The sequence below is a fragment of the Romboutsia faecis genome (genome assembly GCF_014323405.1).
GTDB classification, from domain to species: Bacteria; Bacillota; Clostridia; order Peptostreptococcales; family Peptostreptococcaceae; genus Romboutsia_E; species Romboutsia_E faecis.
In genome coordinates, this window is the sequence record NZ_JACRWE010000001.1 from 576,716 (window position 1) to 634,386 (window position 57,671).

At 29.1% G+C, this 57,671-nt stretch carries 56 protein-coding genes and 1 tRNA gene (1 of these 57 cut by a window edge); 5 read left to right on the plus strand and 52 right to left on the minus strand.

Features of this window, described 5'->3' with window-relative positions:
* Positions 1–99: 99 nt before the first annotated feature.
* Positions 100–798 (minus strand): TIGR03936 family radical SAM-associated protein, encoded by a 699-nt coding sequence (locus tag H8923_RS02775; protein WP_153925699.1) that lies wholly within the window; start codon positions 796–798, stop codon positions 100–102.
* Between the two features lie 2 nt (positions 799–800).
* The gene (locus H8923_RS02780) at positions 801–2,645 is read right to left on the minus strand and encodes a TIGR03960 family B12-binding radical SAM protein (RefSeq protein ID WP_153925701.1); all 1,845 of its coding nucleotides are present in this window, start codon (positions 2,643–2,645) and stop codon (positions 801–803) included.
* A gap of 402 nt (positions 2,646–3,047) precedes the next feature.
* On the opposite strand from H8923_RS02780, the gene H8923_RS02785 reads away from it, so the two are divergent.
* The gene (locus H8923_RS02785) at positions 3,048–4,241 is read left to right on the plus strand and encodes an FprA family A-type flavoprotein (RefSeq protein WP_153925703.1); all 1,194 of its coding nucleotides are present in this window, start codon (positions 3,048–3,050) and stop codon (positions 4,239–4,241) included.
* A gap of 130 nt (positions 4,242–4,371) precedes the next feature.
* Here H8923_RS02785 and mgsA read toward each other — a convergent pair whose 3' ends face one another.
* The 21 genes from mgsA to H8923_RS02890 form a co-directional block, all read right to left on the minus strand.
* Positions 4,372–4,785: a methylglyoxal synthase gene (mgsA, locus tag H8923_RS02790; RefSeq protein ID WP_153925706.1), complete on the minus strand. Its 414-nt coding sequence runs from the start codon at positions 4,783–4,785 to the stop codon at positions 4,372–4,374.
* Between the two features lie 24 nt (positions 4,786–4,809).
* Positions 4,810–5,928, minus strand: a complete 1,119-nt coding sequence (rodA, locus tag H8923_RS02795) for a rod shape-determining protein RodA (protein ID WP_153925894.1) — start codon at positions 5,926–5,928, stop codon at positions 4,810–4,812.
* 76 nt (positions 5,929–6,004) lie between these two features.
* Positions 6,005–6,289 carry a cell division topological specificity factor MinE gene (gene minE / locus H8923_RS02800; RefSeq protein ID WP_147539787.1) on the minus strand — a complete coding sequence of 95 codons (285 nt, stop codon included), beginning with the start codon at positions 6,287–6,289 and terminating at the stop codon, positions 6,005–6,007.
* 17 nt (positions 6,290–6,306) lie between these two features.
* Positions 6,307–7,104 carry a septum site-determining protein MinD gene (gene minD / locus H8923_RS02805; protein ID WP_153925708.1) on the minus strand — a complete coding sequence of 266 codons (798 nt, stop codon included), beginning with the start codon at positions 7,102–7,104 and terminating at the stop codon, positions 6,307–6,309.
* 26 nt (positions 7,105–7,130) lie between these two features.
* The gene (locus H8923_RS02810) at positions 7,131–7,811 is read right to left on the minus strand and encodes a septum site-determining protein MinC (RefSeq protein ID WP_153925710.1); all 681 of its coding nucleotides are present in this window, start codon (positions 7,809–7,811) and stop codon (positions 7,131–7,133) included.
* A 59-nt stretch (positions 7,812–7,870) separates the two neighbouring features.
* Positions 7,871–10,888, minus strand: a complete 3,018-nt coding sequence (locus tag H8923_RS02815) for a penicillin-binding transpeptidase domain-containing protein (RefSeq protein ID WP_153925712.1) — start codon at positions 10,886–10,888, stop codon at positions 7,871–7,873.
* Positions 10,889–10,899: 11 nt separating this feature from the next.
* Positions 10,900–11,388, minus strand: a complete 489-nt coding sequence (mreD, locus tag H8923_RS02820; RefSeq protein WP_153925715.1) for a rod shape-determining protein MreD — start codon at positions 11,386–11,388, stop codon at positions 10,900–10,902.
* Between the two features lie 14 nt (positions 11,389–11,402).
* Positions 11,403–12,308, minus strand: a complete 906-nt coding sequence (gene mreC, locus H8923_RS02825; RefSeq protein WP_317982801.1) for a rod shape-determining protein MreC — start codon at positions 12,306–12,308, stop codon at positions 11,403–11,405.
* Positions 12,309–12,316: 8 nt separating this feature from the next.
* Entirely contained in the window at positions 12,317–13,393 is a 1,077-nt protein-coding gene (locus H8923_RS02830) for a rod shape-determining protein (RefSeq protein ID WP_147539793.1), read from the minus strand.
* 26 nt (positions 13,394–13,419) lie between these two features.
* Entirely contained in the window at positions 13,420–14,079 is a 660-nt protein-coding gene (gene radC, locus H8923_RS02835; RefSeq protein WP_153925896.1) for a RadC family protein, read from the minus strand.
* A gap of 44 nt (positions 14,080–14,123) precedes the next feature.
* Positions 14,124–14,708 (minus strand): Maf family protein, encoded by a 585-nt coding sequence (locus H8923_RS02840; RefSeq protein WP_153925723.1) that lies wholly within the window; start codon positions 14,706–14,708, stop codon positions 14,124–14,126.
* A gap of 318 nt (positions 14,709–15,026) precedes the next feature.
* On the minus strand, positions 15,027–15,998 hold the full coding sequence (locus H8923_RS02845; RefSeq protein WP_187127814.1) for an RnfABCDGE type electron transport complex subunit B: 972 nt from the start codon (positions 15,996–15,998) through the stop codon (positions 15,027–15,029).
* Positions 15,999–16,016: 18 nt separating this feature from the next.
* A complete protein-coding gene (gene rsxA, locus H8923_RS02850) occupies positions 16,017–16,592 on the minus strand; it encodes an electron transport complex subunit RsxA (RefSeq protein ID WP_153925725.1) in 576 nt (191 codons plus the stop codon).
* Positions 16,593–16,609: 17 nt separating this feature from the next.
* Complete coding sequence (rsxE, locus tag H8923_RS02855; protein WP_153925727.1) at positions 16,610–17,203, minus strand: electron transport complex subunit RsxE; 594 nt, start codon at positions 17,201–17,203, stop codon at positions 16,610–16,612.
* Between the two features lie 17 nt (positions 17,204–17,220).
* Positions 17,221–17,787 carry an RnfABCDGE type electron transport complex subunit G gene (locus tag H8923_RS02860; RefSeq protein WP_187127815.1) on the minus strand — a complete coding sequence of 189 codons (567 nt, stop codon included), beginning with the start codon at positions 17,785–17,787 and terminating at the stop codon, positions 17,221–17,223.
* Positions 17,787–18,764 carry an RnfABCDGE type electron transport complex subunit D gene (locus H8923_RS02865; protein ID WP_187127816.1) on the minus strand — a complete coding sequence of 326 codons (978 nt, stop codon included), beginning with the start codon at positions 18,762–18,764 and terminating at the stop codon, positions 17,787–17,789. The genes H8923_RS02860 and H8923_RS02865 overlap by 1 nt, the downstream gene beginning before the upstream one ends.
* 15 nt (positions 18,765–18,779) lie before the next feature.
* Positions 18,780–20,117 carry an electron transport complex subunit RsxC gene (gene rsxC / locus H8923_RS02870; RefSeq protein WP_153925729.1) on the minus strand — a complete coding sequence of 446 codons (1,338 nt, stop codon included), beginning with the start codon at positions 20,115–20,117 and terminating at the stop codon, positions 18,780–18,782.
* Between the two features lie 144 nt (positions 20,118–20,261).
* Positions 20,262–21,218, minus strand: coding sequence for a hypothetical protein (locus tag H8923_RS02875; RefSeq protein ID WP_153925731.1), 957 nt, complete (start codon positions 21,216–21,218; stop codon positions 20,262–20,264).
* A gap of 160 nt (positions 21,219–21,378) precedes the next feature.
* Positions 21,379–21,750 carry a VOC family protein gene (locus H8923_RS02880; protein ID WP_153925733.1) on the minus strand — a complete coding sequence of 124 codons (372 nt, stop codon included), beginning with the start codon at positions 21,748–21,750 and terminating at the stop codon, positions 21,379–21,381.
* A gap of 74 nt (positions 21,751–21,824) precedes the next feature.
* A complete protein-coding gene (locus H8923_RS02885) occupies positions 21,825–22,580 on the minus strand; it encodes an endonuclease/exonuclease/phosphatase family protein (protein ID WP_243139904.1) in 756 nt (251 codons plus the stop codon).
* An 85-nt stretch (positions 22,581–22,665) separates the two neighbouring features.
* Positions 22,666–23,274 (minus strand): hypothetical protein, encoded by a 609-nt coding sequence (locus tag H8923_RS02890; protein ID WP_153925735.1) that lies wholly within the window; start codon positions 23,272–23,274, stop codon positions 22,666–22,668.
* Between the two features lie 286 nt (positions 23,275–23,560).
* Between H8923_RS02890 and H8923_RS02895 the strand changes: the two genes are divergently transcribed.
* The gene (locus H8923_RS02895; RefSeq protein ID WP_172976697.1) at positions 23,561–23,722 is read left to right on the plus strand and encodes a hypothetical protein; all 162 of its coding nucleotides are present in this window, start codon (positions 23,561–23,563) and stop codon (positions 23,720–23,722) included.
* A gap of 3 nt (positions 23,723–23,725) precedes the next feature.
* Here the strand turns inward: H8923_RS02895 and H8923_RS02900 are convergent, their stop codons facing one another.
* The 11 genes from H8923_RS02900 to polA form a co-directional block, all read right to left on the minus strand.
* Entirely contained in the window at positions 23,726–24,160 is a 435-nt protein-coding gene (locus tag H8923_RS02900; RefSeq protein WP_153925737.1) for a hypothetical protein, read from the minus strand.
* Positions 24,161–24,256: 96 nt separating this feature from the next.
* Entirely contained in the window at positions 24,257–25,384 is a 1,128-nt protein-coding gene (locus tag H8923_RS02905; protein ID WP_153925738.1) for an ABC transporter permease, read from the minus strand.
* Positions 25,385–25,386: 2 nt separating this feature from the next.
* Positions 25,387–26,514 (minus strand): ABC transporter permease, encoded by a 1,128-nt coding sequence (locus H8923_RS02910; RefSeq protein ID WP_153925740.1) that lies wholly within the window; start codon positions 26,512–26,514, stop codon positions 25,387–25,389.
* A gap of 13 nt (positions 26,515–26,527) precedes the next feature.
* The gene (locus H8923_RS02915) at positions 26,528–27,460 is read right to left on the minus strand and encodes an ABC transporter ATP-binding protein (protein WP_187127817.1); all 933 of its coding nucleotides are present in this window, start codon (positions 27,458–27,460) and stop codon (positions 26,528–26,530) included.
* Positions 27,461–27,610: 150 nt separating this feature from the next.
* The gene (locus H8923_RS02920) at positions 27,611–28,255 is read right to left on the minus strand and encodes a response regulator (RefSeq protein ID WP_153925742.1); all 645 of its coding nucleotides are present in this window, start codon (positions 28,253–28,255) and stop codon (positions 27,611–27,613) included.
* Between the two features lie 5 nt (positions 28,256–28,260).
* On the minus strand, positions 28,261–29,361 hold the full coding sequence (locus tag H8923_RS02925) for a sensor histidine kinase (RefSeq protein ID WP_153925744.1): 1,101 nt from the start codon (positions 29,359–29,361) through the stop codon (positions 28,261–28,263).
* 221 nt (positions 29,362–29,582) lie between these two features.
* The gene (locus tag H8923_RS02930; RefSeq protein ID WP_153925746.1) at positions 29,583–29,795 is read right to left on the minus strand and encodes a heavy-metal-associated domain-containing protein; all 213 of its coding nucleotides are present in this window, start codon (positions 29,793–29,795) and stop codon (positions 29,583–29,585) included.
* 85 nt (positions 29,796–29,880) lie between these two features.
* Entirely contained in the window at positions 29,881–31,593 is a 1,713-nt protein-coding gene (locus tag H8923_RS02935) for an ABC transporter substrate-binding protein (protein ID WP_153925748.1), read from the minus strand.
* Entirely contained in the window at positions 31,593–32,150 is a 558-nt protein-coding gene (locus H8923_RS02940; RefSeq protein ID WP_187127818.1) for a lytic transglycosylase domain-containing protein, read from the minus strand. Before H8923_RS02940 ends, H8923_RS02935 begins: the two co-directional genes overlap by 1 nt.
* Positions 32,143–32,748, minus strand: coding sequence for a dephospho-CoA kinase (gene coaE, locus H8923_RS02945; protein ID WP_153925750.1), 606 nt, complete (start codon positions 32,746–32,748; stop codon positions 32,143–32,145). The genes H8923_RS02940 and coaE overlap by 8 nt, the downstream gene beginning before the upstream one ends.
* 8 nt (positions 32,749–32,756) lie before the next feature.
* A complete protein-coding gene (gene polA, locus H8923_RS02950) occupies positions 32,757–35,408 on the minus strand; it encodes a DNA polymerase I (protein WP_153925752.1) in 2,652 nt (883 codons plus the stop codon).
* Positions 35,409–35,583: 175 nt separating this feature from the next.
* Here polA and H8923_RS02955 point away from each other — a divergent pair.
* Positions 35,584–35,669: transfer RNA gene (locus tag H8923_RS02955), tRNA-Leu, on the plus strand.
* Positions 35,670–35,780: 111 nt separating this feature from the next.
* Here the strand turns inward: H8923_RS02955 and H8923_RS02960 are convergent.
* Entirely contained in the window at positions 35,781–36,302 is a 522-nt protein-coding gene (locus tag H8923_RS02960; RefSeq protein WP_153925754.1) for a CarD family transcriptional regulator, read from the minus strand.
* 231 nt (positions 36,303–36,533) lie between these two features.
* Here H8923_RS02960 and H8923_RS02965 point away from each other — a divergent pair, with 231 nt between their 5' ends.
* A complete protein-coding gene (locus H8923_RS02965) occupies positions 36,534–37,154 on the plus strand; it encodes a peptidylprolyl isomerase (protein ID WP_153925756.1) in 621 nt (206 codons plus the stop codon).
* Positions 37,155–37,318: 164 nt separating this feature from the next.
* Here the strand turns inward: H8923_RS02965 and fucP are convergent, their stop codons facing one another.
* Genes fucP through H8923_RS02990 form a run of 5 tightly spaced genes read right to left on the minus strand, consistent with a single transcriptional unit; the run spans position 37,319 to position 43,166 of the window.
* Positions 37,319–38,653, minus strand: a complete 1,335-nt coding sequence (fucP, locus tag H8923_RS02970) for an L-fucose:H+ symporter permease (protein WP_153925758.1) — start codon at positions 38,651–38,653, stop codon at positions 37,319–37,321.
* Positions 38,654–38,686: 33 nt separating this feature from the next.
* A complete protein-coding gene (locus H8923_RS02975; RefSeq protein WP_153925760.1) occupies positions 38,687–39,391 on the minus strand; it encodes a class II aldolase/adducin family protein in 705 nt (234 codons plus the stop codon).
* A gap of 25 nt (positions 39,392–39,416) precedes the next feature.
* Positions 39,417–39,857, minus strand: coding sequence for an RbsD/FucU family protein (locus H8923_RS02980; protein WP_153925762.1), 441 nt, complete (start codon positions 39,855–39,857; stop codon positions 39,417–39,419).
* On the minus strand, positions 39,851–41,353 hold the full coding sequence (locus H8923_RS02985) for a rhamnulokinase (RefSeq protein ID WP_153925764.1): 1,503 nt from the start codon (positions 41,351–41,353) through the stop codon (positions 39,851–39,853). The genes H8923_RS02980 and H8923_RS02985 overlap by 7 nt, the downstream gene beginning before the upstream one ends.
* Positions 41,354–41,372: 19 nt before the next feature.
* On the minus strand, positions 41,373–43,166 hold the full coding sequence (locus H8923_RS02990; protein WP_153925766.1) for an L-fucose isomerase: 1,794 nt from the start codon (positions 43,164–43,166) through the stop codon (positions 41,373–41,375).
* Between the two features lie 211 nt (positions 43,167–43,377).
* On the opposite strand from H8923_RS02990, the gene H8923_RS02995 reads away from it, so the two are divergent.
* Positions 43,378–44,232: an AraC family transcriptional regulator gene (locus H8923_RS02995; protein ID WP_153925768.1), complete on the plus strand. Its 855-nt coding sequence runs from the start codon at positions 43,378–43,380 to the stop codon at positions 44,230–44,232.
* 60 nt (positions 44,233–44,292) lie between these two features.
* On the opposite strand, the gene fucO is transcribed toward H8923_RS02995, so the two are convergent.
* The 12 genes from fucO to H8923_RS03055 form a co-directional block, all read right to left on the minus strand.
* A complete protein-coding gene (gene fucO / locus H8923_RS03000; RefSeq protein ID WP_153925770.1) occupies positions 44,293–45,468 on the minus strand; it encodes a lactaldehyde reductase in 1,176 nt (391 codons plus the stop codon).
* 159 nt (positions 45,469–45,627) lie between these two features.
* Positions 45,628–45,930 carry a hypothetical protein gene (locus H8923_RS03005; protein ID WP_153925772.1) on the minus strand — a complete coding sequence of 101 codons (303 nt, stop codon included), beginning with the start codon at positions 45,928–45,930 and terminating at the stop codon, positions 45,628–45,630.
* A gap of 77 nt (positions 45,931–46,007) precedes the next feature.
* Entirely contained in the window at positions 46,008–48,572 is a 2,565-nt protein-coding gene (locus H8923_RS03010; RefSeq protein ID WP_153925774.1) for a methyl-accepting chemotaxis protein, read from the minus strand.
* Positions 48,573–48,611: 39 nt separating this feature from the next.
* On the minus strand, positions 48,612–50,702 hold the full coding sequence (locus H8923_RS03015; RefSeq protein ID WP_153925776.1) for an efflux RND transporter permease subunit: 2,091 nt from the start codon (positions 50,700–50,702) through the stop codon (positions 48,612–48,614).
* Between the two features lie 229 nt (positions 50,703–50,931).
* Entirely contained in the window at positions 50,932–51,807 is an 876-nt protein-coding gene (locus H8923_RS03020) for a metallophosphoesterase (protein WP_153925777.1), read from the minus strand.
* Between the two features lie 90 nt (positions 51,808–51,897).
* Positions 51,898–52,584 (minus strand): TetR/AcrR family transcriptional regulator, encoded by a 687-nt coding sequence (locus H8923_RS03025; RefSeq protein ID WP_153925779.1) that lies wholly within the window; start codon positions 52,582–52,584, stop codon positions 51,898–51,900.
* Positions 52,585–52,735: 151 nt separating this feature from the next.
* On the minus strand, positions 52,736–52,918 hold the full coding sequence (locus tag H8923_RS03030; protein WP_153925781.1) for a hypothetical protein: 183 nt from the start codon (positions 52,916–52,918) through the stop codon (positions 52,736–52,738).
* Between the two features lie 50 nt (positions 52,919–52,968).
* The gene (locus H8923_RS03035) at positions 52,969–54,129 is read right to left on the minus strand and encodes a DUF2812 domain-containing protein (protein ID WP_153925783.1); all 1,161 of its coding nucleotides are present in this window, start codon (positions 54,127–54,129) and stop codon (positions 52,969–52,971) included.
* Positions 54,113–54,454: a PadR family transcriptional regulator gene (locus H8923_RS03040; RefSeq protein ID WP_153925785.1), complete on the minus strand. Its 342-nt coding sequence runs from the start codon at positions 54,452–54,454 to the stop codon at positions 54,113–54,115. Before H8923_RS03040 ends, H8923_RS03035 begins: the two co-directional genes overlap by 17 nt.
* 132 nt (positions 54,455–54,586) lie before the next feature.
* Positions 54,587–56,284: an ABC transporter ATP-binding protein gene (locus tag H8923_RS03045; RefSeq protein WP_153925787.1), complete on the minus strand. Its 1,698-nt coding sequence runs from the start codon at positions 56,282–56,284 to the stop codon at positions 54,587–54,589.
* Between the two features lie 206 nt (positions 56,285–56,490).
* Positions 56,491–57,435 carry a siderophore ABC transporter substrate-binding protein gene (locus H8923_RS03050; protein ID WP_153925789.1) on the minus strand — a complete coding sequence of 315 codons (945 nt, stop codon included), beginning with the start codon at positions 57,433–57,435 and terminating at the stop codon, positions 56,491–56,493.
* A gap of 133 nt (positions 57,436–57,568) precedes the next feature.
* On the minus strand, positions 57,569–57,671 hold the 3' portion of the coding sequence (locus tag H8923_RS03055) for an iron ABC transporter ATP-binding protein (RefSeq protein ID WP_153925791.1). Its footprint extends 653 nt past the window's final position; the window shows 103 of its 756 coding nt (coding positions 654–756); its start codon lies off the right edge, out of view; its stop codon occupies positions 57,569–57,571.

Consider the following 57,671-nt stretch of genomic DNA (forward strand, 5'->3'; position numbering starts at 1 on the left):
TATATTATCCACAGACCATATAATTTATAATCCCTTAGTATAAAAAATGAGTGTACTATTAATAAACTAGTACACTCATTTTTTATTCATATATTTAGACTACATAGGAGAAACTAACTCTCCATCTTGAACTATATATAAATCTCTTCTTAATATATCTACATCTAAAGGATCCATATCTATATCTAACATTTCTAATATTTTAGGTATAAATATATTTGTATTTAAATTAGCTTTTGATCCTGTTGCTATAGTTCCTATAAGAGTAAGGTTATTTTCATCTAAACTTAGTATATCAAAGAATTTTATCATAGGTCTTATATTAGACTCAACGATCTTTCCTTTTTTATTTTTCTTAGTTATCATTATTTCTTCTTTATTCATAAAATCAGCTATTCTTGATTTTACAAATTCCTTACTTAAAGGATTTTCAAGTTCTATATTAAATAAATATTCCCCATACTCTATTATAGACGCTAACGAAGGAGTACCTGGTTCTATTTCTTCAGCTTTTATAAATTCTATACCTTCTGGAAGTTCTTTATTTAATCTCGTTAAGAACTCTTCTACAGATATTTCTTCTTCTATTTCTATATCAACATACTCTCCATAACTTTCAGTTCCTAATGCTAATGCATTTCCGTAACTCATCTTAGGGTGAGGATTGTAACCTTGAGAATAAGATAATTCTACATCAGCTCTTCTAAAAGCTCTTTGTAAAAGTTTTTGTAAATCAAGATGTGATATGTATATCATATCTCCTTCTTTTTTAAATTTAACTCTTATTATTTTACTCATAATTAACATAACCCCCTTGTAATGTCATTTGCATTTATTCCACATCCATGACATTGATGTCTACAGTCTGGAGATACTTTATCTTCTCTTGCTTTTTCATTTTCTCTTATTAAGAATTTCTTAGTAACCCCTACATCTATATGATCCCAAGGGAATACTTCTTCATAATTTCTTTCTCTATTAGCATAGAATGCTATATCAAGTCCATTCTTTTCCATAGCTTCTTTCCATATATCTAAGTTGAAATACTCAGACCATCCGTCAAACTTAGCTCCAGCTTTGAATGCATCTAATATAACTTTACCTATTCTTCTATCTCCTCTAGCCACAACAGCTTCCATTAAGCTAGTTTTCGAGTCATGGTAGTTATATTTTATATCTTTATTTTTTAATTTTTTAACTAAATGTCTTTGCTTTTCTATAACTTCTTCAGTTAAGTCTTGTCCATGCCATTGGAATGGAGTAAATGGTTTTGGCACAAATGTTGATGTACTTACAGTCACAGAGAAACTTCTTCTTAACTTTCCTCCATTTACATCTCTATAAGTATCTATAACATCATATGCAAGATTAGATATACCATCTAAATCATCATAAGTTTCAGTTGGAAGACCTATCATGAAGTATAATTTTACACTGTTCCATCCCATTTCAAATGCTTTTCTTGTAGCATTTTTTAAATCTTCTTCGCTTACACCTTTATTAATAACATCCCTTAATCTTTGAGTTCCTGCTTCTGGTGCAAATGTAAGTCCTGATTTTCTTACTTGTTGTATTTTTTCCGCTATTTCCATAGAGAAGTTATCAAGCCTTAACGATGGTAAAGATATCCCTACATTTTGAGGAGTATACTCATCAACTAAAAAGTCAGTTAACTCTCTTAATTGGCTATAGTCACTTGTACTTAGTGATGATAATGATATTTCATCATACCCTGTATTTTTTATAAGCTTATCTACTATTTCCTTTAATCTATCAACACTTTTTTCTCTTATAGGTCTGTATATCATACCAGCTTGACAGAATCTACACCCTCTTGTACATCCTCTGAATAATTCTAAAACAACTCTATTGTGTACAGTATCTATATAAGGAACTATAAGTTTATCTGGGTAATCTACAGTCTCTACATCTCTTATTATTCTCTTTTTAACCTTAGCCGGAACACATTCTCTATTAGGTTTTACCTCTTTAACTGTTCCATCTTCATTGTATGTAACATCATAAAAACTTGGTATATAAACACCTTCTATTTTAGCTACTTTTAATAGGAAATCTTCTCTAGTAGTTTTACTTTTCTTCCATTCTTTATAAGCATTTATTACTTCTAAGTTAACTTCTTCACCTTCACCTAATATTACTATATCTACAAAATCAGCTAAAGGCTCTACGTTATATGCGCAAGGACCTCCCACTAATATAAACGGATCATCTAATTTTCTTTCTTCTCTAAGTAATGGTATATTAGCTAAATCTAGTATATTTAATATATTTGTATAAGAAAGTTCATATTGTAATGTAAATGTTACAAAATCAAAATTAGTTATAGGCTCTCTTGATTCTAACGCAAACATTGGTATATTTCTTTCTCTCATTATATTTTCCATATCTACCGCTGGAGAATACACTCTTTCACAAAATACATCTTCATCTTTATTTATTACATGATAAAGAATATGACTTCCTAAGTGACTCATCCCAACCTCATATAAATCAGGGAAGCAATGAGCATATCTTATTAAATTTTCATTACTTGTATCTTTATGTATAGAATTTATTTCATTTCCAAGATATCTTGCAGGCTTTTCAACCTTTTTTAAAATCCTTCTTAAGTCTACTTTACTCATTTATTATTGAAACCTCCAATAAATTATTGTTTTTATATAAAAAGCATAATTTTTATTATACACCATAATATATACATAATGTATCAAAATTTTATTTTTCCATATTTAAACTATTCTAAATATAGTTGGTTTGTTTTCTATTTATGAAATATTTACAGTTATTTTGATGAATTATTAATTAGATATAAAGAAATACTTTATAATAGATTGTAAATTATTATTCTAAAATTTTATTACTTAAAAAGTTTAATTAGTGTATGACTTTATGTCATTAATAGAATTAAAAGCATGACTATTGTTAAAAGAATCAATAATATTTATATATATGTTTATATTATTGATATATGGGTATAAAATATACATGTATATATGTAATTAGTTAATTTATTAGGAGGTTGTGTAATGAGTAAAGTATTTGAAGTAAAAGAAGATATCTACTTTACAGGAGTTGTAGACAAAGATTTAAAGGTATTCGACATAATAATGGAAACTGAATTTGGTACAACTTATAATTCATATTTATTAAAAGATGAAAAAACAGTTCTATTTGATACGGTTAAGCCAAACTTTAAAGATGAATTTATAAACAATATTTCAGAAGTAACTGACATAAGAGATATAGATTACGTGGTTATTCACCATACTGAACCAGATCATGCTGGTAGTTTAAAATATATTTTAGATATAAACCCTGACATAGAAGTATATTGTACAAAAGCTGCAAAGCTATACTTAGATGAACAAATAAATAAACCATTTAAATGTCATGTAATAAAAGATGGTGAAACTTTAAATATAGGTAAAAGAACACTAAGATTCATAACTGCACCTTTCTTACATTGGGCAGATACTATGTTTACTTATGTAGAAGAGGAAAAAACATTATTCACTTGTGATGCATTTGGATGTCACTTCGCAAATGTAGATGCTGACTGTGTAGATAGTGAAGATTATTTAAAATCAGCTAAACACTACTTTGATTGCATAGTTAAGCCATTCTCTAAGCATGTTTTAAATGCTGTAAATAAAGTTGTAGATTTAGGAATAGAGTTTGATACAATATTAACATCTCATGGACCTATATTAACTAAAGACCCAATGGCAGCTGTTAAAAGATATGTAGAATGGTCAACAGAAACAGTTGAACATACTAATCAAAATCAAATTGCAATTTTCTACTTATCTGCATATACAAATACTTTAAGCATGGCCAAAAAAATAGAGGAATCCTTATTAGCAGAAGGTGCTAAAGTTAAACTATATGACTTAGAAACTTTAAGCTTAAAGGAAATGCATGATGCTGTAGTAATGTCTAAGGTAGTATTACTAGGTTCAACAACAATAAATAAAACAATGGTTAAACCAATGTGGGACTTATTCTCAGTAATTGATCCAATGGCAAACCAAGGTAAAATAGCCGGTGTATTCGGTTCTTACGGATGGAGTGGTGAAGGTATATCAATGGCGGAAAGTAACTTAAAAGCAATGATGTTCAAAATGCCAATACCAACACTTAAAAAGAAATTCTTCCCATCTGAAGATACATTCCAAGAATGTATAGAGTTTGGTAAAGAGTTTGCAAAATTAGTTAAATAATATATAACTCTAAAATTTATTTTCTTAGTTAAAATTATAATAAAATTCCATTAACTAAATAAAGTGATACTATTAAAATATTTTATTAGTATCACTTTATTTAATATAATAACTTTCATTTATATAATGTTTAAACTCTTTGGCTAGTAGTTTTTCTAACTTCTCTCCAAGATAACTCTCCTCTGTCTAGAGCTTTTATAAATATCTCAGCTGATGCTAAATTTGTAGCTACAGGAACATGATAAACATCACATAATCTAACTAAAGCTTGTATATCTGGTTCATGAGCTTGAGATGTAAGCGGATCTCTTAAGAAGATAACTAAATCTATATCTTGACTAACAATTAAAGAACCAATTTGTTGATCTCCTCCAAGTGGGCCAGAAGCTAACCTTGTAATCTTAAGGTCTGTCTCATCCATTATTTTCTTACCTGTTGTTCCAGTTGCATATAAACCATATTTTTCCAATATCCTTTCATATGCTATACAAAAACCTATCATCATATTTTTCATTTCATCATGCGCTACTAATGCTATATTCATATATTCCCCTTCTCCTTTATAATGCTAAAAGTTTATTTTTTTCTTTCTCATACATACATTTAAAACTAGTCCTAAGTTAGCTAATGAAGTTAATAGCGAACTACCTCCATAACTTATAAATGGCAGTGTTACTCCCGTAACAGGAATAAGTGCTACTGTCATACCTATATTTTGAATAATCTGGTATGCAAACATGCTCATTACTCCTACAACAATTAAGGTTCCATAAAAATCTTTGGCTTCTCTAGCTATAACTAACATTCTTAATAAGAATATAATATATAAGGCTATGGCTAAAGTCATTCCCCATACGCCTAGCTCTTCTCCTATAACAGCAAATATAAAATCACTATCTTGAACTGGCAGAAAATCATTTTGACTTTGACTTCCATTATATAATCCTTTTCCACCAAAACCACCTGATCCTATGGCAATCATAGATTGTATAACCTGATAATTCCCTTCATAACTAGGATCATCAGGATGAAGAAAAGCTTCTATTCTTACCTTTTGATGCGATGCCATCATCATATACATAATAGGCAATGAAACTAATGCTATTATAATAGCTCTTTTTATTAGTTTTATATCTAAACCTGCTGTAAATAACATTCCTGCTATTATACAACAGAAAACTATAGCAGTTCCTAAATCTGGTTGAGCAAATAATAAACCTATAAAAGGAAAAGCATAAATAACTAATGGTATTATCTCTTTTAAACTATTTAATTTTCCTCTTTTAGACTCAACTATCTTAGCATAACTAAGTATAAATGTAAGTTTAACCAATTCTGAAGTTTGAAAATCTAAAGGACCTAATTTTAACCACGATGTAGCTCCACCTCTATTTTGACCTAATCCTGGTACTAATACAACTACTAAAAGCAGTAAACTAACTAAATAAAGACCTTTATAATACTTCCCTAAAAAGTTATAATCAAAACACAATATACCTATTATCATTCCTATACCTAGTATGAATGCTAATCCTTGCTTATATAACTGGCTATAGTTACCTGTTTCATTTGCATGTGTTGCACTACTCAATACAACAATTCCGAAGCAAAATATAGCCAATACTGTAATTATCAATTTCCAGTCTAATTCTTTAATTAATTTAAGTGTATTCTTGTATGTAAGCAATTTATCACCGTCTTTCCACTCTTTCACATATAATTAAATAAGGGGAATATATCATATGATACCCCCCTTATTTAAATTACATCATTCTTTCTTTTATATTCTTTAAAGGTATATTTGCTACTAGTGCAGATACTGGCATGTCATCATCTTCCCCTCTTGATTTAGACATTTTTATTTCCAAGCCATTTTCTTCTATCTCTGCATAATTTGCTATAACCTTTAGAATATCATCTTTTATCAAATCTAAAAGTTGAGGAGAACAATCCACCCTATCATGTACCAAAACTAATTTTAATCTTTCTTTTGCAACAGACTTACTAGATTTTGATTCATTAGAGAAAACTTTAAATATATCTAACATGGATGATTCCTCCCTTCTTATTTAGCCATACCAAACATTTTTTTAATTTTACTAAAAAGCGTATTATCACTTTCTACTTCTATTAAAGGGACGTCTTCACCTAATATTCTTTTAGCTATATTTTTATAAGCTTGTCCTGCAAGAGATTTAGAATCAAGTATTGCTGGTTCCCCCTTATTAGTAGATACTATTATACTTTCGTCATCTGGAACTAAGCCTAATAAGTCTATAGCAAGTATCTCTAATATATCTTGCTTATCCATCATATCTCCACGTCTAACCATATCTTGCCTAATTCTATTAATTACTAACCTTATATCTTTTATTTCATTAGCTTCTAATAATCCTATTATTCTATCTGCATCTCTTACTGCAGATACTTCTGGATTCGTAACAACTATAGCTCTAGTAGCTCCTGCAACAGCATTTTTAAATCCTTGTTCTATACCTGCTGGACAGTCTATTAATATAAAATCAAAAGATTCTTTTAGCTTTTCACATAAATCTTCCATTTGTTCTACTGACACTGCATTTTTGTCTCTTGTTTGCGCAGCTGGCAATAGATATAAATTATCAAATCTTTTATCTTTTATTAAAGCTTGTTTAAGCCTACATGTTCCTTCTACAACATCTACTATGTCATATACTATTCTATTTTCAAGACCCATAACTACATCTAAATTTCTAAGTCCGATATCTGCATCAACAATAACAGTCTTTTTATTTTCTAAACTTAGAGCAGTTCCTAAGTTTGCTGCAGTAGTAGTTTTTCCAACTCCACCTTTGCCTGATGTTATAACTATAACTTCACTCATAATACTACCCCCTATGGATTTATTTCTTATTTTATTGTTTTAGATAAGTAACTTTCTATTACTATCCTGCCTTTACTTACAAAGGCTATTTCTGGGCTAATTTCTTTCTTATCTTCAAAGCTATCATCATCTGGTGCTTCTGCAATGTTACCTGCAATTTGAAGCACTTTCGGATTTAAGGAGTTTGCAACTACATAAGCATTTTCATTTCCCATCGCACCGGCATGTATAAATCCAGTTACACTTCCCATGACGATAACATTGCCTCCTGAAACTACTCTAGCTCCAGAACTTATATCCCCCATGACAACTGTATTTCCTTTTGAATTAATTTGTGAACCTGGTTTCATATCTTTCATTACGACTACATCTCCGTCAAATTCTATATTTTCACCAGATCTTAGATTGCTTACATATTTAGTTTGAAAATTACTGCATTTTAATTCTTCATCTTCTTCTATAAACTCAATATCAAACCTAGATGTAATATCATGCTTTAACTCTAACATTTGTATATCACTTAAGTAATCACAGTTAATAGCACATATTTTAGCCCCGTTAAAAAAGCCTACCGAGGTTTCTAGTCTATCTATTACACCATTTCTTATCTCATCAAAAGGTACAACCTTCTTAATATTTAAAATTATCCCTCTTTTATTTCCTTTGAATTCAACTAATTCTTTAGGAGTAAAATTTCTCAAAGACATAACAACCTCCAGAGTGATATCATGTTATTTATATTCTTCACAAACCGTCTTAAATCCTTCTAATTTTTAATTTGTGAACCAAAATTTATATTTTTTTCTTCATTTGTAGTTTTTTCATCTTCATCTGTGTTTTTATCAGTCGTTTTCTCTGCGTCTTTATTTAATCCCATATAAGCTCCAATAACTTCTCTTACAGGTAATAATGCATATGAACTCTCATTCCCTTGAGGTATCATAGCTACAACAGCTATTTCTGGATCATCTGCTGGAGCAAAAGCAACAGTCCATGCAAATGCATCATAATCAGATTTAAATTGATCTATTATAGTGTCAGTAGCTTTAGGATTTAACTGTTGTATAGCTTTTCTCAGATAAGACGCCATTAGTTTATCGTTATCATAATCTAATTTTACACTTACGCCTTCAGCTAATTCACCTTCTAATGATTTTCTTTCTTTTTCATCTAATTTCTTATCTTTTAACTGTTCTTTAATTTCATTTTCTCTTTCTTTTGACAATTCTTCTTCTCTTTCTTTTATCAGTTCCTCTGAAAGAGCCACAGCCTCATCTTTTGATACACCATATGTTCCCATATGATCAATTAAATATTGATACTCATCTTTAGTAGGTATTTTACCACTTTTTTCCGCTGTACCAGTTTTAGCTGCAACAGATACTGGTAATGTACCGAAAACAGATTTAGCACTACTTAAAGTGGCCATTTGTTTCATACCTTGTACTAATTCTTTTAAATTGTCACTATTTTTAAAATCTATTTTCTCAGATTTGTTGGTATCTTCAACAACTGTTTGATAGTCACTAGATATAGTTTTTTTAACTACAGATAGTTCAACTAAATTACCACCATTAGCTATAGCTGCTACATATCTAGCCATCTGCGCTGGAGTATATGCATTTTCCCCTTGTCCTATCGAAAGGTTAAATGTATCAGCAGTACCCCATTTGGCAAACTTAAGGTAGTTGAAAACTATGTTATCAGCAAAACCTTCTGCTAAATCTTCTTTAACTTTCAACTTAATTAATCTGTTTATAACTTCTACTCTACCTGGGGTATTTTCCTCAGCAGCCCATCCTACAATTTCATCAATCCTTGATTCAAATTCTTTCGGATTTTTCTCTTTTGTTATATCAGTAAAAGCTTCACCCATACTTTTTTCTAAATAAGACTTTAATAAGGTTTGAGTCGATTTAAGCTTTTGCTCTGTTGTAGGCACTGTACCCTTATTCTCTTCTATTTCATCAATTAACCCAGTATAATCATCTAGTCCAAATAATTTAGCATACTCTAAAATTTTATCTGGTCCCATATTTATACCTAAATCTGAACCAGTACCTAAGTACTTACCTGTCCCTATTGTATAGAAATATATATTACAAGATTCTTGTATAGCTTTATATAAATTTGTAATACCATGATTACGCTTAGATTTATGCCATATATAATCAGCAAACTTTCTTTCTCCATATTTTATCATACCTGGATCATTTATAGCATAGTTAGGATCTAATCCATTTTCTAAAGCAGCCATACCTGTTATCATTTTAAATGTAGATCCTGGTTGGAATACACCTTGAGTTGCTAGATTCAGCAATTTACTTGGTGATAATGAATCATTTTTGTTTTCTGGTTCAAGATCAGCATATTCTGAATATGATATACTACCTTTTGTAAATAAGTTAGGGTCATATGATGGGTAACTAACTGAAGCTAATACATCTCCAGTATTAACATCTATTGCAATCAATGCACCTGATTTTGCATTTGGCGCAGTTCCCCCACCACTTTTATCTCCATATTGACTCTTAAATGTTCCGCCAGTTCTAGCATAATCTATAACCCTCTTTAAAGAGTCTTCTGCCACTTCTTGTAAATCTTTATCTATACTTAGATACACCGTATCTCCTGATTTTGGTTCTGATACTTCAATCTCTTTTGTTATTTTACCAACTGCATCAACCTGCACCTTTTTATATCCATCTGTACCACGCAGTTGACTTTCATAGTTTTTTTCTATCCCTGCTAATCCTACTAAATCACTTTTTAAGTATCCTTTTTCTAAGTACTCCGATTCTTTAGTAGAAGGAATTTTTCCTATATGACCTAAAACATGCCCTGCAAGTGTTCCATTGGGATAATATCTAACAGGCTCATTTGCTATAGATACACCAGGAAGTTCCATAAGATTTTCTTCAATTTGAGATATAGTAGATTCACTTATATCTTGAGCAATTGTCACTGGATTATATCTTGAGTAACCTTGTGATTTCAATAAATCTCTAACTACAAGTACCTTTCTAGCATCTGCATCACTCATACCTTCATTTAATGGCATACTAGTTTTCGTTTTACCAGTTTTAGCACTATAATAATCTTTTATCTTATCAAAAGCATCTTTAGCACTAATATCCTTTTCATTTATTTTATATGATGCTAGCCAATCTGTTTTATTTTTTTCTTGAGTAAATACCCATTTACTAACAAGAATTGGAGGATATTCTCCATTCTTATTTAATTTAGCTTGCAGCTTTGATGCCTCTAGTCTCTTATCTTCTTGAGATAAAACACCTTCATCAATTAACTTATCTACTATATAATAAAAACTTTGTTTTGCATTTAAGTTTTGTGGTATACCTTCTGACTCTTTATATTCAGCTATGTCCTTATCATATGTATAATAATATTTCCCATTTTCAATATATATAGGAAATTCATCCTTGTATTCTTCTTTATTTTTTTCTAAAAGATTAATCAATTTTAAGGATATCTCATTAGCCATGCTATTTTTATCAGAGTCTGTCTTGCTTATACCGTCTGCTGATACTTGAACAGTAAACTGATTTTTTGTTGTAGCCAAAATTTTCCCATTTTTATCCTTTATATCTCCTCTTGGAGCTTTTATAGGAAGCTCTTTATACGTTTTATTTTCAGCTAACTCAGTGTAATGTTCATATTTAAATACAGTCATATATAGTATTTTAACTAAGATAACCGCAAATACTACTAATAACATATTTCTAATAATAATAAATCTATCATTTACTTTTTTTTCGTCCATTCAATCACCAACTACTCTTCTTTAAGCTTTAATATATTCTTCTTAAATAATTTATATATTATTAAACTTAATATACTATTTATTATCGGTATAATTACTATTCCCTTTAATACCATCGTTAATATCCCATAACTATTGTACACTAGTGTAGTAGCTGTTATATTTACCATAGAATCAAATATACTAGTAATTAGTACTAAGGTTCCGATTGTAATGTAACTCTCTTTATATATCTTTTCTCTTAAAGTACTAATACCATAACATACCGCAAATAAAATTAAGGCATTTACTCCAAAAACACCACCTACTGTTATGTCTTTTGTAAGTCCAATTATAGCACCTATTATCCCCGCTTCAAGTTCGTCCAAATATAAAGAGATTATGGTACAGTACACTAATACTAAACTAAAACTAACACCATATATATCTATATAATTTGTTATACTACTTTCAACTGTGACAAGCAGTATCCCTATAAGACAAAGTAAAAATCTTTTCATATTATCTAGCCCCTTTATCCTATATCATTATTTTCCCTTGGTTCTATAACAATAACATCATCAATATTTTTAAAATCTGCATATGGTTTTATAACTACATATTTTAGAGATTTATTTTTGTCATCAATTACTTTATCTACCTTACCTATCATTATCCCTTCTGGGTATAATCCTAGTCCAGAAGTAACTAAAGTGTCTCCTGGTAAAACATCATACGATGAATCAAACATATACCCCTGTAAGTATCCATTTTCTTTATATTTTTCTTTACCACTAATATCTGTATCTTGTGTAATTACACCTTTATAATCTGAATTTTTTAGTAGCTTAAAACTTACTGATGATTTAGTGTCAAGTATAGAAATTGCTTTACTATAGTTTTTAGAAACTTCATATACTATGCCTACTAAGCCACTTCCATTAACCACTAAACTATCTTTTTTAACTCCAGCATCACTACCAGCACCTATCACGAAACTAGTGTACCAATTTCCATCATTCTTACTAACAACGCTAGCAGATATCATATTAGCTTTATAATCTTCGGGGATAAAGTTTAGTGCTTTCTTTAAATTTTGTATTGATTGACCTTCACTTATTTTGTTGTTTAATTCTACTATCTCTTGCTTTAAACTTTCATTTTCTTTTTCTAAATCTTCTAATTTATTAGCGTTCTTTTTATAATTTAAAATCTCACTAAAATTACCTTTTAAAAACATAAATCCCTTGTTAAAACTGCTTTCAATTGAAGCTACACCCTCTTGTATTACACCTAAATTAATTGGATTATTTCCAGAATATTTACCAATTGATATTCCCACAATTCCAATTAAAGTGATAGCAACTGTCGTCGTTGCTATCACTTTTACATTAATCTTTTTTTTGTCCTTTTTATCATTATTAAATTTCAAGATAATCACCAACTTTATTATCTTCTATTGTTCATCATTAATACTTTTTCGAATATCTCTTGATCTTCTACTGATTTACCAGTTCCTAGTGCAACACAATCAAGAGGACCTTCAGCTATTGTTACTGGCATTCCAGTTTCTTGTTTTATTAACTTATCTAATCCTCTAAGTAATGCTCCCCCTCCAGTTAACATTATTCCATTTTCCATTATATCTGATGCTAATTCTGGTGGAGTTTTTTCTAAAGTTGATTTTATCGCATCTACTATTGAACTTATTGGTTCTTTTAATGCTTCTCTAACTTCTGTTGAAGATATTTCTACAGTTTTTGGTAAGCCTGATATTAAATCTCTACCTCTTATTTGCATATTACTTTCTTGATCTTCTTTAAAAGTCGACCCTATACTTATTTTTATGTCTTCAGCAGTTCTTTCACCTATCATTAAGTTGTATTCTTTTTTAACGTATCCAACTATAGCTTCATCAAACTTATTACCACCGATTCTTACTGATTCAGCCGATACTATACCACCTAAAGATATTACTGCTATTTCTGAAGTACCACCACCGATATCAACTACCATATTTCCTTCTGGTTCTTCTACTTTAAGCCCTGCTCCTATTGCAGCAGCCATTGGTTCTTCTATAAGATAAGCATCCTTCGCTCCTGCTTGTCTTGCAGCCTCTTCTATTGCTCTTTTTTCAACATCTGTAACACCAAATGGTACACATATTGCTATTCTTGGACTTACAACACCTTTTTTAGCTGCAGCTTTTTGTATAAAGTAACTTAACATTGATTGAGTAACATCAAAATCAGCTATAACTCCATCTTTCATAGGTCTTATAGCTACTATATTTCCTGGTGTTCTACCTATCATTCTTTTAGCTTCTTCACCAACTGCTAAAACTTCCTTACTATCATCTCTTATAGCAACAACTGAAGGCTCTCTTACTACTATCCCTTGTCCTTTTATATAAACTAAAGTATTCGCTGTACCTAAATCGATACCCATATCTTTAGTCATTTTACCAAATCCAAATAAAGATCCAAATCCTTTTTTCTCTCTTTTTTCTTTTTTCTCTTTAGCCATATTAATGCTCCTTCCACTATCTCAAATCAAATTATCATATTTTCCTTAAAGCTAAAATACAAACCATCTCCTATTATAATATGGTCGATTACTTCAATTCCTATCAACTCACCACATTGTATTAACCTAGATGTAATATTCTTATCTTCATTAGAAGGCTCTATACTTCCAGATGGATGGTTATGTATTAAAATTATTTTATTGCTACTTCGTCTTATAGCTTCTTTAAAAACTTCTCTTGGATGAACCAGTGATGAATTTAAAGTTCCAACAGATACATCTATATCTGTAATAATTTCATTTTTTGTATTTAAAAGAACTACCTTAAAAACCTCTTTTTGTTTGTACCTTAAGCTTTCCATATAATACTTATAGATATCCCATGGATTTTTAACTTTGTATTTATTAGGTCTAGAACTTGAAATTCTAAGTCCAAGCTCTAGTGCAGCCTTTATCTGTGTAGCCTTAGATAGTCCTATTCCTTCTATTTTGCACAATTCTTCTATACTTATATCTTGTAAGTATCTTATACCTTGTGAATCTTTATTAATTATATCATCTGCTAATTCAATTGCATTTCTCTTTTTTGTGCCTGTTCTTAATAGGATAGCTAATAACTCTGCATTAGATAAATATTTCACTCCATGTAGAAGCATTTTCTCTCTAGGTCTCTCCTCTAATGCCATGTCTTTTACTTTTCTAGAAAAATCAAAAGACTTATTCAGATAAATCACCCTCCATAAAAAAGATTTACATTAAAATGTTCTTTTAGTAGGTCACTTATTTTCGATATTGGCAATCCAACTATATTGAAATAGTCTCCAGATATACTTTCAACTAATAGTCCTCCATATCCTTGAATTCCATAAGCCCCTGCTTTGTCTAAGGATTCCTTAGTGTTTATGTAATCTCTTATAGTCTCCTCTGATAAATCCTTAAAAGTTACCTCACTAACCACATAGTCTATCACTTTTTTATCTAAACTTAAATTTATCAAGCTAATACCCGTAATAACTTGATGCTTTTTATTAGACAACAACTTTATCATTCTGTATGCATCATCTTCGTCCTTTGGCTTACCTAGTATAGTATCATCTAAAACTACAATAGTGTCTGCACCAATAACTAAATCATTTTTATTTTTACTTGCTACATCCATACATTTTTCAAAAGCTAGTCTCATTGCTACTTTTTTCGGAGGCTCATTTTCTAATATAACCTCATCTATATTACTCTTTACTATTGTAAAATCCACCTTTACATTCTCCAAAATTTCTCTTCTTCTTGGAGATGCTGATGCTAAGATTATATTCATTCATCCACCTCTTCTTGTACTTAGAAATTGTACTTATCTAGTTTATCATTATATTGTAAAAAATTCAACGTTATTGTCGAACCTTTTAGTTACATAATTGTTATATTTACATGTTTTGGGGTATAAAAACACAACTTAGATAAAATAATATTTTACACTTGTGTAAACCTTATAGATTATATAATATTACTTACTTCCCACCAACCTTATAATTTATATTTATGTAAAAAATTTTTAATAAATTTTATTCTTTAATTTGTTAAAAATTACTATAAAAAAATAAAGGTATGAAAGCTTCACACCTTTATTCTATCCATATTATATAGTTTTAATAGCTTCTTTAGGACATTTTTGCATACATAAGTGACAACCAACACATTTTTTCTCATCAACCTTATGAACCGCTTTTCTTTCGCCTGATATAGCATCAAATTTACATTGTTTTTTACAAAGTGTACATCCAATACATTTTTCTTCATCTATTTTTACTTTGCTTCTATCACTTATATCACCGGCTATAACTTTAGTTGGACATTTCTGCACACATACTTTACATTGAATGCATTTGTCAAAATCAATTTTAGCTATTTTATTTTCGAATACAATAGCATCTACTGGACATACCTTTGCACACATTCCACATCCCATACACCCATTACTACATTTTTCTTTTACTGCCTTACCAAACTCTGTGCTATTACATTCAACGACAACTTCTTGTTTTTTAGGCTTTTTTATTATTATAGATTTTGGACAAATTTCTATACATTTACCACACATTACACATTTATCTTCATCTATTACAGCAATTCCATTTTGTATTGATATAGCTCCAAACTTACATGCATCTTTACATGTTCCTAAACCTAAACATCCAAACTTACACGCTTTTGCCCCTGAATTTAAGGCTGATGCTGCCCTACAGTCAGACATACCTTCATATTCATATTTATTTTTAGCACTTTCACAAGTTCCTTTACAGATAACTTTTGCTACTATTTTTTCACCTTCCAAAGCACTTATTCCCATGATTTCTCCAACTTTAGACGCTACAGTTGCTCCACCTACAGGACAACCATTTACAGGAGATTTCCCTTCAACTATTGCATTTGCAAGTCCTCCACAACCTGGGAATCCACAACCACCACAATTAGCTCCTGGAAGAACCTCAAGTATTTTCTCTACTCTTTCATCTATCTCAACTGCAAACTTCTTAGAAGCATAAGCAAGAACTGCTCCAAAGATTAATCCCATAGCTCCTAAAAGAATTATCGATTTCACTATTTCCACGTAATCTCACCCCCTAAATTATAGCTTTATAAGTCCTGTGAATCCTAAGAAAGCTATTGACATAAGTCCTGCTGCTATTAGAGTTATTGGAAATCCTCTAAATGACTCTGGTATATCAGCAAGTTCTAATCTTTCTCTTATTCCTGCAAATAAAACTATAGCTAATGTAAATCCTACTCCTGCTCCAAATCCGTTTACTATCGTTTCTATTAAATTATATCCCTTATCAACATTAACTATTGCTATACCAAGTACTGCACAGTTTGTAGTTATAAGAGGTAAGAAAACTCCCAATGCTTGATATAAAGATGGACTCATCTTTTGTATTACCATCTCAACAAACTGAACAATAGATGCAATTACTAGTATAAAAGCTATAGTTTGTAAAAATTCAAGTCCTGTTCTTTCTAATAGCATTTGAATAAAATATGTAATTATCGATGCTAAAGTTAAAACAAAAGTAACCGCAGCACCCATACCTACTGCCGTATCAACCTTTTTAGAAACACCTAAGAATGGACATATTCCTAGGAACTGTGATGTTATAACATTATTAACAAGTACTATGCTTAAAAATAAAAGAATTAAATTCATACTATTTCACCCCCACACTATGCCTTTTTATTTCTTATTTTATTGAATCCAGCCATTAAAAATCCTAATGTTAAAAACGCTCCTGGAGGTAATATGAATAGTAATGCTGGTTGATATGATGCTCCTAATAAACTTATTCCAAATAAACTTCCTGCTCCAAATAACTCCCTAACTGCACCTAAAATTGTAAGTGCTAAAGTAAATCCAAGACCCATTGCTACACCATCTATTGCTGATGTAAATGCTCCGTTTTTCGATGCGAAACTTTCTGCACGAGCTAGTATTAAGCAGTTAACAACTATTAACGGAATGTATAGTCCAAGAGCCTGATCAAGCGCTGGAACATATGCTTTTAATAATAATCCTACTATTGTAACAAATGTAGCTATTACTACTATAAATGATGGTATTCTTATTTTATCTGGTATAATTTTTCTCATTAAAGAAATAACAATATTTGAACATATTAAAACTACTGCCGTTGAAAGTCCCATACCCAGTCCATTTATAGCCGAACTCGTAACAGCAAGTGTTGGGCACATACCTATAACTTGCACGAAGGTTGGGTTTTCATCTATGATACCATTTTTAAATATCTTAGCTGAGTTCATATTTTATATTCTCCCCCCTACTTATTTAAAGAACTATTAAATAACTCTATTGCAACATTTACTCCATCTGTAACTGCTGTAGATGTAATAGTTGCACCTGATATTGCAGATATTTCATTTTCTCCAGATGAACTTCCTTTTATTAAAGCAAGCTCTGATGCTGATTTACCTGAAAATTGATCCTTGAAACTAGAATCTGAAGCCTTTGCACCAAGACCTGGTGTTTCAGACATGTTACCTATATTAATACCACTAACAGTTCCATCCTTTGATATACCAACTATTAGTTCGATATCTCCACCATAACCTTTCGGAAGAACCTTTACTGTATATCCAACAGTTTCAGAACCACTTTTACCTTCATAAACCTCTGAAACAATTCCATCAATATTTTCATATTTACTATCTGAAACTTGAATAAATTCACTTGCATCTGGAAGTACAATTTGTCTAGATTCATTATTAGCTTGAATATTTCTCTGTTCTATAACTGGTGCTGTAACTTGATTAGTTAATCCTAATAATAAGGCTGCAACAGCACATATAGCAAATAAATTAAGACCTAACTTTACTATATTATTCACTACTTAGACACCTCCCCAAATACCCTATTTGACACATATTTGTCTATAAGAGGTGTAGCTACATTAGCTAGTAAAATTGAATATGATACACCTTCTGGATATCCTCCGTACAATCTTATAACTGATGTTATAACACCTGCTAATAATGCATAAATAATTTGACCTTTTTTAGTCATAGGTGAAGTAGTATAATCAGTTAACATAAAGAATCCGCCTAACATAAGACCTCCTGCAAATAGTTCGTATAGTGCAAAGTTAAAGCTAAAACCACCTAATATAAAAGTCAATATAAAAACTGTACCTATGTAGAATGCAGGTATTGTGTAATCTATTATTCCTTTATAAATTAAATAAACGCCCCCTAGTACAATTAAAATAGCACTAGTTTCACCTATACATCCACCTATATTACCTACAACCATATCAGTCATACTTATACCATTGGCTGTTAAATCTGCTACTCCTGTAGCTCCAACTTTTAGAAAGCTTAGTGGTGTTGCTGTAGTAACAGCATCTAGATTTGAGCCAATCCAATTTACTCCTGGGTTAGTCCATGCTGTCATTGCAACAGGGAAAGATGCAAGTAAAAATGCTCTAGCTCCAAGTGCTGGATTTATAAAATTATTTCCTATCCCACCGAATACCATCTTTATTACTATTATTGCAAAAGCTCCACCTGCTAAACACATCCACCATGGCAGAGATGCTGGTACATTAAATGCCAATAATAGACCTGTTACTACTGCAGAAAAATCTCCTATTGTACTTTCTTCTTTAGTAATTTTTTGGTATAAAAATTCAGAACCTACTGTACCTAATATACAGAAAAACATAACACTTAAAGCATTTAATCTAAAGAAGTATACCCCTGCTAATGCTGCCGGTATAAGCGCAATTACAACTTGTTTCATTATATAAGAAGTATCCTCATTACTTCTCACATGAGGAGAAGATGATACTATCAATTTCTTTTCCACAATATTTCCCCCTATCTATTTGTTTACAGCCTGCTTTTTCTTCATAGCTATAATCTCTTTTTTAGCATTTCTTATAGACTGAAGTAATGGTCTTCTTGCAGGACATATAAATGAACAAGAACCACATTCTATACAATCTAGTGCTCTATGTTCTTGAGCCATTTCAAAATCATTTTTTAGTGAGTATGCACTAATGTATAAAGGTTGTAAAAATGCAGGACAAACATTTGTGCATTTCCCACATCTCAAACAATTTTGAGGTTTAGGTAATCGAGATTCTTCTTCACTTAAACAAAGTATTCCAGAGGAACCTTTATTAATTACAATCTCATCAGTATATTGAGCTATTCCCATCATAGGACCACCCATTATAAGTTTACCTAGTTTTTTGTCTTCCCTATATCCTCCACATTGTTCTATTATTTCAGATACTAGGGTGCCTACTTTAATAACTAAGTTTTTAGGTTCTTTTATGCAACTACCTGTTACTGTTGTTATCCTTTCTACTAAAGGCATACCCGTTTTTATAGTTTTTGCAATTTGAGCTGCAGTACCTACATTATCTACAACTGCTCCTGCTGCAGCTGGTAATCCACCAGAAGGAACTTCTCTTTTTGTACATGCATATATAAGTTGTTTTTCTGCACCCTGTGGATATTTAACTTGTAGTCCAACTACTTCGATTTGACTATAATCTTTCGCTGCATTAGTAACTGCTTCTATTGCATCCGGTTTATTTACTTCTATTCCTATAAATCCCTTTTTTACATTTAATACTTTCATTAATACTCTTAGTCCAAAAACTACATCGTCTGGATTTTCCACCATTAATCTGTGATCTGCTGTAAGATATGGTTCACATTCAGCTCCATTTAAAATAACTGAATCAATTTTAGCATCTGGTGGTGGTGATATTTTGACATGATTTGGGAATGTTGCTCCTCCCATACCAACTATCCCTGCTTCTTTAATAATTTCTACTATTTCTTCTTTCGTTAAATCGTCTAGATTCCCTTTTGGTCTTACACTTTCATGTAACTCTTCTTTAAAATCGTTTTCTACAACGACGCATAATGATGTCCCACCTGGAACTTCGTGTGGCTTTATAGCCTTAACAGTTCCTGAAATAGATGAGTGAACATTACAAGACACATACCCTTGTTGCTCCCCTATTTTTTGACCAAGTTTTACTCGATCTCCAACTTCAACAATAGCTTTTGCTGGTGCTCCAATGTGTTGTTGAAGAGGTATGTATACAACTTTAGGTTTTTCTGCATTTTGAAGAGCCTTTGATTTAGTATACTCTTTATTATATGGAGGATGTATTCCTCCCTTAAAAGTTAAGAGTTTCATTAGTATTACCCCCTCATTGAAAATAAGTATTTCCTATACTATAAGTATACTATAGGTATTGTAAAATCTTAACAATTGTTATTATTTTATCTGACTTTTAAATTTCAAATTCAGACAAAATAATAAGGTTGTAATTTACAACCTTTAACTTGTTTTTATGGAATTTATAAATGTATAGTATTCTTGAATTGAAGATAAAAGTAGACTTTTACTTAAATATGAGTTATCTTCATTCGCGTTTTTTGAAGATTGATTAATATTATTTTTTACATCTTTAGCATATTTGATAAGATTTTCTTTAAATATATTCATCTCTGTATAATCTATTTTATCTGCATTTTCTTGTATTTTTTCAACAATGTCCAATCTCTTCGTTAAAATATTATTATACTCTTTTAAGTCAACATCACCTTTTAAACCTTCCCAAAACTCTGCCTCTTCTTTATAACTTGCCATTAGGCTATTTAGACTAGAAGATATACCTTCTATGTATGAATATTTGCTTGTATATTCTAAAGATAAAACTGGAATCGCTAGCTCTGATATAAATGCATCATTAAATATCTCTCTAACATCATCTAAATTTTCTCTAGTTACCTTTTCATTAAAGGAAGAATAAGTTTGTACTTTTTTTACACCATTAACTTCTACTACAGAATATGGAATTTTACTAGATGTTAACTTCTCCTCTACACTTTTCAAATCTTGTCCCTCTCCTATAGAGGCTACCTGAATTGTATATAAAGTTACACCATCTATTGTTGCAACCTGCACATTTGAATTTTCCTCTGTAGAACTTGTCTCCTTATCATTTTTAATTTTATCTATTTCATCAGATACATCAATGTATTCGTACTCTTCTTTTCCTTTATTTTCTGCTGATTTAAATATATTTTGAAAGGATATAGCCTTGAACTTATTACTAATAGTTTCTGCAACATTAGATTTATTAAATATTTTCCCACTTAGGATTTCACTATCTTTTAATTTTGTATATCCATATCCCCCTATTAAAGACAAACAGAAAATTAAAGTTATTACTCTTATATGGTTAGTCTTGCGTCTTTTATTAAAACCTTTGTATCTTCTTTTATTATTCATTAGTTTCCCTCCTAATAATATTATTAATAATATATATTTAAGGATGTCCTCATTTATAACCATATAAAAAATTTTAATTACTATAAAATAAAAGAGCGTATATCATATAAACTTTACGATATACGCTCTTTTATTTATAACTTCATCTGTATTTTCCAAATTAATGTTGTGATGGTAGTATTTCTATCCAATAGTTATCTGGATCTGCTATGAAATATATACCCATTTCCTTGTTTTCGTAGCATATACATCCTAATTCTTTATGTAAGTTATATGCAGCATCAAAGTCATCTACTCTTAATGCTAAATGGAATTCGTTGTCTCCTAAATTGTATGGTCTATCCCAGTCTCTTAACCATGTCAACTCTAACGTGTGGTTACTAGATCCATCTCCTAAGTATACCAATATAAAACTTCCATCTTCAGCAACTTTACGTCTAACTTCTTTTAATCCTAGTGATTTTTCATAGAATTCTAAACTTTTTTCTAAATTAACTACATTAAAATTATTGTGACAAAAAGTAAATTTCATGTTTAGCCCTCCCAAGTTATAATAATATCATTTCTCTTAATTTTATATGTATTATCTTTATTTTGCAACTTATTTTATATCTTTAATCTAGCTATTATAGGATAGTGATCAGACATATTTTTAAATAGTACATTATAGTCTATTACCTCTATATTTGAAGAAACTAATATATAATCTATTCTATACAAACCTGATGCAAAGGTTAGTATATTTGATTTATCAGTTTCCTCTGCTACATCTTTTAGTCCTGTTCCTTCTAAAGATATTTCACCTTCATTAAAGTCACCTACTACTATGTATGGTTCTGGTTCTAAGGATTTTGCAAACTCTAAAACTTCTTTTATTTGAATTTCCCTCTCTTCTTTTTTTACTCCTAAATGAACATTTATGATATTTAATTTTTTCCCATCTACATTAACTACCGTATGTAATAATCCTCTTTGTTCTGCATCGCTACTTAAGTATATATGCTTTTCTGATTTTATAGGGTATTTTGAGTATGTTACTAAACCATAATTCGTTCCCATGTTTACTACATTAGCTCCAAAATGAGAGTACATTTTAAGTTCTTCCTTCAAACTACTCACTTGAAAACCTACCTTTGCAGATTCATTAACTTCTTGCAAACATATTATATCCGCATCAGACATTCTAAGAAAATCTATTATATCAAATAGAGTCGGAAACATATCTTTATTTAGCCCACTATGTATATTGTAGCTAATTATCTTAATTTCTTTTGACTTAGGAAAAAACTTCATTTCTGAAATAGATGATACAATTATAAAGCAAAGTATAATAAATGTTATGACTAGCTTTTTTAAATTCATGTTAACCATCCCCTCATTTATTATCTTTTATAGTATATGCAAATATAAAAATTAAAGACGCACACTTTGCGCCTTTAATTTCTTGTTATTTACCTTTTTTACCTAACCTATCCTTTATAATATAATTTATAACCTTTTTCCTTATATCTTCTGCACCTTCTTCTTCTTTAACATCTAAGTCTAAAAGTCTTGCTATAGATTTCATATCTTCTCTAGTTTTTGATCTATAACTTTCTACTAGCTCCGTTTTTATTTTTTCAGGCTCTATAATATACTCATCTTCTCCTCTTTTATATAATACATACTTTCTTGCGTATGTATTTCTATTCGAATATATATGCTTAGATACTTTTTTTATTATTTGCTTATACGAGCTTTTTAAATTAATATCTATACCTAGATATTTCGCAAATCTTACCAACTCATTTTTAGACTTAAACAAAGCTTCCTTTTTAATGACTTTTGCAACACCTGACATGTTCTCTTGATAAGTAGCCTGCTTTATTATTTTCAAATATGTTGAACTTAAACTTCTTTCTTTACTTATTTTTTTTATATTATTATCAATAACTTTATCAACATTTCCCTCAAAGTATTTTTGTGCTCCTTTTTTAGACACATGATTTTCAAGTTCTTTGTGGGCCATATCAAGTATCAAATCTCTTAAATCTTCTTTGTAATCTCTAGATTCCATGATACCCCCCCTTAATTACTTTTATTATATTCATTTTTTTTTCAAAATGTGAGTTCCTTTAATATGTAATTTTCATAATATATTTATATATATTAAAATCATGTTTTAATGATTTTTATGTATATAAATGTTGGGTATGGATATACTATTAATGTAAAATCAAACATACTCAATCTCCCCCATTTTAGACTTCTATTATTTTCCCCCAATAGAAGTCTTTTTTATTGCTTTTAACTCTTTTTTAATATAATATATAAGCTATCTTATTTATTATGGAGGAATTTTTATGGAAGATATAACTATATCAATGGAAGAAATGATTGATTTTATTCATAAAAAATGTGGATGCTCTATATCTAAAGATACTATAGAACTAATCCTTGAATTACAAGAAGAATTCTTAGATTCTAAGGGATTAATAGAAATAGAAGAAGATGAGATTTATTAGACCTCATCTTTTATTCATTCTATCTTCCTGGATTTTTTTTATATACTCTAAATCTTTGATAAAGCTCTTTGATTGAGCATTATTTACATAAAGCAAACAAGATATGTCATCTGTTTTTTCACTTATTCTAGTAGCAATTCTCATGTGATCTTCTAACTCTTTTGTTTCAAATTTGTAAATCAAATCTAAGTGAGCATTCTCACCATTTATAGTTATCTTATTTTGCTCTAAGTCTATAACTACATCCACATCTCTTTTAGTATCACCCATTGATATATTTCCAAATTTAGTATATTTAAATGAATGTCCTTTGTAATCAAATCTATTACTTTCTTTTATTTGATTTAATATATAATTTCCATCTTCTATCTTTTCTAAAAAATCTTCCTCTTCATAAAAATAGTACTTAGAAAAATAATCTACTTTATATTCACTCAATTTATCCACCTACTTTAACCTTAGACTTTATAATTATTCTTTCATTGGAATTATTGTTTTATTCAAGAAAAGTCACTGGAAATTCCAGTGACTTTATCAAGCTAATTTATTTTTTCTATTATGCTCTAAAGCTAAATATAACATAATTAATACCAAAGATATTGAGGTAGCACCGATTAAATCTAAACCTATACTAATATAACTACCTTCCATTAATATCTTTTTATAAGCAGCGTTTATCCAAGTAAGTGGAAAAATTAATGAGAAATTCTGAACCATTTCGGGCATAAATTCTGTTGGCACAAATCCTCCACTTAGTAAACACATTGGTGTTACTATAAGAGTAAGCAGAGTATAGTACATTGTTGAATTACTAGAAATAGTTAATACAACAAGAGCAATTGCAATACCTACAAATGATAATACAAATGATAATGGTATCATCCATCCTAAACTTATATCAAAGTTTTGATTAAATAAATAAAAGCTACCTAGTAAAGTTATACTTTGAAATACAAGTAATATAAAGCATCCTAATATATGTCCTAGTGAGTATTCTACTCTACTAATCTTAGACGCTAGTATCCTTTTATCAATTTTAAGTTCTCTTTCTTTTAGTAACGGTGCTATTCCTCTTCCAGCAATAAATAAAAACGCCATTGTAAATAATCCAAATGAAGATATATATACTAAAATATCTTTTAATTTGCTACTTTCATAATTAAACTGATACTTATCTTTTTCGTACTGTTCATATAAATTTAAGTACTCAGTTTTATCTTCTCCAAAAGAATTTATCTGCATGATTCCTGTATTTATGATACTAAGTACATAATCTTTATTTCCATAATTACTTTGATAAATAACTTCTATTACATCTTCTTTATTTGATTTTATATCTTCATATATATCTTTACTATTGAATATAACACCAACAGATATATTTCTATTATCTAAATTTTCTTTAAGTTCTTCTTTATCACTTACTATAAATATACTTCTAAACTTATCTTTAGGTAAGATGTTATCGACTACTTCACTATTATCTTCAGTATATATACCTACATGAAAGGTATTTCCAGAATCCTCTAAATTGCTGTTTAATTTATTATTTATTATACTTACAATTAAACTTACTACCATTGGCATTATTAGAATCAGACTAAACCAACCTTTCATTGTACTTTTTAAATTATGTTTTAATATAATCATAGTATTTTTCATAATTATTTCACCGCTTTTCTATTTAAGATTAATGTAGATATAATGATAAGTAAAGCAGATGCTATAATCCCTATTCCCAAAGATGAAAATAACATTTCACTTACATTAAAAGTTAATAAAGAACTCAATTCATTACTAATCCATATAAATGGATTTAGATATAAAAAAGAAATATCTTTAAAACTATCTACCATATTGGGCATAAGTTCTCCTGATGCCAAAGTCATAATAACAACTATTATTGAACAAACATTCTCACCGCTAGTTTTTTTCTTCGATATAGCTGTTGCAAATACTCCTATACTAACTGCTAAAATAGTAAGTGTTGCAATTAAGCTTAATACTGGCACTAAATTACTAAGTGTAACTTTTACACCATAGATTAACGATAATAGAGATAACATTATTATCCCTTCAACAAAGATTAATATAAAAGAACCTATTAGCTCTAAAGTTATTAATTTTATCATTTTTATAGGTGATATTTTTACCCTACTACCTATTTTTTCTTTTATATAGAAGGTACTTTTAAAGGAATGGATCCCACCAACCAGTATCGCCATTTGTAGCATTACTATAGCAAAATATGATTCATAATCTATGTCCTGCATATTCATATTGGTATTGTTAGAATCATTTTTATACTCCGATACTTTTACTACATTGCTGTTAATCTGAGGAATTTCACTTTCTTTAGAAATTGATTCATAAACAGATACTGAATTAAAAAACTCCTCAGTAATTCCTTCTACTGCTCTTTCTCCAACGTTTAATGTATTGCTTCCTTCAAAATTAATCTTCTTATTTTCTTCATCTATACTTATAACTAAATCACTCTTTTTGTTATTTCCATCTTCCTTAATTCTATTAGCTTCCTCTTGACTATAAATTTTATATTTTAAATTTATCTTTTCATTTCCTTTATCAAAATCTTCTAAGACATTTACATAAGATTTTATTGTTTCACTATTTTCATTTCCAATAATGCATAAGTTTATATTTTCTGTATTGCCTTCAAAAGAAAATATTATAGAAAATAAATATGGAAGTACTAAAGCTAAAAATATATTTGAAATAAGTGTATTCTTATCTCTTAAACCTCTTTTAATAGAAGATAATATTATACTCATATTGAATTCCTCCCTAGTCTCTAAGTTTTCTTCCAGTAAGATTTAAAAATACATCCTCTAACGTTAGTACTTTGCTTTGTATATCTAAAATTTTAATAGATTTATCTGTTAAATATAATATAAATTCATTTAAACTGTTTATTTCCCTATCTATACTTACTAATATCCTATTATCTTTAAATTCCACACTATCAATCCCTCTTATACCACCTAGTTCTTTTTCATTTATCTCTGTTATATCATTAACCATCACTTCAAATTTATTTTTATCAGTTATAAACCCCTTCAAACTTTCCTTTGTTCCACTCGCTATTACCTTCCCCTTATCTATTATCGCTATATTATTACATATCGCTTCTACTTCTTCCATATAATGAGTTGTGTAAATCACTGTACATCCATTTTTATTTAAAGTTTTTATGGATTTCATTATATGATTCCTAGATTGAGGATCTATCCCAACTGTGGGCTCATCTAATATTAACAGTTCTGGATTATGAACTATTCCGCAGGCAATATTTAAACGTCTCTTCATACCTCCAGAGAATGTTTTACTTAATTTTTTTGTAGCTTCAAGCCCCACAAAATTTAATGCTTCTAACGCTTTATTTTTTAAATCTTGTCCTTTTAGTCCATATAAACTTCCGAAAAACATCACATTCTCCAGGGCTGTCATATCTTCAAATATTGCTAGATCTTGCGGAACTATACCAAGCTTACCTCTTGTACTAGCATCATTTTTTCTAAGTTCTTTATTACATATTTTTATACTTCCTCTATCCTTTTCTAGTAAAGAACATAATATGTTTATTGTTGTACTTTTACCTGCCCCATTAGGGCCTAAAAGTCCAAATATTTCTCCCTTTTCTATCGTTAAATTTAAATTTTCTATTGCAGTTACATCTCCAAAGCTTTTAAATAAATTACTTATCTCAATATATTTCACTTTTTTCCTCCTAAATTTCTTGCTTCTTTTTATACTTCAATTATATAGAAAATTTAGTATATAATTAAGTACACATGGTCATTACTTTAACATGACTAAAGTCATAAAAAAGGAAATTCCATAAGAATTTCCTTTTCAATAACCTATATTTTAATTTTCACTTCTACTTAGATACTCTATGGCAATTTGAGTTCTATGCTTTAAATTCATTTTAGACAAAATAGATGTAATATGATTTTTTACGGTTCCTTCTGATAAAAAAACCTCACTCGATATTTCCTTGTTAGATAGACCTTTAGAAATAAGTTTAACAATGTCTTTTTCCCTATCAGTTAAACCATATATATCTAAATTATTATCTTTATATTTATTCTCTTCATTCTGGTTGCTTATAACTAATTTTGATACTATTTCCGATTCAAAAACTCCATTTCCTAGGTGAACAGATTTTATACCACTTATAATTTTATCCGGTTTGCTACTCTTTAATAAATATCCACTAGTTTTGTGCTTTATAGCACTACTTATTAATCTTTCTTCATCGAATGTAGTTAGTATAAGAACTTTAACATTTATCTTTCTCTTACTTATTTCCTCTAATACCTCTTCTCCAGTCATAATAGGCATCCTCATATCTAATAAAACTATATCTACTTGGTTTTTACATAAATAATCTATACACTCTTTTCCATTTTCTAAAATTGCTACTACTTCTATGTTTGGGTCTATTCCTATTATTATATTTAAACTTTCCCTTATTAAAATATCATCATCTACTATTACTAAGCGTATCAACTGTCTCACCTCTTAAGTATAATTAAATTTGAAAATCCATCTTCATTATTAAAGTAAACATCTCCACCTAGGTTTACTATTCTTTCTTCAATTCCTAATAGTCCCATACCTTTTTTTATATCTCCTTGATAACATCCATTATCTTTTATATACAACCTTATAATTTTATTTAATACACTAATTTCAACATTAATTAATTCTCCGTTAGAGTATTTCATACTATTTGTCAGTACTTCATTTATGCACTCTATAATAGCTCTCCAATATACTAAATTTATCTCATTAAGATCTCCTTCAACCTTTAAATTAGTGTCTATGTTACACTTATTAGTAAACTTATCTAGCATTAACTTTAAATTATTTATATTAATTTGACCTTGTTCAGGCTTTATTCTTCTCAAAGTATTTCTAATGTCATCCATACCATCTCTTAGATTATCAATTATATTATCTAACATTACATTTCCTTTTTTATAATCACATTGATTTATAATCTTTAAAGCTTCTAATTGCATTATACTCCCTGCTAATGTATGACCTATTTTATCATGTAGTTTTTGCGATATTAAATTTCTTTCTTCAATTTTTATAGATTCTACACTTTGACAGTTAATTTTATTATCATTTTTTCTTCTTTCCTCTAAGACAAAGTTTTCTTCTTTTAAATCAAAGTTATATTTTTCTAATTTATCAACTTTTTGTTGGTGATTTATAATTTCATATATAGAAATGCAAGATACTACTCCTAAAAGGATATTCGTATAATCTAAATTCATTTTTAGGGAAATAAATATATACATAAAAATAACAAGCATGATATTAAGCTTATTATAGTTTCTAACTTCTATATATTCAATTATCATATACATTGCAAGTATAAAAGAAGGTGGGTAAATATATGAAACTAATAATATATATAATATATTTAATAGCAAAATTTTTTCTTCTTTATATTTTACATTATATAATATATCAAGCGATAAACTTATACATATTAAAGTTATAACAATAGGATAACTTACCTTATTAAAATAATGTTGATTATCCATTCCATATAAAAATACATTTATTGCTGTGATAATATTTATAGCTATCTTATATATCATTTCATTTCCTCCATGCTAAATTCATTAAACTTATAATTAATATAACACAAACTAATTAAATATTTATATCTATTAATTTAAATTTGAAATTTAAATATAAGCTTGAACTTAACATATATAGAAAATTATCCATTAATATACTAAAAAATACTCAAATTAAAAAGCTATAATAAATAACTGGTAATTCAGTTATCTATTATAGCTTTTTATTTAAGCAATATTTACTCTATTCCTTTTAATTCATAACCTAAATCTTCTATTACAGATCTTAAAGCCTCTTCTGTTACGCTATCTTGCATCTCAACTAAAGCGTATTTCCCTTCCAAGTTTACTTCTAAAACTTCTACACCTTGTATATCTTCAGTAAGTGCAGTTTTTAAATGATTAACGCAGTGTCCACAAGACATTCCTTCTACTAATAATTTTTTCTTCATCAATTCCACCTCCAATTATACCCTATATGGGTATGATATCATAAATAACCCTATTATAGAATATAATTTCATAAAACTACTAAAATTATTTATTTTTTAAAGTAAAATTAGAAATTCCTTCATATACATCAAAGTCATTAGGCTCACTTTTGCCTTGTAATCTTCTATTTGTAACTATATACTCATTTCTTATTACTAAACTAATAAATGCAGCTTTATCTCTAAGATGAGTTTGTATTCCCGAATAAATCTCAGCTATTTGAGAATCTGAAGTTGCTGATGCTAAAGAATTCATATAATTAGTTAATTTTTCATCAGAATATCCACTTGCTTGAATTATAGATCTTGCATCTGGAACACTAGACAACTCCCATCCTACAAATGCTAAGTCATAATCTTTTTGACTAAGTGCTGTTGTCATTTCCTTTTCTGTGAGTCCTACTACTGTACTTTTTATTCCTATGGCATCTAAATTTTCACTAACTATATTAGCTGCTTTTATTCTTTCTTCATTATCTTTATTCGCTATAATTTTTAAATCAACTTTTGATATTAACTCTTTTCTCTCTTTTTCAGTCAATTCTTTATTTCCAGCTGATTCATCATTAGATTGAGAGTTTATATCATTATTTGTTTTATTATCTGAATTATTTTCACTACTCTTAATATCCAATGAATTATTAGAGTTTTCTACTTCAGATTTATTATCTTCATTTGTAAATTCATTCTTATTATTAAGTGGATTTATTTTTTGCAGATAAGATTCTGCCTTTTCCTTATCATAAGATAAAGCCTGCACATCACTATCGTAATATTTAGATTTTGTATTTAAAGGGAAATTAACTAGCTTACCATTTCCGATATATCCTTCTTCTAAAATTAGCTTTTTATCTATAGCATGGGTGATAGCTTTTCTAAAATTTTCATCTTTTAAGTATTCATTATCATAATTAAATATAATAGATTCGTAATTTCTTCCTTCATAATTAGTAATATTGAACTCATCTTCATAAAACTTGCTTAAATCACCTAAAGAAACTCTACCTATATCACTCTCTAAGGCTATAATCATAGATACTTGATCTTCTTCACTAGGTACAATTCCAACTTTAATATCTCTCATAGTTTCTGGAAGTTCACTGTAATAATCTTTATTAACAACTAAAGTCATTCCTGCCCTATCTTTCATATTCTCTATCTTATATGGTCCATTTCCTATTAGATTATTACTATTAGTTAGAATTTCATCTGATGATTTTCCACTTAATATATTTTGTGAAACTATAGGAAATATTAATGTATCTTTTGAAAATGCGTACTGTTCTTTAAAACTTATAGCAAATTCTTTACTATTCTCTATTTTTACTGATGATATGTTCTTCGTAAATATATTATATGGACTATCTGAGTTTTTTTGAATTAACTCTATAGTAAATTTAACATCTCTTGAAGTTACTGACTTTCCATCATGCCATTTAGCATCTTTTAACTTAATATTTATACTTTTCCCATCTGATGCTATTGAGTATTCTTCAACTAATTGTGGTACTGTATTATAATTTTGATCTATTGTAAATAAACCATCATATACTAAATTCATTATATATGCCACAGACTTATCATTATTCAATACAGGATTGATAGTAGTAGGGCTTACCATTGTTAAATTTATGTATTCTGAGTTTATACCGCTCTTATTATTTTCTTTGCTAGAAGTAGTATTTTCTTGATTTAAACTACAACCAACTAAAATCATAGACAATGCTAAAACTATAGCTAGAAGTTTTTTTTTCTTCATTAGTTTTTACCTTCCTCATTATATAACATATTGTAATTTTCGTAGTTATTTCTTACCTTTACTACATAATTTGAAGTCTCTGGAAAAGGTATATTATGTAGTTTTTTACCATCTTTACTATAATCATTGTTTCCAAGCCACTGGTTTACATTCCCTGATCCACCATTATAAGCGGCTATAACTAAATCAATATCTCCAAACTGTTTATACAGCTTATTTAGATACCAGCATCCTATTTTTATATTAGTTTCAGGATCAAAAATATCTATATTTCCTTTTAAATCTAATTCTTCAATTGCCCAATTCTTTGTAATATCACTAATTTGCATTAATCCCTTTGCACCTTTACGAGATATTGCATCTTTTTTAAATTTACTTTCCGCTTTCATAACACTATAAACCAAGTTTTCCTCTAGATTGTATTCCTTAGAGTATTTTTCTACATAAACAGAGTATTTTTTAGGATATATTAATTTTTTAATCCCCTTACTTTCTATAGATGCGGCTACAAGTATGGATATTATAATCGATATAAAAATTAATACTTTCTTATTCACACCAATTCTCCTTTACATAGTCTACAAATTCATAGGCTCTTTTTTTAAGTTCTTCATAAGTTCCAGAGTTATCTATTATATAATCTCCATAACTTATTTTATCTTCTTGACTAAGTTGAGAATTAATTCTGCTTAAAGCTTCTTCTTTGCTACAAGAATCTCTTTTCATTACTCGTTCTATTTGTACATCCTTATTACAGTATACTACTAAAAGTTTATCTAATAAATCTAGATAGCCTCCTTCTACTAATAGGGCTGCATCTATTATAACTATTTCTTTTTCTTCTCTTCTTGCCAACTCAACCTTAGCTAAAATTTGTTCCTTAATTTTCGGATGAGTTAAACTATTTAACTGAACAAGCTTTGCATCATTGTTAAAAACAATATTACCTAATGCCTTTCTATTTAAGCTCCCATCAGTATTTTTTATACTATCTCCAAAATACTTAAAAACTTGACTCAATAAAATTTCATCTTCAAATATATGTCTAGATATAATATCTGCATCTATTATATCTATATTATAATCTTCTCTAAAAATATTGGAGAGGCTGCTTTTTCCACAGCCTATATTGCCAGTTAGTCCTAATACTAACATCCAATCACCTACTTTGTTTCATACCAAGAGTATCCCACATTAAGGTCTACATCTAAATGGACATCCATGCTAAATGCATTTTCCATTTCTTCTCTTACTATTTTCTCAACTATTTCTATTTCATCATCAGTAGCTTCTACTATAAGTTCATCGTGTACTTGAAGTATAAGCTTTGATTTTAAATTGCTTTCTTCCAACTTCTTATATACATTTACCATTGCTATTTTTATGATATCTGCAGCACTACCTTGAATTGGCGCATTCATAGCAGCTCTTTTACCTGCATTTCTTAACATAAAGTTGCTAGATTTCAACTCTGGTATGTATCTTCTTCTATTTAATAAAGTTGTTATATATCCATTTACAGTAGCATCTTCTATTGTTCTATCCATGAATTCTTTTATTTTACTGTATTTTTCAAAATAACTATTTATATATTCTTTTGCTTGTTTTACAGGTATATTTAAATCTTCAGATAATCCAAAATCACTCTTTCCATAAACTATACCGAAGTTTATAGCCTTAGCTTCACTTCTTTGTCTAGGTGTTACATCATTTATATCTACATCAAATATTTGAGATGCAGTTTTAGCATGTATATCTTCACCATGTTTGAATGCATCTATCATATTCTCATCACCACTCATATTAGCAAGCACTCTAAGTTCCACTTGAGAATAATCGGCATCTACTAATTTATGATTTTTACCTGCTATAAATACTTTTCTAATCTTTCTTCCCATCTCCATCTTCACTGGTATATTTTGAAGATTTGGCTCAGTTGAAGAAATTCTTCCTGTAGTAGTTATCGTTTGATTAAATGATGAATGTATTCTATTACTTATAGGATTCATTATTCCTAAAAGACCTTCTACATAAGTAGAATTTAATTTTACTATTTGTCTATACTCTGTGATCTTATCTATTATCTCATGTTTATCTCTTAATTTATCAAGTACTTCTGCATTAGTTGAATATCCTGTTTTTGTCTTTTTAATTACTGGTAATTCTAATTTTTCAAATAGAATTACACCTAATTGCTTAGGAGAATTTATGTTGAATGATTCCCCTGCCATTTCATATATCTCAGATTCTAACTTACTTATAATCTCTTTGAATTCTGTACCTAATTCATTAAGCATTTCTCTATCTACTTCTATTCCTACAAATTCCATTTCTCCTAAAACTTCAACTAATGGCATTTCAACTGCATAGAATAAGCTGTCCATATCGCTTTCATTTAAGCTCTTTTCCATCTTTTCTGAAGAAAGTTTAACTACGTTTACTATTTGTGCTATGTACTCTGATAACTCTTCTATATCTAACTCTTCAAACTTCTTAGCCTTAGCACCTTTTCCTAATAAATCTTCTTTAGATTTTATTTTTCTAGTTAAGTATTTCATTGCTATAGCACTACATTCATAAGAAGTAGAAGATGCTGAGTCTATTAAGTACTCTGCTATTGTTATATCAAAATACATATTTTCAAGTTTTATATCATAAGGTCTTAATGCTATATAATCATCCTTTAGATTATAGCCAAACTTTTTAATTTCATTACTTTCTAAAACATCTTTGAATAATGATATTTGTCCTTCATTTAAATAGTATATGTTTTCTCCATCAACACTTATGAACATATATAATATATTTTTTTCAAGTATATTTCCTACTTTCGTAACTGTTTTAATTATTAGTTCCTTTTTTTCTTTTATTTCATTTATTAATTCTTCTTCATTATCAAGTGATTTTATATTTAATTCTAAAGCTACTTCCTCAATTGGTTCATTTCCACCATCTAAGTCTATAAGTCTTGATATAAGGCTTGTGAATCCAAATCTTTTAAATTCTTCTATCACAGCATCCTTATCATAATCACCGTACTCTAATTCTTCTAAATTTACTTCAATCGGAACATCTCTGATAATAGTAGCTAATCTCTTACTCATTATAGCTAATTCTTTATTTTCTTCTATTTTCTTTTTTACACTTCCTTTTAATTCATCAGTATGTTCAACTAGATTCTCTATACTTGAAAATTCTTTTATTAACTTTATTCCAGTCTTTTCACCAATTCCTGGAACACCTGGTATGTTATCTGATTTATCTCCCATAAGACCTTTTAAGTCTATAAATTGAGTTGGAGTCATTTCATATTTTTCCATAACAGAATCAAAGTTATATTCTTCAACCTCTCCAACACCTTTTTTAGTTATTAAAGTAGTTGTTTTATTTGATGCAAGCTGAATAGCATCTTTATCTCCTGTTACTATAAATACTTTATAATCATTCTCTTCACCTAACTTTGAAACTGTTCCTATTATATCGTCAGCTTCATATCCATCTAGTTCTAATCTATGTATATTAAATTTATCTAAAAGTTCTTTTAATGGTTCAAATTGTTCTCTAAGTTCATCCGGCATTTTCTTTCTTCCAGCCTTGTACTCTTTAAACTCTAAATGTCTAAATGTTGGTGCTTTTCTATCGAAGGCTACACTTATATGAGTAGGCTTATATGTATCTATTATCTTAAATAACATTGTTGTAAATCCGTAGATTGCATTTGTTTTTAGACCGTCTTTACTAGTCATTTCAGGCAATGCGTAAAAAGCTCTATTTATTATTGAGTTTCCATCTATTATAATTAATCTTTTATCCAAAGTTATCACTCCTAAAGTTCTATGTATTTTAGCTTTTATATATAGTTATTATATACCATTATGCTATTATTTAATAATACCATAAGATTTAATGTATATTAAGATTAAATATGTTGCAAACGTTCTATTTTATTGATATAATAAATAATATAAATTTTAAATATTTTCTGAATATGCCGGATTGGTGGAATGGCAGACGCGACGGACTCAAAATCCGTTTCTAGCAATAGAGTATGGGTTCAAGTCCCATATCCGGCACCAATAAGAACTCCTTTCTTTTCTAGATTGGAGTTTTACTTTTTTATATAAATAAAGTGTAGCAAATCTTATTTTAAAATAAATTTAACTACACTTATAATAATATTATTTTATCTAATATTCTTTATTATCTAATATCCTATTTAATTTTTTTCCTACATATTCTGGAACATCGTCTTTTTCAATCCCTAAAACAACTGAAAATTCTTCATTAACTAAATTTTCTGCGATATTCATAAATTTTTCATCTATCTGACTAGGTTTTTTCTTATTATTTAAAATGCTCTCCTTCTTCTCATATAACATTTTCACTAGTGTTAATAAGTCAGAACAATTATGTGTTTCTAAGAATTTTTTATAAAAATCTTCTACAACTCTTGCATTTTTATCATATACTAAATCCTTTTGCATTGATGGAATAAGCTCTATTAAATCTTGTACTTCTCCATAAGACAAAACAGGTCTCATAAATACATTTGTATCTACAGGTGTAAATATCTTTCCATCTTGATACACTGGTTTAAGAGTATAATATACTTTATCAACATTTATTCCAGGTATATTTGGTACTCCTATATCTTCTACTTTACATACTCCATTACTCCCATATATAATAAGTTCTCCTATTTCATACATATAAAAATACCACCTCTTACATTAATAATATACTTTATTATAAGATTATCATATTTTTCAAATCGAATGTAAGCATGATTTGTTAACTATTTTACATATTTTAATTTATTTACCCTACTCTTAATCTTCATATATCTTTATTAGCTAAAATATAAATTTTATATATTAAAATTATATTCTAATGTTTATGATATAATTAATAAATAAACTAAAATTAAGGATGGTAGTATAATGTTAAAAAAAGGATTTTTAGCAAGTATTTTGGCAGGAGCTCTAGCTTTAGTTGGGTGCTCATCAAATCTAAATAACATTGATGAAGCTAGAACGCCACCTAAAGAACTTCCTATAGCAACAATAGTATTTAGAGACTTTGGAACTGTTGAGGTTGAACTTTACCCTCATATAGCACCAAATACTGTAAATAATTTCATATCACTAGCGAATAGTGGATTCTATGATGGTCTTACTTTCCATAGAATTATAAAAGACTTTATGATTCAAGGTGGAGATCCAGATGGAACAGGCATGGGTGGTCCTGGATATAGTATCAAAGGAGAGTTTGCTAATAATAAGTTTAAAAATGATCTGGCCCATACTGAAGGTGTCATTTCTATGGCTAGAAGCCAAAGTAAAAATAGTGCTGGTAGCCAATTCTTTATAGTAACAAAAGATTCTCCCCATTTAGATGGACAATATGCCTCTTTTGGAAAAGTAATAAGTGGCATGGATATTATTCACAAAATAGAAAATGTTGAAACAGACAGTAACGATAAGCCTATCAAAGATGTGCTGATACAGTCAATAAAAGTTGATACTAAAGGTGTAGATTATAAAGAACCAGATAAAATGTAATTATTCTTTAAAGTTATTTACTTTTATAGTCTGTAGTTGATCACTTTACTAAGGTTTTTAATGATTTTTCTACATAAAATAATATTTAATAATTAAAAGCATCTTATTTAAGAGTTACTTAATAAGATGCTTTTAATTAAATTTATAATACTATCTTTCTATGTTTAAGCAGACTTCTTAGTTCTGAAACAAATTGAGTATAAAAGAACTACTGCAAAACAAACTACAGGAACTAAGAATGATGAACGAATAGCAGCTTCTGAACCATTAAACATTGGCACAATGCTAGATAATTTACCACTATCTATAAGACTTCCCATAAATGGTGTTATAACTGCTCCTCCAAGTATTGCCATTATAAGTCCTGCTGCCCCTACTTTTACTTCTTCTCCTAAATCCTTAAGTGCTATGCCATATATAGTCGGGAACATTAATGACATACATGCAGATATTGCAACCAGACACCAAACAGATTGATTTGTTGGTAAGTATATAGTTCCTAAACTAAATGCGATTCCACCTATAGCAAATATAGCCATCATTATTGCTGGGTCTATATACTTCATAAGAGCTGTACATACCCAACGACAAATTATAAATGAAATTATTGCTATAAGATAGTACTGAGCTGCTGCAGCTTCATTTAATCCGAGAGTTGTCATAACATATTGTATAGTCCAAGTCCATACAGCTATTTGAACTCCTACATAGAAAAATTGAGCAACTACTCCAAAGGCATAACGAGGTATTTTTACAAGTTTCTTAATAGATTTAACTATATTAAGATCTCCTGATTCATCCTTTTCAGAATCCTTATTCTTCTTAAAGAAGCACCAAATAATTATTGCAATTGCTACTAATCCAACATATGGCACACATACCCATAGTAATTCATTACTACGTATAGCACTTAATGCTTCTGGAGTCATTGCTATACGTTCTTCATATGTTGCTGGATTCAAATTACTTAATATTAAATATTTAGCAAGTATAATACCTGTTAAAGATCCTATTGGGTTAAAAGCTTGAGCAAGATTAAGGCGACGTACACTAGTAGATTCATCCCCTAATGAAATTACATATGGATTACAAGTTGTTTCTAATATAGAAAGACCTCCTGCTAATACAAACACTGATATTAAGAATAAATTAAAGTTTTGTGACATTGCAGCTGGAATATATCCCATAGCCCCCACTATATATAGTCCAAGTCCAACTAACACACCATGTCTATATGAATACTTTTTTATTAAAACTGCTGCAGGTAATGCAAGTACAGCATATGATCCATAAAACGCAACTTGAGTTAAAGAAGCATCTGCTGCTTCTAACATAAATATTCTTCCAAATGCAGGTACAAGGTTATCAGTCATATTATTTAGTAAACCCCAAAGTATAAAGCATGAAATAAGCATTACGAAATGAACTATATATTGTTTCGGTACAATAGGAGTTTTATCAGAAGAATTCCCTGCCCTACCTTTTATTTTTTGTTCCATAATATATCCCCCTTAATTATAGATACTCAAAGTTTATTTTTCTTTTCTATAACGTTTAAATCCTGGATGCCTTCCTGTTACACCGTAACCTTTTCTCATTCCTATTAATCTATCTATATTATTCTTTGAAATTTCTTTTTCTCCGCCTAATAAATGTGCTGTTAAGCTTATTTTAGCATATAACTCTAAAGTTTCCATTCTATAATAAGCTGTTATTAAATCTGCCCCCACAGTTAATGCACCATGATTTTCTAATAATAAAACATCATGTTCTTGTAAATATGGTGCTATAGAATCTGGAACCTCGTATGTAGATGGTGTTCCATATGGAGTTACTGGTATAGATCCGATTGCTATTACAGTTTCTATCATTGTATATCTATCTAAATCAAGATGTGCTACTGCAAATCCTGTTGCTGTAGGCGGGTGTGCATGAACAACAGCTCCTACATCTTCTCTTTCTTTGTAACATCTTAAGTGCATTTTTATTTCTGAAGAAGGTTTTGCTCCTTCTTGCCCATCTAATACATTCCCATCAGCATCTATATGGACTAATTTTTCTGGTGTTATAAAGCTTTTACTTATTCCTGTTGGTGTTGCTAAAAAAGTTCCATCTTCTAATTTTACACTTACATTTCCATCGTTAGCTGCTACCCATCCTAATTGCCACATCTTATGACATACATCACATATTTGTTCTCTTACTTCCATATATTCTAAAGTTTTAGTACATTCCATAAATTTCCCTCCGATAATAAAATTTTTAGTCTACAACTACACCTTTTTGTAATATAACATTTGCATATAATGCTTTTTCTCCAGTCGCTACTATTGCATATGCTTTTTTTGCTTTTTCATAGAAAGCAAATCTTTCTATATTTCCTACAACTTCATTGCCACGATTATCATATTTGCTTACTATTTCTTTATACGTATCCCATATTGGTGTTTCCACTGTATCTCCTGGTACAACTTCCATAAGATTGACTGGTTTTTCTATATAAGTATCTAATGGAAATACTTCTAATATCGCTTCTAATAACTCTGGTACACCGTGACCATCACAACGAATTACTATACAATCTTTTCCCATACTTTCTGTTGGGAAGTTTCCATCTGATAAAACAATTTGGTCACTATGCCCCATTTCGCATAATACTTTTAATAATTCTGGAGACAAGATTTTCGGTATTCCTTTTAGCATGATACTACCTCCTTAGCATTAATAATTTTATTAAATCTTTCATATGCTCTTTCCCAAAGCATTGTATCTTTTGGTGAATATCTATCTATTTCTTGAGAATTATTTATAATTTTACGAGCATCTTTTAAATCTTTTATTTCACCTGTCGCCATTAGCTGTACTGCTATATTACCTAAAACAGTAGCTTCAACTGGCCCTGCTGACACATATGTTCTGCATGCATTTGCAGTCATTTGACAAAGTAATTTACTTTGTATTCCTCCGCCAACCATATATATTGTTGAATAAGTCTTACTTGTACAATCTTCTATTTCTTCTAAGGCAGTTCTGTATTTTAATGCTAAACTTTCATTAATACATCTTACTATTTCAGCTTCATTTCTTGGCACTGGTTGATTAGTTTTTGCACAGTATTCTCTTATCCTAGCAGGTACATTACCTGCTGGTGTGAATACAGGATCATCAGGATCTATAAACGATCTAAAAGGTACTGCTTCTTTAGCCATATCCTCTAACTGTGAAAAACTAAATTCTTTTCCTTCTCTTTCCCACTGTCTCTTACTCTCTTGAACTAACCATAATCCAATTATATTCTTTAAGAAAGATGCCTTATTTTCACAAGCGCCTTCATTAGTTATATTATAGTTATATGATTTTTCATTTATTATTGGATTATTAAGCTCTGTTCCAAGTAATGACCATGTTCCACAACTTAAAAATACAAAATCATTTTCTTGTGTTGGTACTGAAACTAAAGCACTTTGAGTATCATGTCCAGCTACTGCTATAACATTACACATATCTATTTTCAACTCTTCACTTATATCTTCAGATATCTTTCCAATTATAGTTCCGCTTGGTACTATTTCCGTAAATATATTTTTAGGTATATCAAGAGAACCTATCACTCTTTCAGACCAAACTCTATTTTTAGCATCAAATAATTGAGTAGTTGATGCTATTGAGTTTTCTGTTAACTTTTTTCCTGTTAACATGTAATTAAATAGGTCTGGCATTAGAAGCATCACATCTGCTTTCTCAAGCAGATGTGATCTTTTTTCTTTTAGTGATAGTAATTGAAAGGCAGTGTTTATCTCCATAAACTGATTTCCAGTTATCTGATAAAACTCATTTTTAGATATTTTTTCAAAGCTTTTTTCTAGCATTCCAGCAGTTCTTCCATCTCTATAATGTATTGGGTTCTCTATTAATTGACCATATTCATCTAATAATGCAAAATCTACTCCCCAAGTATCAATTCCGATGCTGTCTATTTTCCCATAAGCTTTAGACTTAATTAAACTTTGCTTTATTTCAAAGAATAATCTAAGTACATCCCAGTACATTGTTCCACCAACAATTACAGGATCATTAGAAAATCTATGTACTTCTTCTATATGAATTCTTTCTCCATCAAAACTTCCAAGCATTGCCCTTCCGCTAGAAGCTCCAAAGTCAAAAGCTAAAACTTTTTTATCTAAATTTTTCTTTACCATACTATCCACCTTCTATTGATTACTTATACATTGGTCCATAAACATTACATGCTCTATAATCTTGACCTTCTTTATCCATTCCAAATGCATTCCATGCGGCTGGTCTGAATATATTTTCTTCATCTATGTTATGCATACTTACTGGTATTCTTAATATAGAACATAAAGTTAATATATCTGCACCTATATGACCGTAACTTATTGCACCATGGTTAGCTCCCCAGTTGTTCATTACATCGTAAGCTGATTTAAATGCACCCTTTCCTGTAAGTCTTGGTGCGAACCAAGTACAAGGCCAAGTATAATCCGTTCTCTTCCATAATTTATCAGATACTTCATCTGGTAATTTTACAGTATATCCTTCTACTAATTGAACTACTGGACCTAATCCTTTAACAAGATTTAAACGCATCATAGTTACAGGCATTTCTGCTTCTGTTAAGAATCTAGAAGAATATCCACCACCTCTGAAATAACCATTATCAGCTGGATTCCAAGTAGTTGATTTTAGTATTGCTTCTTGATCTTCTTCAGTTATATCATACCAAGCTTTCATTACTCCATTTCCATTTTCATCTTTAGCTTGACCACAAGCATCTAAACAAGACGCACCTGAGTTTATTAAATGTATAAATCCATCAGATTCTTTAGCTACACCTTCTAATTCATACCCTGTTGCTTTCTTAACTGCATCTGGGCTCCAGTAAGTACGAACATCTGAGAATATTTGTGGAGTATTAGTTAATAATTTTCCAAATAACATACTTATGCCGTTTAATACATCATTTTCAGTGGCTAATATGTATGGTTCTCTAGCTCCATCCCAGTCAAATGAAGTATTAAGTAATGCTTCTGGGAAATCACAGTTTGGATAGAAATCTGTCCATTGTCTTTGACCTTGGAAACCTGCAGCTATTGCATTATGTCCTAATCTTTCTTCTTCACAGCCATCTGGTAAATTTTCATTTCCATTCATTAAGTCTTTTATTATACACATCATCTTAACAACAAATTCCCAATCTGCATCTTTTTCTTCTCTAGTTTTTTGAACATGCTCTGGATTTTTATCAAAACCTTCTATACATTTTTCTTTTGTCCATTTTAATGCTCTCTCGAACTCATCTTTATCATATATTTCTTCGGTCATTCTTCTTATTACTTCTGTTTCATCAACTGACTCTACTCTCATTCCTAAGTACTCTTCCATAAATGCTGAATCTATTATAGAACCACCTATACCCATACATATTGATCCTATTTGTAAATAAGATTTTCCTCTCATAGATGCTGCGGCAACTGATGCTCTACCAAATCTTAATAATTTTTCTTTAACATCTTCTGGAATTTCTGTTGCATCTGCTTCTTGAACATCATGTCCGTAGATACCAAATGCAGGAAGACCTTTTTGTGCATGAGTTGCTAAAACTGATGCAAGATAAACTGCACCTGGTCTTTCAGTTCCATTGAATCCCCATACACCTTTTATTGTCATTGGATCCATATCCATTGTTTCTGATCCATAACACCAACAAGGTGTTACTGTAAGAGTTATATCTACACCCTCTTTTTTAAACTTTTCTTGACATGCTGCTGATTCTGGAACTCTACCTATTGTGCTATCTGCTATAACAACTTTTACAGGCTCTCCATTAGAGTATTTTAAATTTTCCTCAAATAATTTTGCTGCTGATTTAGCCATATTCATTGTTTGTTCTTCAAGTGAACCTCTTACATCAAGTACTCCTTTTCTAGCATCAATTGTTGGTCTTATTCCTATTACTGGATATCCCCCTACTAATCTGCTCTTTGCCATTTTTATTCCCCCTTAATATCTTTATATTTCATTTAATTTTTTTCCTTGAATATTTTTATTCTATATATGACAATAAACTTATAAAGAATTGTCATTTCTTAACCTTTCTAAGTTAATTATATAAATATCGGAAATCGTTTACTTGGTTTATAATGGTAATAAAATATAATAATATTCACTTTTTACTTTTTTAATTTGGAGGAGATTGTTTATGAAATTTTTCGAATACAAAGAAGATAAACAACATGGTACTTTTGATTTTCCTATAGAATTCTATCACGTTACACCAGAACATCCCCGATATAATATGCCATATCACTGGCATACTGAATACGAAATAGTACGAATTTTAGAAGGTGAATTTTCATTAATAATAGATGATAAAAAAATCTTAGCTCATAAAGGAGATATTATCTTCATACAAGATGGCTTTTTTCATGGCGGTGTACCTAATAACTGCATATATGAATGTATTGTATTTGATATGAAGCTATTACTTAAAGAAAATCATATTTGTACAAAACAAATTCAAGACATTATCAATCAAAAAAAGGTAATTAAACATAAACTTCCTAATAATATTAATGATCTTAAAATTTGTTGTAATCATTTATTTGAGTCTATGAAATCTAAAAATATTGGACATGAATTTGTAACTCAAGGTTCTCTATATCATTTACTAGGGATTATATTATCAAATGAATTATATGAAAATAGAAAAAGGATTACTAAAAAGAGCCAAGAAAGACTTTTGCAATTTAAAAATGTTATTTCATTAATCGAAAGTGAGTATTCTAACACTCTTTCTCTCGATGATTTAGCAAAAGCTTGTTGCATGACGCCAAAATACTTTTGCCGTTTTTTCTTTGAGATGACTAATAAAACACCCATTGAATACCTAAATTATTATAGAATAGAAAGCGCATGTGAACAGCTTTTGACTACCGACTCTCCTATAACTGAAATAGCTTTAAATTGTGGATTTAATGATGTAAGTTATTTTATCAAAACCTTTAAAAAACATAAAGGAATTACTCCTAAGCAATATTTAAAAGCTTCACTATAAAATTTATCATAAAAAAAGAAAGCGTAATTCAAATAAATATATTTGAACTACGCTTTTGTTTTATCCATTAACAGATATATTTTTTACCAATACTAAAGACTTATATAATTCTACTATGTCTTCTACTGATGTTTCTTTTGGATTACCTGGTCTACATGCATCTGCATATGCAGATTCTGCTAAAAATTGAATATCTTCAACTTTAACTATTTCGCTTAAATCTGATGGTATACCTACATCACTAGAAAGCTTCTTCACTGCATCAACTGCAGCTTTTCTATATTCTTCAACACTCATATTTTCTACACCTTCAACCCCCATAGCCGCTGCTATATGCTTGTATTTATCACCCGTAGCTTCTGCATTGTATTCCATAACAGTTGGAAGTATTATTGCATTTGCTACACCATGAGGAGTATCATATAATGCACCTAAAGGATGAGCCATAGAATGAACAATACCAAGACCTACATTAGAGAATCCCATTCCAGCAATGTATTGACCTAAAGCCATTCCTTCTCTACCTTCTTTAGTGTTCTCAACAGCTCCTCTTAAACTTTTAGAAATTAATTCAATAGCTTTTATGTGGAACATATCTGTCATTTCCCAAGCTGCTCCTGTTATAAAACCTTCTATTGCATGAGTTAAAGCATCCATACCTGTTGCCGCAGTAAGCCCTTTTGGCATACTTGACATCATATCTGGATCTACTATTGATACAACTGGTATATCATGTGTATCTACACATACAAACTTTCTATTCTTTTCAACATCCGTTATAACATAATTTATAGTTACTTCTGCTGCAGTACCTGCAGTTGTTGGTACAGCTATTATTGGTACACATTTATTTTTAGTAGGAGCTACCCCCTCTAAACTTCTAACATCTTCGAACTCTGGATTGTTTATTATTATTCCAACTGCTTTTGCTGTATCCATAGAAGAACCGCCACCAATTGCAATTATATAATCCGCACCAGAAGCTTTATATGCTGATACCCCTGATTGAACATTTTCAATTGTTGGGTTTGGTTTTATATTAGAATAAACTTCATATTCAAGGCCTGCTTCATCTAATATAGTAGTAACTTTTCCTGTTACTCCAAATTTAATTAAATCTGGATCAGAACATAGAAACGCTCTCTTTAATCCTCTACCTTTTACCTCTGTTACTATTTCCTTTATTGCCCCTGAACCATGATAAGAAGTTTCATTTAACACTATCCTATTCGCCATATTTAATTCCCCTTTTGTTTATAAATTATTTTTATACTTTAATTCTACTTTCTTATATTTACTATTACTATTAATATAATGGCATAAAATATGACTATATTCACTTTTTTTAATTTTACTATTTTTATAATATAAAAAAGCAGGTCTAAAACCTGCATTTTAATAATAGAAACAAAAATCTGCTTCTACACTAAATTGATTACGACTTAAAAGTCCTCCATAAGATATTGTTATATAGTTCATTTGTGAATCTAAAGCTTTATTTATAGCTATTTTATATCCGTCAACGTCATATAAGTTATCATTTTCATTATAATCATCTAACTCTAAATCTATCTTTGCATCACTTGTCATAGTTATACATCTAGTAAGTATTCTTATACATTTCTTTTCACTATTTTCTAATAATTTATCTAATTCTCTCTTAGCTTCAGCCGTTATAAGTATGTTCATTTCTTCCATATTGATGTGTCTCTCCTTAAACTGTAATTTATATTTTATATTTTACCCTATAACATTTATCTATAACAATATTAATCTTATTTAAGTATACTTTTAATCCAATTCATAAATCCACCATTATTTTTTTCTTCTGTATTTACTTTTTCTTTTTGATTTGCTGAATTAGATGTTTCATCTGAAGAATTATCATCTACTTTCATAATGAACTTTACATTCCCCTCCATATTTTCAGTTATTCCACCATAGTTATCGTAATCATTAGATATTTCAATTATTTTATCAGTAGCTTCTAATATACCATCCATCTCACTTAATTTTTCATTTCCTAAATCATATAATTTATCTAAGCCTTCTGTTTTTAATTTTTTAGTACCTGTATATAGCTCTTTAGCCCCACTATTTAAATCTTCTGTACCTTTTAAAATTTTAGTTGAATTAGTACTAAGTTCTGTTGTTCCTTTTTTTAGCTGTGTTGATACTTTAGCTAATTGAGTTGCACCTGTATTTAGTTGCATTGTACCATATAATAATGCCCCACTTCCATTATATATGGTATCTGTTGCACTTTTTAATTTAGTAGCATTTTCACTAAGCTGATATGCTCCTCCTTTTAACGCGCTACTTGCTTTTGATAATTCACTAGTTCCTTTATCTACTTTATTTGCCCCTTCTAATAAAGAGCTGCTTCCAGTATATATAGTATCTGTTGCACTTTTTAATTTAGTAGCATTATCGTTAAGCTGAGATGTACCTTTCTTTAATTCGTTACTTCCTTTTGATAATTCACTTACTCCTGCATCTAGTTTATTTACACCTTGTGACAATGCAGTGCTTCTACTATAAATAGTATCTGTTGCATTTTTTATTTTACTAGCATTTGAATCTAAATCACTTCCTGCACTTGAAATCTTAGCTAAACTATCATAAAAAGAACTTGAGCCTGAACTGAGATTACTAAGTCCACTATTTAATGTTGCTGCTCCTTTATATGCATCATTAATCTTTGAACTTAATGTGTTTAAACCTTGTTGTTGAGATGATGATATTCCTTTCAATTCTTTACTTATTCCTAATAATTGATTTTTTAAATTTTCATCTTCAATGCTTGCTGCAACACTTGTAATGTTATCAGCTAGACCTGATGCATTTTTAGCAGAATCTATTAAATCATTTATTCCTCCACTACCTTGACTTAATCCATTTACCAAGTCTTTAGATCCACTATATGCTGAGTTTATTCCACTATTTATTTCTGAATATTTGTTATATATTTGTGATACATTGCCAACATATGTAGCTATCCCTTGTGATAACTTACCTTGTGATGAACTTAATTCTGATAATCCATTATTTAAATCACTTGCTCCCTTAGTTAACTCTGGCGTAGAACTACTCAATTGATTCACACCTACATTTAATTTTTCCGCTCCACTATCTATACTTTGTACTCCTTGTGAAAATTGATCTTGTGAAGTACTTAGTTGAGATAATCCATTATTCAAGTCACTTGTACCTTTACTAAGTGCTGGTGTAGAGTTACTTAATTGACTTATACCTTCATCTAACTTACTAGCTCCGCTATCCAAACTTTTTGCTCCTTGAGAAAACTGACCTTGAGCTATACTTAATTGAGATAATCCACTATTTATATCTTTTGCACCTTTAGTTAATGCAGATGTTGAATTATTTAACTTACTCACACCACTATTTAAATTACTAGCCCCATCATCTAAACTTTTCACACCTGAATTAAATAACTTATAGTTTTGATTTAATTCAGAAGTTCCTTCAGATAACTTCTCTGCCCCAGCCAATAAGTCTTCTCCACCTTTTTGTAAATCACCTAAAGAATCTTTTAAATCACTAACAGAACTAGTTTCATCCAACTTATCAAGGTCAAATGTATTAGGAGAAACTACGGCTAATATACTAGGCATTTCAAAATTTGTTGCTTCAGCTTCAATAACTAACTTTTCTTCTAATCCTATTACTTTATTTAAATCATTGCTTAGTTTTAACGAATTCTTAAGACCTGGTACAGAAACAAACGTTATAGAGCAGCTTTTCCCTTCATCTAATATAGTACCGCTACTTGCATTTATATCCTTAAAATTGTCCCTAGGCATAAGAATTTCAACTGCTGTTAAAAATGGTACATATACAGTTCTATTTTCTCCGTTTATTTCGACGCTTCTTGCTTCATTATTTTTTAAGGATATTGTTATCTTTAATTTACCTGATTTATTTTTAATTTCACTTGGTTCTACTGTTTTTCCATTTAGTTCATACTTTATTTTTAAATCCACAGGCAAACTTTTATTACTTTCTCCACTATAATATAAATCATCTCCATCTATGTCCCAGGTAATATTACTACCATTTATTTGAGGAGTTTCATTTCCTTTTAAATTCTTTATATTTTTAAGTTCACTAATATCTTTTAATTCACCTAATTTAGAATTGCTTTTTATCCATGTAGATACTATATTTTCTTTTATATTTCCTTTTTCATCTAAAATAGAATATACTGTTTCATCCTTTTTTATATCACTATTATCCGCAAATATTAAAGTTCCGTTACTAGCAAATATAGCCGCTGTTATTAGTGTTGCTGATTTCATTTTTATATTTTTATTGTTCATTTTTAATCCCTCCTAAAATTCTCTAATCTTAAAAATTATTTATCCTTCAACCTCAAATACATCTTTATTATCTATAAATCCCTTACTAGTTTTTAAAATTATTTTTTCACATATTAAAAGTATCGCTGGTAAAATGAATAATATCATAAGCATACTAATTATAGCTCCTCTAGACATTAGACTACATAACGAACCTATCATTTCTAACTTAGAGACTACACCAACTCCTATGGTTGCTGCAAAGAATGTTAATGCACTTGTAACTATTGATCTACCACAGCTTTTTATTGAAATTTCCATAGCTTTAAATTTATCATTACCTTTATTTAACTCTTCTCTAAATCTTGAAGTAAGAAGAATTGCATAGTCTACAGTAGCTCCTAACTGAATAGTTCCTAAAACTATAGATGCTATAAATGGCTCTACTGTTCCTGTATAATAAGGTATGCCTAAGTTTGCAAATATTGCGGTTTCTATACTTAATACCAGTATTACTGGCAAAGAAATCGATTTGAAAATAATTACTATTATCATAAATATAGCAATTATAGATACTGAACTTACTTTTTTAAAATCAGTATCAGCTATCTTTATTAAATCTTCTGTAAGAGGAGCTTCTCCACCCACTAAAGCATTTTTGTCATATTTATGAACAATTTTATTCATTTCTTCAAGTTGTATTGAACATTCTGGTGATGCAGCCTTATATTCTGAGTTAACCATTATCTGCTCATAACCACTTGATTTTAATTGGCTCATAATATCCTCTGGTAAGATATCTTGGTTTATACCAGGTCCTAGATATTTTTCTATTGCTAAAACCGAGTTTACACCATCAATTTTTTCAAGTTCCTTTATAAGTGCATCTTTTTTGAATGATTCTAAACTTTCATCAACTAAGATAATATCTGTACTATTCATGTTATAATCGTTTTTTAATTTATTAGTTGCTACTATAGAAGGTAAGTCATCTGGTAAGCTTTCATCTAAATTATAATAAACCTCTGCTTTAATATTACCTATAAAAGCTGGGATAAATATAATTATAAATATCACTGCAAATTTTTTATAATGTCTAATTGTAAATTTTGATACTTTCTCAAATGTTGGTAATATACTTTTATGTTTGTATTTATGAATTGACTTATCGAATGTAAGTATAAATGCAGGTAAAATAGTTACAGTGCATATGACCCCTATTAATACACCTTTTGCCATAACTAAACCTATATCTTTTCCTAAGGTTAGATCCATTACACAAAGTGCTAAAAAACCTGCTATTGTTGTTATAGAACTTCCAAATACTGAAGTTGTTGTATTTACAATAGCCTCTGCCATTGCATCTATTTTATTTTCCTTTACTTTTAATTCTTCATCATATCTATGTAGCAAGAAAATCGAATAATCCATTGTTACACCGAGTTGTAATATTGCTGTTAAAGCCTTTGTTATATATGAAATTTCTCCAAATATTATATTTGTACCAAAGTTATATATTATCGCTAATGCTATACTTGCTATAAATATAAATGGTGTTGTATAAGACTCTAAAGTTAATGATAGTACTATTATCGTTAATACTCCTGCTATCAATACATATAACGGAGTTTCTCCATCTGCCACATCCTTTGTATCTTTAACTATCCCTGCCATCCCGCTTAAAAAAGCTTCTCTGCCTACTATTTCTCTTATTTCATCTACAGCATTCATTGTTTCCAAACTAGCTGTACCATCTTTTAACTTTAATACCATCATTGTGGATTTATCCCCACTGTATAAAAAATCAACCATATCTTTCGGCAAAATCTCTTTAGGAACAGACAGATCCATAAAGTCATCTCTCCATAGTACATCCTGTACTCCCTCTACTTTTTCTACCTTTTTCTTTAAATTGGCTACATCCTTATCTTCCATATTTTCCACTATCAACATAGCTATAGAACCACAATCAAAATCTTCTTTTAATATTTTTTCTGCTTTAATTGTTGAACTATCGTCTGGTAAATAACTTAATATATCATAGTTAATATCTGTCTTTATAAATCCCCACACTGATGGAATTAATAAAAATATTGCTATAAATAATATTAATTTCCTATGGCCAGCTATCTTTTTTGCTAACCTATCCATATGTATCCCCCCATTTATTAGGCATGCCTAAATAATTTATAAGTACATTGTAGGGCATGCCTAAATCCATGTCAATTATATTTTTCCTAAATTTAACTATAGAAAAATTTTTAAGTATATAATATTTTTTAGTACTTTAAATGATTATATACGCCGAAAATACAATAAAAAATGACCTAATAATAGGTCATTCTCAGTATATTTTATTTTACTATTAATTATTAATAATTTATGTTAACTTACTCTTTAATGTTATTTTTACAACTTCAGGCTTACAATTTATTCTAATTAAAATCTTAGACCCTCCTAAACCTTTAGACAATACCATTTCAGAACTATCTTTCTCATATTTACCTAAATCATACTCAGGAAAGAATTCTCTATTTGGAGATAAAAGACCTCCTAAAAATGGAAGTCTAATAATCCCTCCATGTACATGACCTGCTAAAACTAAGTCAGCTCCCCAATCTACATATCGGTCAAAGTAAAAAGGAGTATGAGAAAGAAGTATATTATACTCACTCTTGCAAACATTACCTAATTTATCTTTAATAAAATCTTCTTCTAAATCACTTTTTTCATTTTTATTGAACAGATATTTATAATATCTTAAAGGTATAACAATTCCATATAAGTTTATACTTGATTTACCTTTTTTAATTTTTATAGATTCATTATCTAAATTTATGATTTTCTTACTATACAATTGACTAAAATAATTTTCATATTTTTCTTTATACTTTTTAAGTAATGCTTTTTCCTCATGATTTCCAATTATATGATATATTTTATATTTTTTTGATAACTCATCAATTAATTTCAAAGCAACTTCAAAATTACTTTTTCCTCCATCTACTAAGTCACCTGTAATCACGACAATATCAGGATTTAAATCATCTACCACCTTTAATAATTTATAATTATCCTTCCCAAATTCAGCATTATGTAAGTCACTAATTTGTACTATACTAAAATCATCAAATTCCTTTGGTATTTTATGATTTTCAATTATATATTCCACTTTTTCTAAAGATTTCATTTGAGATTTATAAAAAGTATATCCTCCTAATAGAATAGTACTTCCTATTAGTAAATTTCCTATCATTTAATTTAACCTCTTTCTTTAACAGAATGGCCTTAAGCTCTCATTAAAATATTATTCTATACTATACTTAAATTTAATTTTTCATACAATTTAACTAAAGAAAGTGCTGATTTCTTCTATTGTTTTTATATCTTTTATATCTATTTTATTCACTATTTCCATAGTCTCATCTATAATTTTATTTATGCTATCTGAATCTATATTAAGTAATAATAATCTAGTTGTAATAATGCTTTTTATTATTTCTTCTAAAGTTAAATCTATGCTTTTTTCATAATATCTATTCAATAATTCACTTTCACCAGCACATCCTATAGTTACACTTAGATATATATCCCTTTCACTAAAATCATATTCACTTTCTTTCACCTTTTCATCAAATAAATCAATTAATATATCTACATACTCTTTTCTTATAATATCTACCTTTGATGCTTCTATATATATCCTAAATAAAGCATCTGAATTTACTATTATATTTGTATATAAATACTGGCTAACTGCATAACTGACTAAAGTACTACTACCTAAGGTATGGTTATCGATTATATATTTATAGATTTTTTCTAGAAAGCTTTTATATATCTGGAGAAGTATATTTTCTTTCTTTTTAAAATAATAATATAAATGCCCTCTGCCTAAACCTGATTCTTCTGCAATTCTTCTTATTGTTGTTTTGTTGTACCCTTGTGTTATAAATAATTTTGACGATTTAGCTATTATCCTCTTTTTTATATCCCCAATATCTTCTATTTCTGCTAAACTTCTTAAGTCCATAATATCATCCCTTTGATTAAAATTTTATTATTTAATACTTTTATAATACTATAAATTTTTGATATAGGTATTATTTTTTTTATATAAGTATATATATCAAAAAAATAAGAAGCATCTTCAACAAGATACTTCTTATTTTTCTTCGATTAAATTAATCATCTTTTTTTACTTTATGATATAGTTTTTCTTTTTTTGTTTTATTAGTGCCACTATTTCTTGCCCCTATTTTCTCGCCATCTTTAACGCCAATTTCTGAACCATGTTCAAAATACATTTTTCTTAGTTCTGCGTTAGACTTTGGTCTATCCTTCATTCTATTTTTATTATTGTCCATAAATGCCTCCTGAAACTTTTGAATGATCCTGACAAGCTTAATTTATCCATTTAGGGTATTTTATATTCTTCTATTCTCTTCTTTGTTCGCAGATAGTATCTAAATATGTTTATATAAAATATACTAAACTCTATTACCAAAACTATACTTAATATTGAAATCGATAATGAATCAATTCTTTTATTTATAAAATTACTTATATCTGTCATTATTATATATAACTCTATAAAAATAAGTGGAAGATATAATAATGAATGTATTATTAAAACATTTTTAGCTTGCTTTTTAATTTCTTCTACATCTGAATACATTTTAGGAATTTTATCCTCATATTCTTTTCCCCACACAGACCATTTAAATATATTTCCAAAAGAATTATATAGTAATTTCCATCCATCTTGTTTATAAATTTCATAATACATATTATCAGTTTTGTTTTTGTAATCTGCTATATATTTTACTTTACGTGGACTTCCTTTTTTAAAATAAAATGTTGATCCAATCTTACTAATTTTATGTAAATTATAACCTTTAAGCTCCATATTTTCTAGCCAATCCATTGTCTTATCTGGAGAATAAATCCAACCTAATCTTGTTTTGTAAATAACTTCTGAATCATTTTCTAAATTAAAATCATTCATTATTTCTTCATATTCACTTTTGCTATCTTTTTCTCTTAATAATTCTTTATTTAATTTATTAATCTTATAGTATAAGTATAAGTTCATCGTTAAAATTAAGAAAAATACAATTTGTGCAGTACTAAAAGAGAAACTTTCTTTTATATCAATACTACCTAATGCTCCTAGTAAAAATGTACTCGGCATAATTATTGATATAGTACCTAGATAAAAACAGCAATATAACCCAAAAGCACCCAGCATTATTTTTATATTCTTATTTCTTCTCAATAAGTTTTCTCTAGATGGATTTATACTAGCTTGATTTTCGTTACATAAAAATATCCATCTACCCTTATTAACTACTGTATTCCATCCATTATATTTCAAAGTATTTGAAATATTTTTATTTCCTTTTTCTAAATAATCTATCTTATATATTAATTTTTTCGAAGTGGCTTTTTTAAATATAAATTCTCTCGTTAATGTATTAATATCCTCTAATACATAACCTTCTTCAGACATTTCCCCTAACCATGTTTCAATTTTTATAATATTAAAGCTCCAAAAAAGCTTAGTCACCCTTTTCATAAAATTCCCCCTCTAATTTAATAGCATTATTGTATAACTCTTTTATTCTATTTATCTCACTTTTCATTAACACTTTACCTAAATCAGTTATTTCATAAATAGTCTTTCTATTCTCATCAGCATATATAGTTATAATACCTGCTTTTTTCATTTTATTTATAGTCCCATACACAGTCCCTGAACCTAATCTTATTCTTCCATTAGTCATTTCCTCAACATGTTGAATTATACCGTATCCATGCCTAGGTTCACTCAATGAAAGTAAAATGTAGTATGCCGTTTCACTCATAGGCATAAAAGCCTTAAGTATCTTTTCTAAACTCATATTTTCACCTCCAATAAAACCTTACTAATATATGTCACGTTGTGATATATCATAATAAAACTATATCATATCGTGACATAATTTACAAAAAAAGAATGCCTAAATTAACCTAGACATTCTTTTTTATCAATATTATTTATGAAGTTTACTATAAACTCCACCTTTACTTATTAATTCATCATGAGTACCCCTTTCAGCTATTCCACTATCTGTTAGAACTACTATTTCATCTGCATTTCTTATAGTCGATAACCTATGAGCTACTACTAAGTTTGTTCTATCCTTACTTAACTCCTCTAAGGATGCCTGAATTTCTCTTTCCGTAACATTATCAAGTGCTGAAGTAGCTTCATCAAGTATGATTATTGGAGGATTCTTTAAGAATATTCTAGATATAGAAATTCTTTGCTTTTGACCTCCAGATAATTTAACTCCTCTTTCTCCTATATAAGTATCATATCCTTCTGGTAAACTTTCAATAAATTCGTGTATTCTAGCTTTCTTAGCTGCTTCAATAATTTCCTTATCACTAGCATCAGGCTTTGCACAAATAATATTATCTTTTATAGTTCCTGTAAATAAAAAGACATCTTGCTGAACTACTCCAATATTCTTTCTTAAAGATTTTAAACTTACATCTTTAACACTTATTCCATCTATTTTTATATCACCTTGTTCAAATTCATAAAATCTTGGTATTAAACTACACAATGTAGTTTTCCCTCCACCTGATGGCCCAACTAAAGCTACAGTTTTTCCAGCTTCTATATTTAAATTTAAACCTTTTAATACTTCTTTTTTATCTTCATAAGTAAAAGATATATTTTCAATATTTATATTTCCTTTTACATCTTTTAATTCTATAGGATTTTCAACTTCTTTTTCTGTATCTTCATTAACTATTTCCATAAATCTTTCAAATCCTGTCATACCACTTTGATATTGTTCAGTAAAATTAATAAGTTTTTTAATAGGCTCAATGAACATTTTTACATATAATAAGTATGCTGTAAAATCTCCAAGAGTTATCTTACCTATATAAGCAAAATATCCTCCAGCTATCAGGGCTATGAGCTCTAGTATATCCATAAATAAATTCATTCCTGAGAAATAATCAGCCATAACCTTATATGCTGATTCTCTAGCAACTTTAAATACATTATTACTACTATTAAATTTCTTTAATTCTTCATACTCATTACAAAAAGATTTGGTAACTTTCATACCAGCTATACTATTTTCTAAAGTAGCATTAACATCCCCAGTCTTTACTCTTGTTTCCATAAATGCTTTATTCATTCTTTTTCTTTGTGCAATCGCAAACCATATTAACAATGGTAGTATTGCAAATATAATAAGTGTTAAAGAAACATTTATATTTAAAAGTATAAAGAAAGAACCTATAAGCATCACTCCAGATATAAATAAGTCCTCTGGTCCATGATGAGCAAGTTCTGATACTTCCATTAAATCATTAATTATTCTAGACATTGTAACACCAGTCTTATTATTGTCAAAATAAGAATTAGGTAGCTTTTGTAAATGAGTAAACACATAACTTCTCATATCCCCCTGCATTCTAACTCCAACAACATGCCCCCAATATTGCATAAAATGATTTAATATTGCTTTGAAAATAAATATAACAACAAGTGTTATACCAAATATCATTAACATTCTTAAATCTTTATTAGGCACAACATCATTCATAATATCCCTAGTTATCATAGGATATACTAGGTTACACGCCGAAAATAAAAAAGCTGCTAAAAGATCTAAGAAAAAAAGTTTCTTGTACGGTGCATAGTATTTTATAAAATCTTTTATCATACTAACTCCTCCTATCTATGATTATATTTTTTGTTATAAAATTAGTATATCATATACTTATTACCCAACTAAAAGAAAGCTACACAATATAAAAGAGATGATCCATAATAAAAATCATCTCTTTTAATTGCATATTTATATATTTAACATCATATATATCAATTTTTTCATTAATTCTATTCTGTTTTTTATATTTATTTACTTTATTATTTTATTGCATTAGCTATATCATCTATCATTATATTTATAGAATTAAGTCCACCATCATTTATATACCAAGTATAAGCATCTAAATATATTATTTTTCCATTTTTATATGCATCCATAGACTTAACTATATCGTTATTTAATACAGACTCAGCAGTAGATTCTCCACCTGTAGCAGCACCTCTATCTAATACTATTAAATACTCTGGATTTTGTTCAGCTAAATATTCAAATGTAACTGTTTGACCATGAGTTGAATCATCTATTGTTTTATCTGCACTTATAAATCCAAGGCCTTGGTTTAATAATGCAAATCTTGATTTATCACTATAAACACTTAAGTTGCCTTCATTTACCATAACTGTTAAAGCTTCTTTACCATCAACTAACTTTTTAACTTCATTTAATCTATCTTCTACTTTTGTTAATTCTTCCGAAGCTTTTTCTTCTACTTCAAATAGTTCAGCTATAGTATTTACATTTTCTTTTACACTACCTACATAGTCAGCGTTATCTTTTGATACTGATATTGTTGGTGCTATTTCATTTAATTGGTCATAGTAATCAGCCTGTCTTCCTCCTATTATTATTAAATCTGGATCTGCTGACTTTATAGCTTCTAAATCTACCTCTTTAACTGTACCAACTTTTTTATATTTATCTGATTCATATTTTGATAGATTTTCTGGATATGTAGATGTTGGAACACCAACTACATTATCTATTCCTAAAGCCTCCATTGTATCTAGAGTTGGTATATCAAATACTACTACTCTCTCAGGATTTTTTTCTACTTTTGTTTCTCCTAAATTATGTGTTATTGTCATTGTACTCTCTGCTGCTACATTATTTTCCGGTGTAACACCCTTTTTGCTACTTAATGCAAATGATCCTACTAATCCTACTATTGCAACTCCTGCAATTATTGCTGCCTTTTTATTCATAATATCTCCCTCTCCTTTTATAAGATTTTCTTTTATATTTTTATATTGATTTTCTTTCTAAATCAATATTTAAAATCATTATCAATTAATTTTCTTTTTATAGGACAATCTAAAGTAGATTGTCCTATAAAATTTAGAAATAAACACATATTTTATTTCCATTTATCTCTTTTATATCAAAATTCATTTCATATATATCTTCAAGAACTTCTTTTTGAACTATTTCATTAGTTGTT

Coding starts and splice junctions, on each gene's coding strand:
- H8923_RS03050 (WP_153925789.1), bottom strand. CDS start 57,435: ATGAATAAAAAGGCAGCAATAATTGCAGGAGTTGCAATAGTAGGATTA.
- H8923_RS03035 (WP_153925783.1), bottom strand. CDS start 54,129: ATGAAAAGGGTGACTAAGCTTTTTTGGAGCTTTAATATTATAAAAATT.
- rsxC (WP_153925729.1), bottom strand. CDS start 20,117: ATGAAACTCTTAACTTTTAAGGGAGGAATACATCCTCCATATAATAAA.
- H8923_RS02810 (WP_153925710.1), bottom strand. CDS start 7,811: ATGTCTTTGAGAAATTTTACTCCTAAAGAATTAGTTGAATTCAAAGGA.
- H8923_RS02930 (WP_153925746.1), bottom strand. CDS start 29,795: ATGAAGAAAAAATTATTAGTAGAAGGAATGTCTTGTGGACACTGCGTT.
- coaE (WP_153925750.1), bottom strand. CDS start 32,748: ATGTTAGTATTAGGACTAACTGGCAATATAGGCTGTGGAAAAAGCAGC.
- H8923_RS02815 (WP_153925712.1), bottom strand. CDS start 10,888: ATGGACGAAAAAAAAGTAAATGATAGATTTATTATTATTAGAAATATG.
- H8923_RS02840 (WP_153925723.1), bottom strand. CDS start 14,708: ATGAATATAATCTTAGCATCAGCATCTCCAAGAAGAAGAGAAATTTTG.
- H8923_RS02980 (WP_153925762.1), bottom strand. CDS start 39,857: ATGCTAAAAGGAATACCGAAAATCTTGTCTCCAGAATTATTAAAAGTA.
- H8923_RS03020 (WP_153925777.1), bottom strand. CDS start 51,807: ATGATAGGAAATTTACTAATAGGAAGTACTATTCTATTAGGAGGATAT.
- fucP (WP_153925758.1), bottom strand. CDS start 38,653: ATGGAACAAAAAATAAAAGGTAGGGCAGGGAATTCTTCTGATAAAACT.
- H8923_RS02775 (WP_153925699.1), bottom strand. CDS start 798: ATGAGTAAAATAATAAGAGTTAAATTTAAAAAAGAAGGAGATATGATA.
- H8923_RS02985 (WP_153925764.1), bottom strand. CDS start 41,353: ATGGTAAAGAAAAATTTAGATAAAAAAGTTTTAGCTTTTGACTTTGGA.
- radC (WP_153925896.1), bottom strand. CDS start 14,079: ATGGCATTAGAGGAGAGACCTAGAGAGAAAATGCTTCTACATGGAGTG.
- H8923_RS02875 (WP_153925731.1), bottom strand. CDS start 21,218: ATGAATAATAAAAGAAGATACAAAGGTTTTAATAAAAGACGCAAGACT.
- H8923_RS02780 (WP_153925701.1), bottom strand. CDS start 2,645: ATGAGTAAAGTAGACTTAAGAAGGATTTTAAAAAAGGTTGAAAAGCCT.
- mreD (WP_153925715.1), bottom strand. CDS start 11,388: ATGAAAAGATTTTTACTTTGTCTTATAGGGATACTGCTTGTCACAGTT.
- H8923_RS02880 (WP_153925733.1), bottom strand. CDS start 21,750: ATGAAATTTACTTTTTGTCACAATAATTTTAATGTAGTTAATTTAGAA.
- H8923_RS03040 (WP_153925785.1), bottom strand. CDS start 54,454: ATGAGTTTAGAAAAGATACTTAAGGCTTTTATGCCTATGAGTGAAACG.
- fucO (WP_153925770.1), bottom strand. CDS start 45,468: ATGGCGAATAGGATAGTGTTAAATGAAACTTCTTATCATGGTTCAGGG.
- H8923_RS02890 (WP_153925735.1), bottom strand. CDS start 23,274: ATGGAATCTAGAGATTACAAAGAAGATTTAAGAGATTTGATACTTGAT.
- H8923_RS02975 (WP_153925760.1), bottom strand. CDS start 39,391: ATGGAATGTACTAAAACTTTAGAATATATGGAAGTAAGAGAACAAATA.
- H8923_RS02830 (WP_147539793.1), bottom strand. CDS start 13,393: ATGGCTAAAGAGAAAAAAGAAAAAAGAGAGAAAAAAGGATTTGGATCT.
- minE (WP_147539787.1), bottom strand. CDS start 6,289: ATGTTAGATATATTTAAAGTTTTCTCTAATGAATCAAAATCTAGTAAG.
- H8923_RS02905 (WP_153925738.1), bottom strand. CDS start 25,384: ATGAAAAATACTATGATTATATTAAAACATAATTTAAAAAGTACAATG.
- H8923_RS02925 (WP_153925744.1), bottom strand. CDS start 29,361: ATGATATATAAGATAGCTATAAATATTATCACAGCAATAAATGTATTT.
- H8923_RS02785 (WP_153925703.1), top strand. CDS start 3,048: ATGAGTAAAGTATTTGAAGTAAAAGAAGATATCTACTTTACAGGAGTT.
- rsxA (WP_153925725.1), bottom strand. CDS start 16,592: ATGAATTTAATTCTTTTATTTTTAAGCATAGTACTTGTTAATAATGTT.
- H8923_RS03015 (WP_153925776.1), bottom strand. CDS start 50,702: ATGGATAGGTTAGCAAAAAAGATAGCTGGCCATAGGAAATTAATATTA.
- H8923_RS03010 (WP_153925774.1), bottom strand. CDS start 48,572: ATGAACAATAAAAATATAAAAATGAAATCAGCAACACTAATAACAGCG.
- H8923_RS02965 (WP_153925756.1), top strand. CDS start 36,534: ATGTTAAAAAAAGGATTTTTAGCAAGTATTTTGGCAGGAGCTCTAGCT.
- rsxE (WP_153925727.1), bottom strand. CDS start 17,203: ATGAACTCAGCTAAGATATTTAAAAATGGTATCATAGATGAAAACCCA.
- H8923_RS02910 (WP_153925740.1), bottom strand. CDS start 26,514: ATGAGTATAATATTATCTTCTATTAAAAGAGGTTTAAGAGATAAGAAT.
- H8923_RS02990 (WP_153925766.1), bottom strand. CDS start 43,166: ATGGCAAAGAGCAGATTAGTAGGGGGATATCCAGTAATAGGAATAAGA.
- H8923_RS03030 (WP_153925781.1), bottom strand. CDS start 52,918: ATGGACAATAATAAAAATAGAATGAAGGATAGACCAAAGTCTAACGCA.
- H8923_RS02995 (WP_153925768.1), top strand. CDS start 43,378: ATGAAATTTTTCGAATACAAAGAAGATAAACAACATGGTACTTTTGAT.
- H8923_RS02935 (WP_153925748.1), bottom strand. CDS start 31,593: ATGAAGAAAAAAAAACTTCTAGCTATAGTTTTAGCATTGTCTATGATT.
- minD (WP_153925708.1), bottom strand. CDS start 7,104: ATGAGTGAAGTTATAGTTATAACATCAGGCAAAGGTGGAGTTGGAAAA.
- H8923_RS02895 (WP_172976697.1), top strand. CDS start 23,561: ATGGAAGATATAACTATATCAATGGAAGAAATGATTGATTTTATTCAT.
- H8923_RS03045 (WP_153925787.1), bottom strand. CDS start 56,284: ATGATAAAAGATTTTATAAAATACTATGCACCGTACAAGAAACTTTTT.
- H8923_RS02960 (WP_153925754.1), bottom strand. CDS start 36,302: ATGTATGAAATAGGAGAACTTATTATATATGGGAGTAATGGAGTATGT.
- H8923_RS03005 (WP_153925772.1), bottom strand. CDS start 45,930: ATGGAAGAAATGAACATACTTATAACGGCTGAAGCTAAGAGAGAATTA.
- H8923_RS03025 (WP_153925779.1), bottom strand. CDS start 52,584: ATGGACTTAAGAAGTTTAGCAGAAATAGAAGATATTGGGGATATAAAA.
- mgsA (WP_153925706.1), bottom strand. CDS start 4,785: ATGAATATAGCATTAGTAGCGCATGATGAAATGAAAAATATGATGATA.
- H8923_RS02885 (WP_243139904.1), bottom strand. CDS start 22,580: ATGAATTTAAAAAAGCTAGTCATAACATTTATTATACTTTGCTTTATA.